This window comes from Pseudomonas sp. PKS (assembly GCF_051913525.1).
Classification (GTDB): domain Bacteria; phylum Pseudomonadota; class Gammaproteobacteria; order Pseudomonadales; family Pseudomonadaceae; genus Aquipseudomonas; species Aquipseudomonas guariconensis_D.
Window position 1 is genome coordinate 57672 of the sequence record NZ_JBEGDO010000017.1, and the last position, 53684, is coordinate 111355.

Genomic DNA, 53684 nt, shown 5'->3' on the forward strand with positions numbered 1-53684 from the left:
AAGCGATTGAGCGAGATTTTATGGCTGATATCCAAAAGTGGCTTCAGTATTTTTGCGCGCTCTTTTTCGATGGCGCAACTCAGTGGAATCGTTATTGGCGGTGGGGGCCTTTTCGCGTGTAAACCCGCCCCCACAGGGTTTTGTGAAGGCCTCCCACACCGCGCCAGCCTTGTGCGCGCAGGTTTCCTCGCGAAGCAGGTGCCGCTGGATCAGGGCTGGAACGCCCCGATGAAAATTGCCGGATCCACCCGTGCATCGTTGAGGCTGACGTTCCAGTGCATATGCGGCCCGGTTGCCCGGCCTGTGGCGCCCACGCGGCCGACCACCTCACCGCGACGCAGCGTCTGGCCTGGTTTCACATCGATCTTGGACATGTGGCAGAACATGCTGATGAAGCCCTGGCCGTGATCGACGAACACGGTACGGCCATTGAAGAAGTAATCCCCCACCAGGATCACCTTGCCATTGGCCGGGGTCTTGATGGGCGTGCCGGCGGGCACGGCGAAGTCAAGGCCCGCGTGGGGGTTGCGCTCCTCGCCGTTGAAGAAGCGACGCACGCCGAACTTGCTCGACAGCGGCCCGCTGACCGGTTTGTCGAGGATCAGGTTGCTCGGCAGGGCAGGGCTGAAGCTGCGGTAGGCCTTGATCTGTTCGGCCAGCTCGCGCTCGATGCGCTGGAGGTCGGCGGGGTCAGGGTTGACCTGGCGCTTGTTCTTCAACGTGATGTGTTGCTCGGGGTACTTCTTGCTGCCGACCGTGAAGGGCAGGGTGCGCGAACCTTGGGTGAGCACGGCGGTGCCAGGCTTCTGGGTCAGGGGAATGCCGACGATGGCCAGCCAGTTGCCCTGCTCCTGGACCACCAGCACCGGCTTGCCGTCGAAACGCGCGCTGGGGGCCGAGGGGGCAGGGCCCAGCTCGACCACCGCCACGCCGCCGGGCACAGGCTTGTTCAGCTGGCGCGTGATATAGCTGGCCTGGGCGTGGGTGCCGAGCAACAGCAAGAAGAAGGCGAGCAGAGGGGCGAGCAGGCGGGGCATGTGTCAGTCCAGTAGCGAGAGGGTGACCGGAGTCTGGTGGTTGTCCTCGACCCGCACCTTGAGCTCGCCTTCGTTCAGGCGGGCAGTCAGGCGCTGGCCGTTGTGGGTCTGGGCGGCGCTGCGGATGGCCTGGCCGCGCTCGTCGAGCAGGATGCTGTAGCCGCGGGCCAGGGTCGCCAGGGGGCTGACCACGTGCAAGGTCTGCAGTTGGGCCTGGAAGCGCTGGCGACGATCCTTGAGCACTTCGCGCATTGCCCGCGGGAGGCGTTCGGCGAGGCTGTCCAGGCGCTGGCCGAGCAGCTTGAGCGCGCGCCCCGGATGTTGCGCGGCCAGGCGGGTGTCCAGCCGGCCCAGGCGCTCGTGGCGCTGGTTCATGTTGAGCATGAAGGCGCGGCGCAGGCGCATGTCCAGGTCGTCCAGACGTTGTGCCTGCTGGCGCAGGCGCTCGCCGGGGTGGCGCAGGCGGCGGGCCAGGCCATCCAGGCGCAGGTGATCATGAGCCAGGCGGTTTTTCATGCGCAGCAACAGGCGCCGCTGCAGGCTGTCCAGGCGCTGTTGCAGGCCGCTGCTGTCCGGCGCCAGCAATTCGGCGGCGGCCGAGGGGGTCGGCGCGCGAACGTCGGCGACGAAGTCGCTGATCGACACATCGGTCTCATGGCCCACGGCGCTGACGATGGGCGTCACGCACGCGGCCACGGCGCGGGCGACGTCCTCTTCGTTGAAGCACCAGAGGTCTTCCAGCGAACCCCCGCCGCGAGCCAGGATCAACGCATCGAAGCCCATGCTGTCGGCCAGGCGCAGGGCACGGACAATCTGGGCGATGGCCTCCCGACCCTGTACTGCGGTGGGGATCAGGTTCAGTTCCACTTGGGGGGCGCGGCGGCGGAACACGCTGATGATGTCGCGGATCACCGCGCCGGTGGGGGAGGTGATGATGCCGATGCGGCGCGGGTGGGCCGGCAGAGGTTGCTTGCGTTCGGCACTGAACAGGCCTTCGGCACCGAGCTTTTCCTTCAAGGCTTCGAAGGCCAGGCGCAGGGCGCCATCGCCGGCGGGCTCGACCGTGTCGAGGATCAGTTGGTAGTCGCCGCGCCCCTCGAACAACGACACCTTGCCGCGCACCCTGACCGCCAGGCCATCGCGCAGGGCCTGGCGCACGCGCGCGGCATTCTGCCGGAACAGCGCGCAGCGCACCTGGGCGCCGCTGTCCTTGAGGGTGAAGTACATGTGCCCGGAGGCCGGGCGGGCGAGGTTGGATATCTCGCCTTCCACCCAGACACTGCGGAACACATCCTCGAGCAGCACGCGCGCGCGGCCGTTGAGCTGGCTGACGGTGAGGACCTCGCGGTCCAGGCCGAGTCGTTCGAAGGGGTCTTTGATCATGGCCGGCATCATAAAGGACATCACGCCTGGTTGTCTGTGCTGGCGCTTGGGCCAGGCATCGTCGAGACGAACTGGCGCACCAGTTCCCCCGCTTCGCGTCGACATGCCAGGGCTACTGTGCTCTGGCAAGCCTCTTGTAACGGTACGAAGCGCACCGAGGCCGGTGCAATGTCGCGCATGCAGGCCGGCAACAGCGCCACCCCGAATCCTGCCTGTATCAGCTGCAATTGCGTGGTCTTGCGAGACACGACCTGTGCGGCGCGGGGAAAGAATCCCGCCTCCATGCACAACGAAGCGGACAGGTAGCTCAAGCCCCCTCGCTGTCGATGAGGGATGGAAATGAAACGCTCATCATGCAATTGCGCCAGTGCCACCTGGGGGGCATCGGCCAGTGGGTGGTCTGCCGCCACGGCCAGGAGCAATGGCTCGCTGAACAGGGCATGGATTTCCACATCCTGGTGTTGGCGCAGCACCGGCAGACGCAACAGGCCGAGTTCGAGCCGGCCTTCGGCGATGTCTTCCAGCTGGGCTTCGGAGGACTGCTGGGCAATCTCCAAGGACACGCCAGGATTGTTGTTCAGGTAGCTGCCCAGGCTCGCCAGCAGCCGGCCGGTCAAGGGGACGGTGCTGGAGTGATTGAGGCGCAGACTGCCGCGCAGACCCTGACCGATCTCCTGGGCCAGGCGCTCGGCTTGGTCCAGATCGGCCAGCAGGCGCTGCGCGCGATCGAGAAAGGCCAGGCCAGCCGAGGTCAGCCGAGGCTGGCGGGCAGTTCGCTCGAACAAAGGCGTACCGAGCTGATGTTCCAGCTCCTTGATCTGACGGCTTAGCGCAGACTGGGCGATGTACAGCCGCTCGGCAGCCGCGCTGAAGCTGCCGCTCTGGGCTATTTCAACGAAGTAGCGCAACTGGCGGATGGAAGTCATGTCATGCCTTTTCGAGATATCTCAGGGTGAAAAGGCATATTAGTCGGCATGGCTCGTGCCTGGCTAACCTGTCTCGGTGTTTTCAGGAGTCATGCCCCATGCTTGCCCAATTGTCGTTTTCAGGCCTTGACTGGCTGCCCATCCTGCTGGGGGTCGGCGTGGCCTACATTGTGTTCGGTATCGCCGGTTTCGGTACGGCGTTGGTGGCGGGCCCGGTGCTGATCCACTTCATGCCATTGTCGCGGATCATTCCGCTGCTGGTGCTGCTGGACTTCGTCGCGGCCTTTGGCAACTGGTTGCCATCGCGCCAGTCGGTGGTGCGGAGCGAACTGCTGCGCTTGCTGCCGTGCATGGCGGTGGGCTGTACCCTGGGCGCGGTCTTTCTGCTGCGCCTGAAATCGGAGCTTCTGTTATTGCTGATGGGGTTGTTCGTGACGGGGTATGCCTTGTATGGCTTGATCGTAAAGGTGCGACCTGCGCGGCTTGCAGGCGCCTGGGCGGTGCCGATGGGCACGGCAGGTGGGCTGTTCGGCGCCTTGTTCGGCAGCGGTGGGTTTCTTTATGCGATCTACCTCAATGCCCGGCTGGATTCCACGGAGCAGGCACGGGCGACCCAGAGTGCGCTCATCAGTTGCAGTACCGTGGTGCGCCTGTCGCTGTTTGTTGCCGCCGGGGTATACGCCGATGCAAGCCTGTTGCTTCTCGCGGCCTGCCTGCTGCCGGTGATGGCAGTCGGGCTGTGGCTTGGGCGGCACCTGACCTTGAAACTGTCCCGTGAAGCCTTCGTGCGTGTGGTCACCTGGCTGGTGCTGGCCAGCGGAGTGGCGTTGATCGGTCGCTACCTGGGTGGCTGAGCGGTAGAATCGCGCTATTACCGCAGTCCGCAGGCCCGTTTCGTTCATGAACACCCAGAGCATCATCGTTCCCAAACTCTCCACCGTCCCGGTCCACGAAGCCCGCGCCCGGGCGATCCTGCGCTGGCTGGTGCGCGAGAAGATCGTCGAGGAGCAGCTCAGTACCTGTGGTCGCACCGGCAATCGCATGGGGTACGCCTTGGCTCAAGGCGCACGCAAGGTCGCGCTGCATCCGGAACGACTCCCGTTCGGCGAGCAGGTCAACGGCTTGGAGGTGATGCTCAAACGCTGCATCTATACCCCGACCGAAGGGTTTCTCGAAGAAGCGGGTTGCCCTGAGTGCCGGCGCGAAATCGGCGAGCCGCTGTTCGAGAGCCTGGAGGAATGGATGCCCGGGGTGAGCGATAACTTCACCTGCCCGCTGTGCGGCTTCGAGGACGACATCAACGGCTTTCTGTTCCTGCAGCCGTGCGCCTTCTCCAACCTGGGTTTCATCTTCAACAACTGGGGCGAGGCCGGGTTCACCCAGGCCTTTCTCGACAGCTTCGCCGACTGGTTGGACCAGCCGGTGGCGGTGGTGCAGTTCAACTGCCAGCCATAAGTCGCAAGCGACAGAAAAAGCGCAGACGTGGGGGGAGTGAATCTTGTCACTTGCCGCTTGTAACTTGGAGCTTGAATTGCATTGAGCGGCGCGCCGTGGATGAGTATAATGGCGCGCTTCCATTTTTCCCGCCCGGGAGCCCCCGCGATGCTGCGTATCAGCCAAGAAGCCCTGACCTTCGACGATATTCTCCTTGTACCTGGCTATTCCGAGGTACTGCCCAATGAAGTCAGTCTCAAGACCCGTTTGACCCGCGGCATCGAGCTGAACATTCCTCTGGTTTCCGCCGCCATGGATACCGTGACCGAAGCGCGTCTGGCCATCGCCATGGCCCAGGAAGGCGGCATCGGCATCATCCACAAGAACATGACCATCGAGCAGCAAGCTGCCGAAGTGCGCAAGGTCAAGAAGTTCGAGGCTGGCGTGGTCAAGGACCCGATCACCATCGACGCTGACGCCACCGTGCGCGACCTGTTCGACCTGACCCGCCTGAACAACATCTCCGGTGTTCCTGTGCTGGAGAACGGCGACCTGGTCGGTATCGTCACCTCCCGTGACGTGCGCTTCGAAAGCCGCCTGGATGCCAAGGTACGTGAAGTGATGACGCCCAAAGAGCGTCTGGTCACCGTGCGCGAAGGCGCCGACAAGAACGAAGTCCGCGAGCTGCTGCACAAGCACCGCCTGGAAAAAGTCCTGATCGTCGACGACAAGTTCAGCCTCAAGGGCATGATGACCGTCAAGGACATCGAAAAAGCCAAGGCCTACCCGCTGGCCAGCAAGGACGACCAGGGTCGCCTGCGCGTTGGCGCTGCGGTCGGCACCGGCAAGGACACCGGCGAGCGCGTTGCCGCCCTGGTTGCCGCCGGCGTTGACGTGGTGGTGGTCGACACCGCCCACGGCCACAGCAAGGGTGTGATCGATCGCGTTCGCTGGGTCAAGCAAACCTACCCGCAAGTGCAGGTGATCGGCGGCAACATCGCCACCGGCGCCGCTGCCAAGGCCCTGGCTGAAGCCGGCGCTGACGCGGTCAAGGTCGGTATCGGCCCAGGCTCGATCTGCACCACCCGTATCGTCGCCGGTGTCGGTGTGCCGCAGATCAGCGCCATCGCCAACGTCGCCGCCGCTCTGGAAGGCACTGGCGTCCCGCTGATCGCCGACGGCGGTATCCGTTTCTCCGGTGACCTGTCCAAGGCCATCGTCGCTGGCGCCTCCTGCGTCATGATGGGTTCGATGTTCGCCGGCACCGAAGAGGCGCCGGGTGAGGTCGAGCTGTTCCAGGGCCGCTCCTACAAGGCTTACCGCGGCATGGGCTCGCTGGGCGCCATGGCACAGGCTCAGGGCTCCTCGGACCGTTACTTCCAGGACTCCTCGGCCGGCGCCGAGAAGCTGGTTCCGGAAGGCATCGAAGGCCGTGTGCCGTACAAGGGCGCCCTGGCTGCGATCATCCACCAACTAATGGGTGGCCTGCGTTCTTCCATGGGCTACACCGGCAGCGCGACCATCGAAGAGATGCGCACCAAGCCTGAATTCGTGCGCATCACCGGTGCCGGCATGGCCGAGTCCCATGTGCATGACGTGCAGATCACCAAAGAAGCCCCTAACTACCGCGTAGGCTAAGGCTTCCAGCAATACCTGTTAGCGGGGCTGTCACGACAGCCCCGCGTCGTTTCCGATTTCCACTGACGAGATTGAGTCATGGCCCTCGACATTCACGCTCACCGCATCCTGATCCTCGATTTCGGTTCCCAGTACACCCAGTTGATCGCCCGCCGCGTGCGCGAGATCGGTGTCTACTGCGAACTGCACCCGTTCGACATGGACGATGAAGCGATCCGCGAATTCAACCCACGCGGCATCATCCTCGCTGGCGGCCCCGAGTCGGTCCACGAAGCCAACAGCCCGCGCGCACCGCAAGCGGTCTTCGACCTGAACGTGCCGGTACTGGGCATCTGCTACGGCATGCAGACCATGGCCGAGCAGATGGGCGGCAAGGTCGAAGGTTCCGACCTGCGCGAGTTCGGTTACGCCCGTGTTGATGTGGTCGGCAAGAGCCGCCTGCTCGACGGTATCGAAGACCACGTCGATGACGACGGTGTACTGGGTCTGGACGTTTGGATGAGCCACGGCGACAAGGTCACCCAGATGCCGGGCAACTTCCATGTGCTGGCCAGCACCCCGAGCTGCCCGATTGCCGGCATGTTCGACGATGCCCGCGGCTACTACGGCGTGCAGTTCCACCCGGAAGTGACCCACACCAAGCAGGGCGGTCGCATCCTGTCCCGCTTCGTCCAGGACATCTGCGGCTGCGAAGCCCTGTGGACCCCGTCCAACATCGTTGAAGACGCCATCGCCCAGGTCCGTGAGCAAGTCGGCTCGGCCAACGTGCTGCTGGGCCTGTCCGGCGGTGTGGACTCCTCGGTGGTCGCCGCGCTGCTGCACCGCGCCATCGGCGACCAGCTGACCTGCGTCTTCGTCGACAACGGCCTGCTGCGCCTGCACGAAGGCGATCAGGTGATGGCCATGTTCAAGGAGAACATGGGCGTCAAGGTGATCCGTGCCGACGCCGAGCAGCGGTTCCTCGACAACCTGGCGGGTGAGTCGGACCCGGAGAAGAAGCGCAAGATCATCGGGCGCACCTTCATCGACGTGTTCGATGCCGAAGCCAGCAAGCTGGAGAACATCCAGTTCCTCGCCCAAGGCACCATCTACCCGGACGTGATCGAGTCGGCTGGCGCCAAGAGCGGCAAGGCCCACGTGATCAAGTCGCACCACAACGTCGGCGGCCTGCCGGAAGAAATGAACCTCAAGCTGGTCGAGCCACTGCGCGAGCTGTTCAAGGACGAAGTGCGCAAGATCGGCCTGGAGCTGGGGCTGCCATACGACATGGTCTACCGCCATCCGTTCCCGGGTCCAGGCCTGGGTGTGCGCATCCTGGGTGAAGTGAAGAAGGAATACGCTGACCTGCTGCGTCGCGCCGACCATATCTTCATCGAAGAGCTGCGCAAGGCCGACTGGTATCACAAGACCAGCCAGGCATTCGTGGTGTTCCAGCCGGTCAAGTCGGTCGGCGTCGTTGGCGATGGCCGTCGCTACGCCTGGGTCGTCGCCCTGCGTGCCGTCGAGACCGTGGACTTCATGACTGCTCGCTGGGCACACCTGCCGTACGAGCTGCTGGAGACCGTCAGCGGCCGTATCATCAACGAAATCGACGGCATCTCCCGCGTCACCTACGACGTGTCGAGCAAGCCGCCAGCCACCATCGAGTGGGAATGACCGGCTTGCCGGAGTAATCCGGTAACTGAAGCGCCAACAAAAAGCCCGCACATCTGCGGGCTTTTTGTTGGGCGCGCCGCAGCGGATGGCGGGTTCTCAGCAGGTGGTAAATAGTTGGGTTTTTAAGAATCGGCAGACTTCGCATGCTATGGACTTCATTGCGAAGGACTGTCGAAATGACCGAGCGAAGCGTTTTCCAGGATTTAAACGACGAAGTAACTGCCTCCAGGCAGGAAGCGAGTGGGCCTTTTTTATTGAAGGACTTCGTGAACCAGCAGGCATTGGACTACCCGTCGCCGCGCAAATTTGCCCATGACGTGGCCAAGGCCTATGTATTGCAGGCGCTGGAGCTGGACATCGACCCTGATGATCTGTTCATCACGACCTTGTATATCGATGCCTGGGATGAGGGTGATCAACGCGCAAACATCGCATCGTCCATGACCTTGACCGATGCCCTGATGCGTAATTGGCAGCAACAGGGTGATGGCAGCCTCTTTAGTCATCTTGGGACATTGGAGGCGTTCAGGGTCGAGGGCTATCCCACGGTCATCAGCGAGGAGCCTCTGCCGTTGGATAACTGCTTCGCCTATGAGGCGATCTATCGCAAGACCACGCCTCAGCGCTTTTCCAGTGATACGCAAGTCCGCCTGGACCCGAAGCAATTCAAACATTTCGCCTGGGAGGCCGATCTTCAGGCGAACTATCTGAGGCACTTGAAGAACTTCTGGCGTCTTCACGAGCGGGATTACAACTTGCTGATCAAGGCATCGGTGCTCAGGGCTGCCTTTGTTCAGCATGAAGAAGGTTCGCTGACGCTCAATGACAAGTACATGGTGCTCAGGGCCTTGGGGCTTGAGGTGTCCACCACCTGGGAAACACTGACTTACGAGGCGTTCGAGCAAGCGGCGCTCAATCAGCATGTCGTCAGCATTCGCGAGCTCTTGGTTTATCGCTATACGGCGAGCGACATTATTGTCTTCCAGGATGAACAGTCTGGACGCCTGCTGGTTTACATCCCCGGCAATTCTTCGCCGCTGCATGGTTTTGAGGATATGGCAGCGTTTTGCGACTGGTTCGCCCTGCAATGCAGATTCACTCAGCGCCGCACAGTTCTGGAAGGGCATTTCAAGGCGGAGGATGACCCGGACGGGATATTCTTATCAGGGCTCAAGACCGTACTGTTGGGCCTGGGCGCGTTCCCCGCTTGGCATGTGGGCAATTACTCCCGCTGGAATCCGCACGATGAAATCACCCTCGGCCCCGCTATTCATCCTTGGCCGTTCACACACTTCAAAAACAATCTGAAAAGCCGTCTGCAGTCCGATGCGGCGCGGCTAATTCGAAGCCGTGCCGCTTACAATCAAGGGGGCGCAGGCGAGGTACTGTCCACCGCGTTGACTGTCACCAGTATCGTCGCAATGGCAGTCCCGGCACTTTGGCTGCCCGTGGCAGCGATGTCTGCTGCGCTGATCGGCTTGGGGGCCGATGAGGTCGTCAACGGCACGCTCAAGGATCAGGCGCAAGGCAAGCACCGTATCATCTTCGGCGTTCTCAATGCCGTGCCAGCCACCTTGGGGCTTGCCAAGGCTGCAGGCGCTGCGGCGCGGGTAGGCGATACGGTCGCCCCTGGGGCTGCGGACGAAATAGGGCAAAAGGCAAGTACGCTCAGCCCCCAGGAAACACTGGAAAATGCCGCCACGACTGAACAGCAGGAGCAAGAGATTGCCAGTCAGCGAGAAGAGCGTGCCAATGAGTCGACCGATGAGCGAATGGCCCGTCGCGGGCATGAGGAGATGCAAAGGCAGGCGCGCGCCAAGCTCCATGCTCAAACCTTTGACAGTGTGAAGGCGTTCGGTGTCGAGCCCGACGGCCTTCGTTCGTTGTCACCCGAACTGCGCGATGAACTTGCCAAATTCGAATACAACGCGCCGCTGGGTGATGGCGGCAAATGGGTTGTGGATGATTTCGGTGCGGTCTATCAGGAAACCGACGCAGCTTCCGGCGTCATCACTCGCTACGCCCGGGTGCATGCCAAGGTATACCGAGTCGAGCGTATCGAGCGCGCAGGGCAGTACAGAATCATTTCGCCAAACGAGGCCGATATCCAAGGCCCCTACATCAAACGGTTGAAGGGGTTTTACTCCGATATCGATGTCAAACCTGGCCTGCGCGGTGGCGAGAGTCTTATCGAAGTGACAGCGGAGGCTGAGCCGCTGCCGGAGCGTGTCAAACCGGGCATTGCCCTGGTTCGTGCACATCCTCCCGTACAGATCGAAGTACCCATGGATGGGATTGAAGTGCGCCCGGCTTTCGAAGAGGAACAGCAGATAGACACGTATTACGCCATGAACAGCGCCGAAGGCACGCGTGTCACGTTCGATGCCGATATCGGGGGGTGGAAATCCTATGATGGGAAGGTCCACTGGCTGAACAACAAAGGTGTCTGGAGGCAAGGCAGTGTGAAGTCGTTTCTCGCGGCTCGGGCATCGCTTCGGTTCGGCGTACGTTATGAGGTCTACAGGTTTCCCCGTATTCCGGGCATCTCGCAGGAAGCCCGTGCAATCAACCGAGAGGTTCATCAGATTTGGCTGGGTGAGCAGGGGCCCAGGGTCGAATTGATTGAAACGATGAAGGCGAATATCCGTGCCAATCCCAGCTGGAAGTTCACCCTGCATCTGGATCTCGACAATGCTGCCTTTACCGGTGAAGTGGATCGGTTGAAACAAGCGTTCGCTGAGTTTGCCAACATGGTGGTTTCGCAGCTGAGGGATGAGCCTTTTTTCGCCAGGTTTCTCATCGATGATGAAACAGTGGTGCCTTATCGTTACTTTCGCAGCGGCAAAGGACAGAATCTGGCGGCAGCCTCGGATGTTTTGAGGTATTGCCTGATGCATGAATACGGCGGCATTTATGTGGATTGCGATGACGTCATGGTTGGCTCGTTTGAAGAGGCTGAACTCAATGCGGGCCCGGATGATGTACTGGTGGGCGGAGCGGTCTCTTCACCGAGAATGGGTTTCTATGGCCCAGGCAACAGCCACTTTGCAAGTCACGCCGGTAACCCGGTCCTGAAAGAGATCCAGCAGGTGGTCTATCGTCGTTGGATCAATGAGATCGATGCGTTGCGTGAGCTTGAAAGTTCGCGCGCAGTAGGCGCTGACGGGACCAATCCCTATATGCGCAAGGTCTTTGCAGTCAGTGGCCCTCAGATGTTCCTTGACACGCTCAAGCGCGTGCGTCCGGATTACGCGGACCTGCTTGATGATGTGTTGAAGCCCAAGGCGGGAATGCGTTCTTTGGCGTATCTCGAATTTCGAGATGCTGCCTTTGATTTCTATGCCCCCTTCGGGCGGCGGTTGAAAATCCGGGCTGGAGTGGAGAACTCCTGGAGTGCGACGGCCGGTCAGGCTGGCCATTGATAGCCAGGCGCGCAGAGGATACTGGGCTGTCTGTTCTTCTGCGTGTTCATGCTGTGACAAGGTGATCCAGGCGTCAGCTCAAGACTTCACTTAATCTTTCGCAAATGCAGGTGTATCGTATTCGCCCTTCATTGCCAGCACTGCTGGCAGACTGATTGCGCAGAAACGAGGTACCCGCACCGATGTCCTTTACCCGTCGACAAATGCTCAAGGGCCTGACCGGCCTTGCCGTGGTTGGCCTGGGCGCCGGAGGTGCGGCGCGTTATTGGCTGGGTAAAGTCGAGGACGAGAACGCCGGGCACGATTATGAACTGATCGCTGCCCCGCTGGACGTGGAGCTGGTGCCGGGGTTCAAAACCGAGGCCTGGGCTTTTGGCCCCTCGGCGCCAGGTACTGAACTGCGTGTCCGTCAGGGCACCTGGTTGCGGGTGCGCTTCATCAATCACCTGCCGGTGGAAACAACCATTCATTGGCACGGCATCCGGCTGCCGCTGGAAATGGACGGGGTGCCTTACGTTTCGCAATTGCCAGTCAAGCCGGGCGAGTTCTTCGACTACAAGTTCCGCGTGCCCGATGCCGGCAGCTACTGGTATCACCCCCACGTCAGCAGTTCCGAAGAGCTGGGGCGCGGCCTGGTCGGTCCGCTGATCGTCGAGGAGCGCGAGCCTACCGGTTTCCTGCATGAGCGGACCTTGAGCCTGAAGAACTGGCACGTGGACGAGCAGGGCGCCTGGCTGCCGTTCAGCATCCCGCGCGAAGCCGCGCGCAACGGTACGGCTGGGCGCCTGATCACCATCAACGGCCAGGCGGACGCGGTCACCGAGCTGCCGGCAGGCCAGGTGGTGCGGGTACGTCTGTTGAACCTGGACAACACCTGGACCTACCGCATCAACCTCAAGGGCAACTGCGAGGCGCGGGTGTACGCGCTCGATGGCAATCCCGTCACCCCGCGCGTATTGGAGGAGGACTACTGGCTCGGCCCAGGCATGCGCATCTGCCTGGCGATCCGTATCCCCGAGGCAGGCGAGGAGATTTCTCTGCGTGACGGCTTTGTGCGCCTGGGGACCCTGCGTTCGGTGGCCAGCGACCAAGCGCCGGGGGACTGGCCCAAGGCGCTGCCGGCCAATCCGATCGCCGAGCCGGACCTGGAGAATGCGCAAAAGCTCAACTTCAATTTCGAATGGGCCGGCAAGGTGTCGGTGGATACCGACAACGGCCGCCCACCGAGCCTGTGGCAGATCAACGGTCAGGCGTGGGACATCACCGACAAGACCTGCGCCGATCGCCCGATCGCCACGCTGAAGAAGGGCAAGAGTTACATCTTCGAACTCAAGAACATGACCCAGTACCAGCACCCCATTCATTTGCATGGCATGAGTTTCAAGGTGATTTCGTCCAATCGCCGCAAGATCGTCGAACCTTGGTTCACCGATACCTATTTGCTGGGCAAGAACGAACGCGCCCAGATAGCGCTGGTGGCCGATAACCCAGGCACCTGGATGTTCCATTGCCATGTGATCGACCACATGGAAACCGGCCTGATGGCCGCGATCGCGGTGGTCTGATGCGTCCGCAGATCATCGATCGCAGCCGCGATCAGGAGTTCATGCAACTGGCCCTGGAACTCGCCGCACAGGGGGCGGCCATGGGTGAGGTGCCGGTTGGCGCAGTACTGGTGCAGCATGGCCAGGTCATCGGACAGGGCTTCAACCGTCCTATCACCGACAGCGATCCCAGTGCGCACGCCGAGATGGTGGCTATCCGTGCTGCCGCGAAGGCCGCCAGCAACTACCGATTGCCCGGCAGTACGCTGTACGTGACGCTGGAGCCGTGCAGCATGTGCGCCGGGCTGATCGTGCATTCGCGCATTGCCCGGGTGGTCTATGGCGCGTTGGAACCCAAGGCCGGGATCGTGCAGAGCCAGGGGCAGTTCTTCACCCAGGGCTTTTTGAATCATCGGGTGATGTTCGAGGGAGGGGTATTGGCCGAGGCGTGTGGGCAGATTCTGAGCGATTTCTTCAAGGCACGGCGGGCTAAGGGCTAGCAACGGCTGTACGTTACATCGGTGAGGGCTGTTCGGCCGGCTTGTCCTTGTTGACCCCCGGCACATGCAGGTTGCCTTCGGCCACCTGGCCCTCGAGCTGCGGCTGGGTCACCCAGGTGAGGATGTCGTAGTAACGACGGATGTTGGCCACGAAGTGCACCGGTTCGCCGCCGCGGGCATAGCCGTAGCGGGTCTTGCGGTACCACTGCTTCTGCGACAGGCGCGGCAGCATCTTCTTCACGTCCAGCCACTTGTTCGGGTTCAGGCCTTCTCGCTTGGCCAGCATGCGAGCATCGTCCAAGTGGCCGCTGCCGACGTTGTAGGCGGCGAGGGCAAACCAGGTGCGATCCGGTTCCTTGATGCTCTCGTCGAGCTGGTCCTTGACCACCATGAAGTACTTGGCTCCGCCCTGAATGCTCTGTTTCGGGTCCAGGCGATTGGACACGCCCATGGCCTGGGCGGTGCGTTGGGTCAGCATCATCAGGCCGCGCACGCCAGTCTTGGAGGTGACCTCCGGCTGCCACATCGACTCCTGATAACCGATCGCCGCCAGCAGGCGCCAGTCCACCTGCTCGACCTTGGCGGTGGCGCGAAAATGCTTCTCGTACTTGGGCAGGCGCTGTTGCAGGTGCTGGGCGAACGTGTAGGCGCCGACATAGCCGAGCACGTCGACATGGCCGTAGTAGCGATCTTTCAGGCGCTGAAGGGTGCCGTTCTTCTGCGACTTGTCGAGAAACTCGTTGACCTCGTTGAGCAGGCTGTTGTCTTCACCGGCGGCAACCGCCCAGCGTTGATCGCGGGAATCCCCCAGGTCGAAGGCCACCCGGACGTTGGGGAAGTAGACCTGGTTCATGGCCAGTTCGTTGGAATCCACCAGGGTCAGGTCGATCTGACCTTCATCGACCATGCGCAGGAGGTCAACGACCTCGACCGCGTCGGACTCTTCGTATTCCAGGGCAGGGTTCTGCTTTTTCAGTTCGGCCAGTTGATCGGCGTGGCTGCTGCCCTTGAGCACCATGATCTTCTTGCCGATGAGCCCCTTGACATTGGTGGGGCGTGAGCGGCCATTGCGGTAGATGACCTGTGGGGTCACCTCGAGATAGGGGTGGGAGAATCTTGCCTGGGTCGTGCGTTTTTCGCTGCTGACCAGTCCGGCGGCGGCCAGCACCGGGCCGGAGGGCTTGCCCAGCTGGTCGAACAGATCATCGAGGCTGTCGGCGGTCTCGATTTCGAGCTTCACGCCCAGGTCGTCGGCAAAACGCTTGACCAGTTCGTACTCGAAGCCGGTTTCACCGTTGCGGTCCTGGAAATAGGTGGCGGGGCTGTTACGGGTTATCACGCGCAGCACGCCGTCCTCCTTGACGCGCTCGAGGGTGCTGGGTTTTTCAACACAGGCACCGAGCAGCAGGAAGAGTCCGGTTGCGAAGAGCCATCTGGCGCAGCGCTGGCGCAAAGCAGTGAGGGCGAACATAGGTTGCAGTATACGCAAAGGACCGGTCCCGCCATATCTCGACAATGGTTGGCAGGTCTGCTAGTTGGTTCGAGTGGCAAGCGGCAGGCCGTAAGCCGTAAGCGAAAAGCGGGCAGTGGCAGCCTGCATTTTCTTTGCGTTTGGGGCTTGCAGTTTGAAGCTGCATTTCTGACCCCGAAGTCCGGTTCCGCCGCCCGGCAGCATTGGCTTAGAGCGGGTGCCGAAAGTCTGCGAATTAGGCTAGAATGCACGGCCTCTAAGCACACCCCTTCCTGAGGCTGTCCCGACGATGTTGATCCTGCGCGGCGCTCCTGCCCTTTCTGCCTTCCGCCACGGTAAGTTACTCGAGCAACTGAGCCAGAAAGTCCCCGCTGTTACTGGTTTGTATGCCGAATTCGCCCACTTCGCCGATGTCGATGGCGAGCTGACCGCCGACCAGCAGCAGGTGCTGGGGCGTCTGCTCAAGTACGGTCCGAGCGTTCCGGTCCAGGAGCCGGCCGGTCGCCTGTTCCTGGTGGTCCCGCGCCTGGGCACCATCTCGCCCTGGGCCAGTAAGGCCAGCGATATCGCCCACAACTGCGGCCTGCAGAGCATCCAGCGCCTTGAGCGCGGTATCGCCTACTACGTCGCCGGTGAGCTGTCCGATGCCGACGCCGCACTGATCGCCGCCGAGCTGCACGACCGCATGACCCAGCGTGTGCTGGCCCGCCTGGAAGACGCCGCCGATCTGTTCAGCCACGCCCAGCCCAAGCCGATGACCTCCGTGGATATTCTCGGCGGTGGCCGCGCGGCGCTGGCACAGGCCAACGTCGACCTGGGCCTGGCCCTGGCCGAAGACGAGATCGACTACCTGGTCAATGCCTTCCAGGGCCTCAAGCGCAACCCGAACGACATCGAGCTGATGATGTTCGCCCAGGCCAACTCCGAACACTGCCGCCACAAGATCTTCAACGCCAGTTGGGACATCGACGGCCAGGCTCAGGAAAAGAGCCTGTTCGGCATGATCAAGAATACCTACCAGATGCACAGCGAAGGCGTGCTGTCCGCGTACAAGGACAACGCCTCGGTCATCGTCGGCCACGTGGCGGGCCGCTTCTTCCCGAATCCTGAAACCCGCCAATACGGCGCGGTCCAGGAGCCGGTGCATATCCTGATGAAGGTCGAGACCCACAACCACCCGACCGCCATCGCCCCGTTCTCCGGCGCCTCCACCGGCTCCGGCGGCGAGATCCGCGACGAAGGCGCCACCGGTCGTGGCGCCAAGCCCAAGGCCGGCCTGACCGGCTTCACCGTTTCCAACCTGCGCATCCCTGGCTTCGAACAGCCGTGGGAGCAGGCCTATGGCAAGCCGGGTCGTATCGTCAACGCTCTCGACATCATGGTCGAAGGCCCCCTGGGCGGCGCCGCATTCAACAACGAGTTCGGCCGTCCGGCCCTGACCGGCTACTTCCGTACCTTCGAGCAGGCCATCGACACCCCGCGTGGTGAAGAAGTGCGCGGCTACCACAAGCCGATCATGCTCGCCGGTGGCATGGGCAACATCCGTGAAGACCACGTGCAGAAGGGCGAAATCACTGTCGGCGCCAAGCTGATCGTGCTCGGCGGCCCGGCCATGCTTATTGGCCTGGGTGGCGGCGCGGCTTCGTCGGTTGCCACCGGCGCCAGCTCCGCCGACCTGGACTTCGCCTCGGTACAACGCGAAAACCCGGAAATGGAACGCCGTTGCCAGGAGGTCATCGACCGCTGCTGGCAGCTGGGCGACAAGAACCCGATCGCCTTCATCCATGACGTCGGCGCCGGTGGTATTTCCAACGCCTTCCCTGAACTGGTCAACGACGGTGGTCGCGGTGGCCGTTTCGAACTGCGCAACGTGCCCAACGACGAGCCGGGCATGGCCCCGCACGAGATCTGGAGCAACGAGTCCCAGGAGCGTTACGTGCTGGCGGTCAGCGCCGAGGACTTCGAGCGCTTCAAGGCCATCTGCGAGCGCGAGCGCTGCCCGTTCGCCGTGGTCGGCGAAGCCACCGAGGAGAAACACCTCACCGTCACCGACAGCCATTTCGACAACACCCCGGTGGACATGCCGCTGGACGTGCTGCTGGGCAAGCCGCCGCGCATGCACCGCTCGGTCACCCGTGAAGCCGAGCTTGGCGATGACTTCGACCCGAGCACGCTGGACCTGGATAACGCCGTCGAGCGCGTCCTGCGCCACCCGGCTGTTGCCAGCAAGAGCTTCCTGATCACCATCGGCGACCGCACCATCACCGGCCTGGTCGCCCGCGACCAGATGGTCGGCCCGTGGCAGGTCCCGGTGGCCGACTGCGCCGTCACCGCCGCCAGCTTCGACGTCTACACCGGCGAGGCCATGGCCATGGGCGAGCGCACCCCATTGGCCCTGCTCGACGCCCCGGCCTCCGGCCGCATGGCCATCGGCGAGGTGCTGACCAACCTGGCCGGTGCCCGTATCGAGAAGCTCTCCGACATCAAACTGTCGGCCAACTGGATGTCCGCCGCTGGCCACCCGGGTGAAGACGCCCGCCTGTACGACACCGTCAAGGCCGTCGGCATGGAGCTGTGCCCTGAGCTGGGCCTGACCATTCCGGTCGGCAAGGACTCCATGTCGATGAAGACCAAGTGGAGCGAAGACGGCGTCGAGAAGAGCGTCACCGCACCGATGTCGCTGATCGTCAGCGGCTTCGCACCGGTGGTCGACATCCGTGACACCCTGACCCCGCAACTGCGCATGGACAAGGGCGAGACCGACCTGATCCTGATCGACCTGGGCCGCGGCAAGAACCGCATGGGCGCCTCGATCCTGGCCCAGACCTTCGGCAAGCTCGGTGCCCAGGCGCCGGACGTCGACGACCCTGAGGATCTCAAGGCCTTCTTCGCGGTCGTCCAGGGCCTGAACGCCGACGGCCACCTGCTGGCCTACCACGACCGTTCCGACGGCGGCCTGCTGACCACCGTGCTGGAAATGGCCTTCGCCGGCCACTGCGGTCTGGACCTGCAACTCGATCCGCTGACCGACAGCAAGGGCGACGTACCGGCCATCCTCTTCAACGAAGAGCTGGGCGCGGTCATCCAGGTTCGCCAGGACGCCACCCCGGACGTGCTGGCACAGTTCAGTGCCGCTGGCCTGGGCGACTGCGTCGCGGTGATCGGTAAGCCGGTCAACAACGGCGAAGTGTCCATCAGCCTCAATGGCGAAGTGCTGTTCGACGACCAGCGTCGTCTGCTGCAGCGCCAGTGGGCCGAGACCAGCTACCAGATCCAGCGCCTGCGTGACAACGCTGACTGCGCCGACCAGGAATTCGACGTCCTGCTGGAAGAAGAAAACCCAGGCCTGTCGGTCAAGCTGGGCTTCGACGTCAACGACGACATCGCAGCGCCCTACATCAAGAAGGGTGTGCGCCCGCAAGTGGCCATCCTGCGCGAGCAGGGCGTCAACGGCCAGGTCGAGATGGCTGCCGCCTTCGACCGTGCAGGCTTTGCCGCCATCGATGTGCACATGAGCGACATTCTCGCCGGTCGTGTCGACTTCGCCGAGTTCAAGGGCCTGGTGGCCTGCGGTGGCTTCTCCTACGGTGACGTGCTGGGCGCCGGTGAGGGCTGGGCCAAGTCGGCGTTGTTCAATAGCCGCGCCCGCGAAGCCTTCCAGGCGTTCTTCGAGCGTAACGACAGCTTCGCCCTGGGCGTGTGCAACGGTTGCCAGATGATGTCCAACCTGCACGAACTCATCCCGGGCACCGAGTACTGGCCGCACTTCGTGCGTAACCGCTCGGAGCAGTTCGAGGCGCGTGTGGCGATGGTCGAGGTGCAGAAGTCCAACTCGATCTTCCTGCAGGGCATGGCCGGTTCGCACATGCCGATCGCCATCGCCCACGGTGAAGGCCATGCCGAGTTCGCCAGCGAGCAAGCCCTGCTGGAAGCGGACCTGTCCGGTTGCGTGGCCCTGCGCTTCGTCGACAACCACGGCAAGGTCACCGAGGCCTACCCGGCCAACCCGAACGGCTCGCCGCGTGGTATCACCGGCCTCACCAGCCGCGACGGTCGCGTGACCATCATGATGCCGCACCCCGAGCGTGTGTTCCGTGCCGTGCAGAACTCCTGGCGTCCGGACGAGTGGCAGGAAGACGGCGCCTGGATGCGCATGTTCCGCAATGCGCGCGTCTGGGTGAACTAAGCGTGTACAAGCTCGCCTTCTTCGTGCCGCCGAGCCATGTGGAAGTGGTCAAGGCCGCTGTGTTCGCCGCAGGCGGCGGACGCATCGGCGACTATGACCACTGTGCTTGGCAGACGCAGGGCCTGGGCCAGTTCCGCCCGTTGGACGGCAGCCAGCCGTACCTCGGGCAGACTGGTCAGGTCGAGCAGGTGGAGGAGTGGAAGGTCGAGTTGGTGGTGGCGGATGAGTTGATCGCCCAAGTCGTCGCCGCGCTCAAGGCGAGCCACCCGTACGAGACGCCAGCCTACGAGGTCTGGCGGCTCGCCGAGTTCTGATCCCGTTCGTGTGATCCCAGGGGCCGCTATGCAGCCCATCGCAGCGCGTTCGTTCCACTCCGTGGGAGCTGGCGAAGCTTGCGATGGGACGCGTAGCGGCCCTTTCTACAAGCATCAGCCGATGCCGATCTCTCCTCCATCCTTGCGTTGAATCACCACGGTCGACGACCGAGGCCGCACACGGCTGCCCGTGGGGGTGGCGTCGGTAGCGATGTCGCTGTGCGGCCAGTTGGCCGGATGCTGGATGTTGACGAACAACGTCTTGTTGTCGGGAGTGAAGGTGATGCCAGTCACTTCGCAGCCGTTCGGCCCAACGAAGAAGCGGCGCAAGTCTGCCTGGTTGCGGGCATCGATAGGCACTTGCCTGCCGTTTGCGTCCACCAGATCGGTGGGGATCACCGCGAGCAACTGGTCGTTGGTATAGCGGGTCACGCTCGATTCGCTGTTGTCGGTCTCGAACCACAGCACACCACGGCTATCGAAACTCATCCCATCGGGGCTGGCGAACTGGTTCAGTTCGGTCAGGCCCGAACAATTGATGTCGGCACCGCCGTCGGCATTGGCGCCAAAGACGAAGATGTCCCAGGTGAAGCTGCGCTGATCGTCGTTGTCGTGCCAGCGGATGATGTGGCCGTGGCGGTTCGGGCCGCGTGGGTTGGCCGCATCGACCTTGGCCGGTGTGCGTTCGCTGTTGTTGGTCAGGGTGACGTAGGCGTCACCATTGAGGGGATTGACCGCCGTCCACTCCGGGCGGTCCATGGGCGTTGCCCCCACGGCATCGCCAGCACCCCGGGTATTGAGAATGATCCCCGCCAGGTCGCCGTACATCGCACCCAAGGTGCCACCGCCGGTGGTGGCCGTGCCGGGGGCGAGCAACAGCCAGTGGCCGGTGCCGTCGGCATCGAAGCGCGCCACGTAGAGCTTGCCGTGGTCCAGGTACTTGGCGCCGGTGGCCAGTCTATCGCTCGGGTTGGCGTCGGCAGGGTCCCAGACGGCATCGGAGACGAACTTGTACAGGTATTCATTGTTGGAGTCGTCGCCCATGTACCAGACCAGCGGTTTGCCGGCTACCGCCAGGCCAGGACAGCAGCCCTCATGGCGGAACCGGCCCAGCGCGGTGCGTTTGACGGCGCGCGTGCGGGCGTCGTACGGGTCGATCTCGACGATGTAGCCGTAAGTGCTGGCTTCGTTGCGGTAGTCCTCGGTGGCACTGGCGCCGCGAGGGGTGATATCGAAGCGGGCGAACTCGCCGTTGGCTTCGCTGCGGTCACCTGCGGCGCTCTCCCAGCCGTACTGGCCGCTCGAGGTGGCCACGCCGATGCGCACCTGGTCGGCAGGGCGGGTGCCCTTGTTGACGAAGATGCCGGGCCAGTTTTCCTCGCACGTGAGGTAGGTGCCCCAGGGTGTATAGCCGTTACCGCAGTTGTTGTTGGTGCCACGGCACTGGGTGCCGGCGGGCGAGAACCGGGTCTTGACGTGGTCGCTGCCGCGCAGAGGGCCGGCGATCTCCATCAGCGAGGCGGTGGTGAAACGGCGGTTGAGCGGGTCATTGTCGACCACCTGCCAGCGCCCATTGAGTTTGCGCAGGCGAACCACGCCGGCGCCGTGGGCGTTGATCTCCTTGCGCACTTCTTCGGCCGGGCGCTTGCCATTGGCAGAGGTGGTCGGGCCGTTCGGGTGCAGCGCGGCAGGGTCGATGTATTCGAAGTTGATTGCCAGCAGGCCATCGTCGGAACTGCCACCGATGGGGAAGAAGTGCATGCCGTCGTGGTGCATGCCCATGGCGTTGGCCTGATCTGTGGATGTGTTACTGCCGTCGGCTTTCCAGGGGCTGGCCTTGCCGTTCAACGGTGTGCCCCAGGGCGCCAGGACATAGGCGCTGTAGCCGGCGGCCACTGCGCAGCCATCGGTACGCGAGCCGGGGATCGACTGGAACCCCAGTCTGGGCCTGGGAGTGGCGGGACGGGCCGGAGCCGGCGTGCCTTGGTTGGCGCCACTGCCCAGGCAGCCGGTCAGGCCTGCCCCTGCGATCAGCGCGATGGCCGCCCCCAAGCTGCCGCGCATGACACTGCGCCGGCTCAGGTAGGCATCCATGACACTGGCCATTGGCAGATTGCCGCTGGAGTTGCGATCAAGGTTATCGCCGCTTTCTCGACTCATCAGGGTGTCCTTGCGTTGCTGAGTGGAAGGAAGACCGCGACTTTGAACGCAAAGTATGACGATTTTTTGGCAAAACCATGAAAGGGTCGCCGAAACCCGTTCGTCACGGCCAGGATTGGTTTTCAGGATGTGTGATGGATGGCCTTGCCCTCGAACACGAGCAGGCATGCCTGCTCGTGCCACGGTTGGCCTAGCGACGCTTCTGCTCGATGTGCGAGGTCCATTGCTCAGTGCGGTTGTGTCCGCTGGTGCGCACCAGCCCCAGATCCATCGGGTTGTCGCCCTCGGCCGCGCCCTTGTCCTTCGCCAGCTCGGCGATGGCGGTCCCCAGGTCGACCGGCGAGTTGGACGCGTCGATCGAGACATCCCGGCGGTAGTCGGTGCCCGACAGGGTTTGGCGGGTGACCGAGGCTGCATCCAACTCGACAGGGCCATTTGCCGACAGCAAGCGTGCGCCCACCAGCTTCGCATCGCCACCGACCTTGAGGGCGATGCCGTCGGTGCCCTTGAAGGTGGCCTGATGGGCCACGGTGTCGCGCTGTTGATGGGACAGGTCCAGCTTGAAGGTAGGGGAGAGGCCAGGTTCGGCCTGGCTCAGGGCGGAGCTGGTCTTCTTGCCGACTTTGCTTGCTGCCGGGCCCGCCAGGGCTTTGGCGGCGTTGGTATAGCTCTGCGGGTTCTTCTCTTGGCTCAAGCGTGCGTCTACCCCGACGGTCAGGGTATCGATGCGGTCCTTGCGACTGGCCAGCAACAGGTCGCCGCCGACGGAGCCCTGGATGCGGCCGGCCCCCAGGCTGGTACCTTCGAAGCGTGCATCGCCCTGGGTGTACAGATTGATGTGGTCTGCGCGTAGGGTGTTGGCATTCCAGATCTGGTTGTCGCGTTTATCGAGGTCGAGCTTGATCCGGCCATACAGGCCGCGGCTGTCGAGTTCGCCTCGGCTGAGGGTCAAGCCGGCGCCACCGGTGATGTCCAGGTTACTGCGCTTGTCCTGGTTGCCTGAAGCCTCTAGCAGCAGGCCGCCATTGGGCGTCTGCAGATCGAGCAGCGTGGCCGAGACCTGCAGACCTTGCGCATGCAGGGCGAAATCCTCGCGGGCGCGGCTGCTCATGTGCACTTCTGCGCGAGTGTCGATGCGGGCGTCGACCGCTTGGTTGGCGTCTTCATCCAGTTTTCCATGGGTGAAGTGGCCGCCCAGGGCGCCCCCTTTGCTGTTACCCGTCTTGGCGGCCAGTTCCAGGCCCCCACCGATCTTGCTGCCACTAGCCACTTGGGTATTGCGGGCGGCCTTGACCTGCAGCAGGCCGTCACTGTCCAGGCGGACCTCGCCTGTAGGCGCTTCCCGGCTGCCGATACGGGGGCCTTCGAGCAGCAGGTCGCCGCCGCTTTTGAGGGCGACGTCGCCTTTGGCGTCGATCTGCGTAACCTGGGCGGTGCTCGATTGGCGTTGCTCGCGCTCGCGGTCAAGATAGCCACGCCCCTCAAGGCCGGTACTGCCGGGGCGATTGCCGCCCTTGAGCCAGGCATTGCCGGCGAGCTGGAGCGATTGCTCGGATGTGCTGTCAGTGGCCGCGGCAATGGTCAGGCTGCCGGTGCTCTGCGCGCTGAGGGCGCCGTCGCCTGCATCGATGCGCGTGCCTTCATAAAGGCCCGGGCCTGCGAGCTGGATCTGGATGCCTTGTTGGCCGAACAGCCCGCCAGGGCGTGCGGTGAGCTGGGTTTGCGTTTTATCCACAGAACCTCCCTTGCCTGCACCGCGGCCATTGATGTCCTGCCCGGTGCTGGTGTCCACGCGTAGGTCGCCTCCGGCATCCAGGCGCTGGAGGGTGTCGGACTGGGTATCGCTGGCCGCTTTCAGTTGATGGCGCCCGGCGTCGATCTTCAGCGAGCCGGCAGTGGCTCGCCATTGGGTGCCTTGGTCCTCGATCCGGTCGGCCTTGACCTGGACCGACGCGCCGGTGAATTCGCTGACCTGTGCATAGCCTCGTCGCAGGTTTTCCAGACGCTTGATGTGCTCGACAGTCAAGTCGCCGCCGATGCTGGGCGCGGCCAGGGCATCCTCGACCGAGGCTTGTTGGAAGCGCGCAGCCTCCTCGCCTTGGACCAGGCGTTCGATGGGCCGGGTCAGGTCGCGGTACTCCAGGCTGGCGCCAAGGCCGGCGCGCCAGCCGGTGGCGTCATGCTTGCGCTCGTTGAGGTCATCAACGGCCCGGTTGTCGATCTGCCCTGCGTTCACCTGCAAGGTCCCGCCTGCCTGCACCCGGGCGGCGTCGCTGGCGAGGGTTGCGGTAGAGAGCGTCAGATCGCCCTTGGCCAGCAGTTCGCTACGCACGGCCGTGCTGTCGTTTTCGACAGTGGTGTCCTGGCGATGCTGGCCTGTCGTGGCGCTGCCCAGCCGGTCGATGCCGCCCGAGACTGTGAGGCCTCCTTCGATGCGGGTCTTTTCGGTGGTCGATCGCACGGTATCGTGCGTTGCGCCGAGGGAGATTTTCGGGGCCTGGGCGGTGAGCGTGCCGGCAGTGGCCTGCACCTTGGAGCCATTGACCTGTAGGTGAGTGCCGCTGTCGAGGGTTACCGTTGCCCCTTTGAGTTCGCTGGGTGCCTGCATCGTCTGATCGACCTGCTGTTGGGTGTTGGTTACCTGGTACCCCAGGCTCGCTTCGAACTGGCGCGAGTCCGCCTTACCGTCCTGGGCAGCCTGGGTCTGGCGGGCGCTGACTGTCAGGCCGCGCTGTACTTGCTGGGTTTCGCGGTGGGCCTGGGCTTGAGCGCTGGCGATCAGCAGGTCGCCCTTGGCCTGCACCTGCAGCGTTTTGCCTGCCGTGGCCTTGGCACCGATCAGGCGCATCTCCTCGGCGCTGGCAAGGCGCAGGTCGCTGGTGGCGCTCAGGTCGCTGACGATCACCTGCTCTTGGCGCGTGGTGCGTGTCTGGTCACTGCCGAACAGGCCAAACAGCTTGCTGTCGCGCTCGTGCTCGGTCGTGGTGATGCGGTCGCGATCGGCCTCGATGGCCAGCAGGCCCTTTTCGCTGAACAGGATCGAATCGCCCTGGCTGCTCAGGGTGCTGCCCTTGATCGTGACCTGATCGGCGATGATGTCGAGGTCGCCACCTACCTTGAGGTCGCTGCCGGCCACCGTCTGGCCCTGGCGATCGTTGCCATCGCGTGAGCCGAAGAAGGCGCCGGAGACCAGATCGCCCCGATAGTCGCGTTGTGTGCCTGTGTCCTGCAGGGTGGTCGTGGTCACGCTCACCTGGCGCGCCTTGAACACGGTGTCGCCCTGGCTTTGCAGGCGGCTGCCCTGCACGTTGAGCGTATCGCCGGCCGTCATCACGACGCGCCCGCCTTCCAGGTGGCTGGCGTTGGCGGTTTCCTTGTAGCGGTCGGTATCGCTGTCGCCGCGCCACAGGTGCTTGCGGTGGCGCACCTGTTCTTCGATCCGTTGACTGTCGATGCCGGCTTCGACATCGAGCCTGGCCGCACTGTCGAGCCTGAGCTCGCCTCGGGTTCGAAGATCTGCCGCCACCAGGCGCATGTCATTCCCTGATTGCAGTGCGATCCCCTCGTCGGCTTGCAGCAGTGTCCCTTGCTGCTGACGGTCTGTGGTGGTGCGCTCGCGGTTGTAGGTCTCGGTGGTGACGAAGAGGAACTTGTTGTTCCACTGTTCGTGATCGCGCTGGAGGCTTTCCCGAGTCTTGGCGTCCAGGGTCAGTTTGTTGCCGGCAGTGAATTCGATACGCCCGGCTTTGGCCTCGACGGCGTCGAGCGTCAGGTCGCCAGCGGCGGTCAACGCGAGTTCACCCCGCTCGGTGCGCAGACGTGCACGTTCGTCGGCGGTGCCGCTGACGTTCAGGGTGCCTGCCGAATGGACGCTGATGCCATCGTCCGCACTCAATGAGGAGGGGCCCACGCGTACACCTGCGCCTTCGGCAGTGCTTACCACCCGGATGCGTCCAGCACGCATGGCGCCGAACAGGCTGGCATCGATGCTGGCCGGGGCGCTGGGCAGGTGCTGAATGATTTGCCCGTCCTGGGTATCGATGCGATTTCGCCCGACAGTCAGGTTCAGGCCTGTGCGCGCTTCGAGCGGCCCCTGCTGATCGATGCGCGGGGCGATCAGCTCCAGCGCCGCCTCGCGGTTGGATTGCCCGCCTTCGAGCACCTGCAGGCTACCGCTGGCGTTCAAGGTGTCGAGAAAGCGGATCTGTTGATCCTGGATTTCCGGCGTGCCGACCAGCAGGCCTGCACGCGTGGTGTTGATGAAGCTGCCGCCATTGAGGGTGATGCCATTGGGATTGGCCAGGATGTAGTCGGCGGCACGGCCGAAAATCTCCTGCGGGCCTTCGATCAGCGAGGCGTTGCGGCTGACGACTTCGCTCAGGATGGTCGAAGCGGCCTGGCCCTGGAATTGTGGATTGGCGTTCAGGGCACCGGCCAGCTGTGATTGGCCAGGCTGCAAGGCGTTGTTGAGCACCACGCCGGGCTTGGCGACGTTGTAGTCGAGAAACTGGTTATGGGACAGGCCGTTGGCGTTGGGGGCGACGATGTCGATCACCGGTACGCCGTGGCTGTTGTTGACGACCGGCGTACCGCCGGGCCCGGAGGTCGGTTGCAGGCCGTCTGCGGCCACGGCGCAGGAGCACGTCACCAGGGCGATGAAAATGGCCCAGCGCAAGGCATCCGGGCTTATCGATTGGGGGTGGGTAGAAAGGGTCACTGTTTTTTCTCTTTTGTTGTGTGATCAGAGACTTAGGGTCCACTCCAGGACCCAGAGGCCAGGTTCCAGCGAGCGCCGGTTGCGTTCGCTGGCGTACAGGGCTCGTTGGTAGTCCAGGCGCAGGTGATTGGTGGGAGGCCCTAGCACCACACCCAGGGCGCCACCTGCGATTCGCTGGGAGTGCTGGCGGGGGTGAAGCGTGTCCAGCCCAAGTCCAGGCCCAGGTGTGGGCGTATCTCCAGTGCCCGGGAGAAGGGCAGGGGCTGGCTGAAGGTGTTGCGCCAGACCACGCCGCTGGCACCGGCGACCGTGTCCTGACGCCAGCCGCGAACGGCGGCGTCGTCGCTCAGCAGCAGTTGCTCGATCGCTGGAAGCGGTTGTTCGCTGTACTGCAGGTGCAACTCGCTGTGCCAGCGCCAGGGCCATTGCGCAGGCCCCTGGCGCAAATGCACGACGCTGGCCCGGTACTTGCGCCAATGCGTTTGCGCAGCCCTTTCGGCGGGCAGCAGTGGATGCTCGGCGCCAAACCAGTCCAGGTTCTGGGACACGCCCATGTAGGCGTTCCACAGGCCCCCTTCGAGCCACAGCAGGTTGAGGCCGGCCTCCAAGGTGGTCAGCCTCGGGCTTTGCTGCGCGATCGCGGTGCCTTGAATGCGGTTGACCAGTTGCTTGCGGTCCAGCCGGGCGAGCGCACTCAACATCCCTTGGCTGTTGCGCCAGAGCAGGCGTTCCACGCTCAGGCCCTGGAGATGGCTTTCGCCGGCGCTGACCTGACGCCGTTGCGGCAGGGGAGCGCGATAGCGCATCCAGCTGGCATTCACGGCCAGGCTCCACGGGCCATAGGGCACGCTGTAGTAGAGGTTCACACCTTGGCTTTGGCCAGGTGCGTCGAAGACGGTCGAGGCCAAGCCCAGGCGCAGGTCGTCATTCAAGCCCAGTGGGCTGTCCAGCCCCAGCCCAAGGTTGAGGCGATGACGACCGGTCAGGTCGCTGCCGCGGTTGTCCAGGCGGCTGTCCAGGTGCCAGCGCGAAGCGGTGCGGCGCGGCTGGATGACAACGCGTGTACCATTCTGAATCTCACCCGGTAGCAGCTCGGCGTTCAGGTCATAGGCACGCAGGCGGTTGAGCTGGTCCAGGCCTTGCTCGAGCGCGGGCAGGTACAAGGGGTGGCCGAGCAGGTCAGGAAAGGCGCCTCGCAAGGAAAGCGGCAGGTCGGCGCCGGCCAGTTCGATGGACTCGACGAAGCCTTCGACGATGACGATATCCAGTGGCTCGTCGGCCTGGGGCTGATGCGCCAGGTAAGGGCGGCTGGCCGGATAACCTGCCTGGACGTAGCTGTCGGTGATGCCCCTGAGCAGCCTGTTGACGTCGTCGACGCTCAGGCAAGGGCGCCAGAGGGGCCGCAGGATGGCTTCCAGCTGCTGATTCGATAGCACACGGTTCCCGCTCAGGCGTAGCCCGGGGGTGGGCCAGCAGCGTGAATCTGCGCGAGGGGGGGCAGGATCGTCCCGTGGCGGGCCTGGCTGGCGGCGGCGTTGCCATCGTTCGAGGCGTTGCCGGCGTTCCTGAAGCTGCAGGGTGCGTTGTTGCTCGCGTAGTTGCGAAGTGGCGGGATCGTTGGCCCACGCAGGTGGGTGGACCGTCAAGGCAAGGGCCAGGCTGGCCAGCATCGGCCTGGCGAAGCGACGCAAGGAAGTCGGCATGGAGAAGCCCCGCAATGTCTGCACGTCTGTGCTTTTTTGCGTGGATTCTAAGAATCCGACTTACCGTTTGGATGCGGTCCCGTACCCAACTGGGCGTCAGGTGGGTGTGGGTTTAATGTGTGTAATTTCCTACAAAGCCAATCGAATTGTAGGAATCAGGGACGGATCTCGATCAACGTCCCGTCCTTGACCATGTCCCAGACCTCGCGCATGTCATTGTTGCGCATGGCGATGCAGCCTTCGGTCCAGTCCAGGGTATGGAAGTACCACTCTGGGTAGTCGTCATTGATCGGCGTGCCATGGATCATGATCATGCCGCCTGGGCTGACGCCCTCGCGGCGGGCGCGGTCGGCATCACTGATGTTGGGGTAGGAAATGTGCATGGCCAGGTTGAAGCGGTCGCTGACCTTGCGCCAGTCCAGCCAGTAGAGGCCTTCGGGCGTCTTGCTGTCGCCCTCGCGCTCTTTGGTGCCTTTGGGTTGCTTGCCCAGGGAGATGCGGTAGGTCTTGAGTGGCTCGCCGCGACTGATCAGTTGCAGGCGGCGTTCGGACTTGATCACCAGGACTTTGTCGATCAGCGGTTGGTTGGCGACCGCTGAGGGTTCGACAGGCTTGCGAATGATGGTCTCGGTGAAGGCGGCCTGGGACACCGATGCAACGGAAAGGCAGAAAAGGGCAAGCAACCAACGCATGAAACCGTATCCCTGAGAGCTAAGTGGTGGACGACGTGACGTTCATCGGCGGCAGGTACTCATGGCCTACGGGGTAGTGCTGCCCGACGCGGTCGCGATAATAGCATTCTAGTGTCCGTACGACGGTGCGGAAAGCCAACTCGTTCCAGGGAATTTCATGTTCCTCGAACAAGCGCACCTCCAGGCTCTCCACGCCCACGGCAAAATCCAGATCGGCCAGTTCGGCGCGGAAGAATACATGCACCTGGTCGATGTGGGGCAGGTCGAACAACTGGTACAGGCTCATCTGCCCGACCCGGGCGCAGGCCTCCTCGACGGTTTCACGTCGGGCGGCGGCATCGAGGGTTTCACCGTTCTCCATGAACCCGGCGGGCAGCGTCCAGAACCCCCGGCGCGGCTCGATCGCCCGTCGACAAAGAAGCACTTGGCTGCCCCAGGTGGGAAGCACGCCGGCGACGATGTTGGGGTTCTGGTAATGGATGGTATGGCAATGATCGCAGACATACCGCAGGCGGCTGTCGCCCTCGGGGATCCGCTGAATGACCGCCTGGCCGCACGCGCTGCAGAATTTCATGCTGTTCTTCCCTTTATCTGCAGCTATCTTGGCGTGCCGGACCTGCGCTGCGCAAGCGGCCTGCTGGCGGGGCTTGGGTGCTTCACAGCTTTGGTGCATCATGCAGGGCAGGCCTTGGAATCGAGAGAGTGCAATGCTGGACGAGCTTCTTCGCCGAATGAGCAATCACACCCCCACGTCACTGGAAACCGACCGGCGTTTCCCCGAGGCGGCGGTGCTCTTGCCCATCACGCGTAGCGAAGAGCCCGAGCTGGTGCTGACCCTGCGGGCCAAGGGGCTGTCCACCCACGGAGGCGAGGTTGCCTTCCCCGGTGGTAGACGCGACCCGGAGGATCCGGACCTGGTGTTCACCGCCCTGCGCGAGGCCGAGGAGGAAATCGGTCTGCCGCCTGGGCTGGTGGAAGTCATCGGTCCGCTGAGCCCGGTGATCTCCCTGCATGGCCTTAAAGTGACGCCATTCGTCGGGATTATCCCCGATTACGTCGAGTACCGGGCCAACGACGCGGAGATCGCCGCCGTGTTCACGGTTCCGCTGGCGTTCTTCCGCCAGGACCCGCGCGACCATACCCACCGTATCGACTACCAAGGGCGCAGTTGGTACGTGCCGGCCTACCGCTACGGCGAGTACAAGATCTGGGGGTTGTCGGCGATCATGATCGTCGAACTGGTCAATGTGCTGTTCGACGCTGGCATCAGCCTGCACCAGCCCCCTGAGCGCTATACCCAGATCTGAGCGGGGCCCAACCCGCCATCTGCCTTCAACCGTGAGGAGCAAGACATGAAATACCGCCTGGGCGACCTGCGGGTCGAAACCCATCCCACCAGTTGGGCCGCCCCCAATGCCACCTTGATCGGCAAGGTGCGCCTGCAGGCCGGGGCCAGTGTCTGGTTCGGCGCGGTGCTGCGCGGCGACAACGAGCTGATCGACATCGGTGAAGGCAGCAACGTCCAGGATGGCACGGTGATGCACACCGACATGGGCTCGCCGCTGACCATCGGCAAGGGCGTGACCGTCGGTCATAACGCGATGCTCCACGGCTGCACGGTGGGCGATCACAGCCTGATCGGTATCAATGCGGTGATTCTCAACGGTGCGCGCATCGGCAAGCATTGCATCATCGGCGCCAACGCACTGATTCCGGAGGGCAAGGAAATTCCGGACGGCTCGCTGGTCATGGGTTCGCCAGGCAAGGTGGTGCGCGAGCTGACCGAGGTGCAGAAGCGCATGCTTGAAGCCAGCGCCGCACACTATGTCCACAATGCCGAGCGCTACGCGCGCGAGCTGGCGCCCCAGGATGACTGACATGCAGAACGCCGAACGCCCGGTCGCCTCGCCGTGCGTCAACGTCTGTGCGCTGGACGAGCAGGACATCTGCGTCGGCTGCCAGCGCACGGTGAGCGAGATCACTCGCTGGTCGCGCATGAGCAACGACGAGCGCCGTCAGGTACTGATGCTGTGCCATGAGCGGGCGGTGGCGTCAGGCTTGATCATCGGGTCGGGGCTGTAGTTGACTCCAAAATCAAGTATTCTGTGCCGCTTGCCCAACGTGTGATCCCATGTTCTATCTCATTGCCTATATCAGTAGCGTAGTGCTGATCAACTACGCCTTTTCCAGTGCCCCGCATCTGGATGTGATCTGGTCCGCCTGGGGTGGGCTGGTGTTCATCCTGCGCGACATGGTGCAGACCCGCTATGGTCATGGCGCGTTATTGGCCATGCTGGCGGCGTTGGTGCTGTCCTATGTCACCTCGGAACCTGCCATCGCCCTGGCCAGTGCGACCGCGTTCTTCGTCTCCGAGCTGATCGACTGGCTGGTGTTCAGCATCACCCGTCGGCCGCTACGTGACCGTCTGTGGCTCAGCTCGGCCCTGAGCATTCCGGTGGACACCTTCATCTTCTTCGGCATGATCGGCGCCCTGACCCCGGCAGTGATCGGCACGGCTCTGGCGTCCAAGTTCGCCGGCGTCACTGCCGTGTGGCTGGCCATGGCCTGGCGCGCCCGGCGCGAGGTCGTCGCAGGGTGATGAGATCGGGGTTGCGCAGCGGCCCCGGAACGACTCGCCGGGTGTAGAATATCGGTCCTTTTTCAGCGGGCGGCAGCCAACCCGGCGCGGCCCCGGACGCCTTCGAGGACCTGAAATGACCCGTATCGGAACCCCATTGTCGCCCACCGCGACCCGTGTACTGCTGTGTGGCTGCGGCGAGTTGGGCAAGGAAGTGGTGATCGAGCTGCAGCGCCTGGGTGTCGAAGTCATCGCCGTGGACCGCTACGCCAATGCCCCCGCCATGCAGGTGGCGCACCGCAGCCACGTCATCAACATGCTCGATGGCGTTGCCCTGCGTGCGGTGATCGAAGCTGAAAAGCCGCACTACATCGTCCCAGAGATCGAAGCCATCGCCACCGCGACCCTGGTCGAGCTGGAGAACGAAGGCTTCAATGTCGTCCCCTCCGCCCGTGCCACCCAGCTGACCATGAACCGTGAGGGCATCCGCCGGCTGGCCGCCGAAGAACTGGACCTGCCGACCTCGCCGTACCATTTCGCCGATACCTTCGAAGACTACGCCAAGGCCGTCGCTGACCTGGGCTACCCCTGCGTGGTCAAGCCGGTGATGAGTTCCTCGGGCAAGGGGCAAAGCCTGCTGCGCAGCGACGCCGACCTGCAGAAGGCCTGGGACTATGCCCAGGAAGGCGGCCGCGCCGGCAAAGGCCGGGTGATCATCGAAGGCTTCATCGATTTCGAATACGAAATCACCCTGTTGACCGTGCGTCATGTGGGCGGCACCACCTTCCTCGCGCCGGTCGGTCATCGTCAGGAGAAGGGCGACTATCAGGAATCCTGGCAACCACAGGCCATGAGCCCGAAGGCCTTGGCCGAGTCCCAGCGTGTGGCCCAGGCGGTCACCGACGCCTTGGGCGGTCGTGGTTTGTTCGGCGTGGAGCTGTTCGTCAAGGGCGATCAGGTGTGGTTCAGCGAAGTCTCTCCGCGCCCCCACGATACCGGGCTGGTGACCCTGATTTCCCAGGACCTGTCGCAATTCGCCTTGCATGCTCGTGCGATCCTGGGCCTGCCGATCCCGGTGGTGCGTCAGTTCGGTCCGTCGGCCTCGGCGGTAATCTTGCCTGAAGGCCAGTCACAGCAGACCACCTTCGCCAACCTGGGCGCGGCCCTGAGCGAGCCCGACACCGCCATCCGCCTGTTCGGCAAGCCGGAAATCAACGGCCAGCGTCGCATGGGCGTATGCCTGGCGCGGGACGAGTCGATCGAAGCGGCGCGGGCCAAGGCGACCCGCGCTTCCCAGGCGGTCACGGTCGAATTTTAAGCTCCAAGCTCCAAGCGGCATGAAAAAGCCAAAGCCTGCGCGGATTGCTTTTTCTTGCCGCTTGTAGCTCGCCACTTACAGCTCCGTATTGCGTGTCTCTTTCAGGCACAAGACGGCGATCAGGCTGATCACCGCGGCCACCGACACATAGCCACCCACCCAGCTCAATCCCCCCATGCTCACCAACTGCTGGGCAAAGAACGGTGCCGCTGAGGCGCCGACGATGCCGCCGAGGTTGTAGGCTGCCGAGGCGCCGGTGTAGCGCACGTGGGTCGGGAACAGCTCAGGCAGCAATGCCCCCATCGGTGCGAAGGTCACGCCCATCAGGAACAGCTCGATGGCCAGGAACAGCGCGACACCGGTGGTCGAGCCCGAGGTCAGCAGTGGCTCCATGGTGAATCCCGAAGCTACCGCCATCAGGCCGCCGACGATCAGTACCGGCTTGCGCCCATAGCGATCGCTCAGCCAGGCCGACAGCGGTGTGGCCAGCGCCATGAACAACACGGCAAAGCACAGCATGCCCAGGAAGCTCTCGCGACTGTAGCCCAGGGTCGAGACCCCGTAGCTCAGGGAGAACACCGTGGAGATATAGAACAGCGCGTAGCACACCACCATTGCCGCAGCGCCCAGCAAGGTGGGCAGCCAGTACTTGGCGAACAGGTCGACCACCGGCAGCTTCACCCGCTCGTGGCGTGCCACGGCCTTGGCGAACACCGGGCTCTCCTCAAGCTTCAGGCGCACGTACAGGCCGACGATCACCAGTGCAGCACTGAGCAGGAACGGAATGCGCCAGCCCCAGTCACGGAATTGCTCGTCGCTGAGTACCAGCGCCAGGGTCAGGAACAACCCATTGGCCGCCAGAAAACCGATGGAAGGGCCAAGCTGCGGGAACATGCCGAACCAGGCGCGCTTGCCTTCAGGGGCGTTTTCGGTGGCCAACAGTGCAGCCCCGCCCCATTCGCCGCCCAGGCCCAGGCCCTGGCCAAAGCGCAGCAGGCAAAGGATGATCGGCGCCCAGACGCCGATGCTGTCATAACCCGGAAGGACCCCGATCAGGGTGGTCGACACACCCATCAGCAGCAATGAGGCGACCAAGGTGGATTTGCGGCCGATACGGTCGCCGAAGTGGCCGAACAGTGCCGAACCCAGTGGGCGGGCGAGGAAGGCGATGCCGAAGGTCAGAAACGCCGCGAGCATCTGCGCAGTGCCCGAACCCGACGGGAAGAACACCGGGCCGATCACCAGCGCGGCGGCGGTGGCATAGACGTAGAAGTCGTAGAACTCGATGGCGGTGCCGATGAAGCTGGCGGTTGCCACGCGGGCGGGGGAATTGACGGGGGCTGCCGAGGCGTCGGCGCAGGTACTGCTGATAGTCATCGTGTAGGTCCCTGACAGTCATTGCTCCCTATGGGCGGGCCGCTCCCTGCCAGGCAGGCATGGGCGTGCGGGCGCCGGAGCGTCATAGTGTGAGTCGCTCGACCGACGAGAGCCCAAGGGTAGGGACGGGAGCGGGCTGTTCTGGGTGTCGAAGCAGGACCGCGGGGCGTGTCAGTGGAGCGCACCGGCCGTGTGATGCCGGAAGCGGGTAGCAGGCGGGACGGCAGGGCTGGGTAAGCGTGACCGGAGTATAGCTATCGGGTCACGGTCCACACCAGTACCTTGCTGGCGCAATTGTCCTCTGTTTCGAGGATTTCCAGGCGATAGCGGCCGATCTTCAGGCATACGGCGCTTTCCGGAATGCTTTCCAGCGCCTCGGTGACCAGCCCGTTGAGCGTCTTCGGGCCGCCGTCGCAGGGCAGGTGCCACCCCAGGCTGCGGTTTATTTCGCGCAGCGAGGCGGTGCCTTCGATTACGTAGCGGCCATCGGCCAGGGGGTGGACGTGCGGGTTTTCCAGCGATTGCTCATCCTCGAACTCGCCGACGATCTCCTCGAGGATGTCCTCCAGGGTGACGATGCCCTGGACCTCTCCGTACTCGTCCACCACCACGCCCAGGCGTCTCTGCTGCTTGTGGAAGTTCAGCAGTTGCCGTTGCAGCGGGGTACTCTCGGGGACGAAGTAGGGTTCGTAGCAGGCGGCGCGTAGCGCCTGGAGGGTCAGCTCGCCATGGGGTAGCAGATGGCTGATCAACTTGGTGTTGAGGATGGCTTCGACCTGGTTGATATCGCTGTGGTAGACCGGCAGGCGGGTATGGCGGCTGACGATCAGTTGTTCGGCGATCTGCTCGAGCGAGTCGTCCAGGTTGATGCCGTCCACCTCGTTGCGGGGCACCAGGATGTCGTTGACGGTGATCTTGTCCAACGATTGCAGCCCTTCGAGCAGCCCTTGGCGTGGCGTTTCGTAGGGCTCTGCCTCGTCGAAATCGTCATGTTCCTGTGGATGTAACGCCACAGCGGCGGGTTGCGCGCGCAATGGGTGAAGGATCAGCTTGGCGCAACCGTCGAGCACGCACGCCAAGGGTTGCAGTGCGATCAGGGGCCATCTGAGCAGGGTGCCGAGGTTGAGGAAGGCGTGCGGGTTGCGTCGGGCGGCGCGCCTTGGCAGGTACTCGGCCAAGACCAGCAACGCAATGCCGGCGGCCAGGCCCGCTACCCAGAAGCCGTGTTCGCCGTTGTAGCGTTGGCCGATCAGGCAGGCCAGGCCCAGCACCAGCAACTTGCCCAGGCTGGCGCAGAGCACCACGGCTTGGGCAGGCAGGGCGGGCTCGGCGCTGTCAGTGGGGCGCTGATGGCCGTTCAATTGCTGGCGGGCCGCGTCGACGGCGGTGAACAGCGCCGACCAGAGCAGCGCCAGTGCCAGGGTGCCGAATAGCGGAGCGTACGGCAGGGTGTCCATGGGCGGTCGTCAGATATGCAGGATGAATTCACGTACCAGCTTGCTGCCGAAATAGGCCAGCATCAGCAGGCAGAAACCGGCGAGGGTCCAGCGGATCGCCTTGTGGCCGCGCCAGCCCAGGCGGGTGCGTCCCCACAGCAGAAGGCCGAACACCACCCAGGCCACACAGGATAGCAGCGTCTTGTGCACCAGGTGCTGGGCGAACAGGTTGTCCAGGAACAGCCAGCCGGACACCAGCGACAGCGACAGCAGGCCCCAACCGGCCCAGAGGAAGCCGAACAACAGGCTTTCCATGGTTTGCAGGGGCGGGAAGTTACGGATCAGCCCGGAAGGATGCTTGTGCTTGAGCTGGTGGTCCTGCAACAGCAGGAGCAGGGCCTGGAACACGGCGATGGTGAACAAGCCATAGGCCAGGATCGAGAGCAGGATATGCGCCAGGATCCCAGGCTCCTCGTTGACCAGCGGTACGGTGCCAGGCGGGGCGAACTGGGCCAGCAGGGCGGTCACCGCGCCGAGCGGGAACAGCAGCATCAGCAGGTTTTCGACCGGGATGCGCAGGCAGGCCAGCAAGGTCAGCACGATCACCGCGACGGCGATCAGACTGGCGGCGCTGAAGAAGTCGAGGCTAAGGCCCAGCGGGGTGATCAGCTGGAAGAACAGGGCGCTACCCTGGGCAATGACCGCAAGGGCACCGAGCAGACCGAGCAGCCGTTTGTCGGCGCGGCTGCCCTGGGCCAGGCGACTGCCTTGGTAGAGAGCGGCGGCGATGTAGAACCCGGCGGCGAGCAGGTTGGGGATGAGGCTGGGGGAAGAGAGCATAAGTCCTGGTAGGCAAGCCCTAAAGGGACGGAGTTTGGCATAGATCCCGCCGCTCTAGGAAGACTGCAGAGCAGTGGGTCCTGCCCCGGGGGAGCGGTCGTGTCTTGCCTGCACAGGCCTGTTTGCGGGTCAATCTGTTCTCGCAGGGCTGGCGGTGGTCCTTGTGAGAGCAGGTTCGCCCGCGAAAAAGCCCACTCGCCCCCAGTGGTCAGCACCAAGGTGTGCGCCGCCCTCGCTCTTCGCTATAATCGCCGCCTTGCTGTGCCCAGCGCGTGTGCATATTCACCTGGGCGCCTGAAAAACCTCGGCTTCATTAGGGCCTGAAAGGATCACCATGTTCGAAAACCTGACCGACCGCCTGTCACAGACGCTGCGCCATGTCACCGGCAAGGCCAAGCTGACCGAAGACAACATCAAGGACACGCTGCGCGAAGTGCGCATGGCCCTGCTCGAGGCCGACGTCGCCCTGCCGGTGGTCAAGGATTTCGTCAACAGCGTCAAGGAGCGTGCGGTCGGCACCGAAGTGTCGCGCAGCCTGACCCCGGGCCAGGCGTTCGTGAAGATCGTCCAGGCCGAGCTCGAAGGCCTGATGGGCGCGGCCAACGAAGACCTGGCGCTCAATGCCGCACCACCAGCCGTGGTGCTCATGGCCGGTCTGCAAGGTGCGGGTAAGACCACCACTGCCGGCAAGCTGGCGCGCTTCCTTAAAGAACGCAAGAAAAAGAGCGTGATGGTGGTCTCTGCCGACGTCTATCGTCCGGCAGCGATCAAGCAGCTCGAAACCCTGGCCAATGACATCGGCGTGACCTTCTTCCCGTCGGACATCAGCCAGAAGCCTGTGGCCATCGCCGAGGCGGCGATCCGCGAAGCCAAGCTCAAGTACATCGATGTGGTCATCGTCGACACCGCCGGTCGTCTGCACATCGACGCCGACATGATGGACGAGATCAAGGCACTGCACGCTGCGGTCAAGCCGGTCGAGACGTTGTTCGTGGTCGACGCCATGACCGGCCAGGACGCCGCCAACACCGCCAAGGCTTTCGGCGACGCCTTGCCGCTGACCGGTGTGGTGCTGACCAAGGTCGATGGTGACGCCCGTGGGGGTGCTGCCCTCTCGGTTCGCGCCATCACCGGCAAGCCGATCAAGTTCATCGGTATGGGCGAGAAGACCGAAGCGCTCGAGCCCTTCCATCCTGACCGTATCGCCTCGCGCATCCTGGGCATGGGTGACGTGCTCAGCCTGATCGAACAGGCTGAGCAGAACATCGACAAGGCCAAGGCCGACAAGCTCGCCAAGAAGCTCAAGAAGGGCAAGGGCTTCGACCTCGAAGACTTCCGCGACCAACTGCAGCAGATGAAGAACATGGGCGGCCTGGGCGGCCTGATGGACAAGCTGCCGAGCATCGGTGGGGTCAACCTGTCGCAAATGGGCAATGCCCAGGGTGCGGCTGAGAAGCAGTTCAAGCAGATGGAAGCGATCATCGACTCCATGACCCCTGCCGAGCGTCGCGACCCGGAAATCATCAGCGGTTCGCGCAAGCGCCGCATCGCCCTCGGCTCCGGCACCCAGGTGCAGGACGTTGGTCGGCTGATCAAGCAGCACAAGCAGATGCAGAAGATGATGAAGAAATTTTCCGCCAAGGGCGGCATGGCCAAGATGATGCGTGGCCTTGGTGGGATGCTGCCAGGTGGCGGCATGCCGAAGCTCTAATTCGATTCTGGGAGGTTGCCTTCTATGAGGCAGCGCTCCCGAAATCCCGCTTCGGCGGGAACGATGTCGCGAAATTCGCGGCTTAACCGGCAGATCTGAACGGTGTGGTAGCCCCGCGCCGAAAAAGGCATTTGCAAATGTCCGTGTATTCCCCGAGAATATGCGGCCTTTTGGGCACCCTGTGCCCATTTGGGCATTCAGATTTGCAGCACCGACTATAGGAACGATGTTCACATGGTAACCATCCGTCTTGCCCGTGGCGGCTCCAAGAAGCGCCCTTTCTATCACCTGACCGTGACCAACAGCCGTAACGCCCGTGACGGCCGTTTCGTTGAGCGCGTCGGCTTCTTCAACCCGGTTGCTTCCGGCGCTGAAGTCAAGCTGTCGGTCAATCAGGAACGCGTCAACTACTGGCTGAGCCAGGGCGCACAGCCGTCTGAGCGCGTTGCTCAGCTGCTGAAGGACGCTGCCAAGGCCGCTGCCTGAGCAGTATGAACGCGACGCCAGAAAACGCTGACGCCCTTATTGTCGTCGGCAAGATTTTTTCGGTTCACGGCGTTCGCGGCGAGGTGAAGGTGTATTCCTTTACCGATCCGATTGAAAACCTGTTGGATTATCCGCGCTGGACGCTTCGGCACGAAGGCAAGGTAAAACAGGTCGAGCTGGTCAACGGTCGTGGCTCCCAAAAGGGCCTGGTCGTGAAACTGAAAGGCCTTGATGATCGTGATGAAGCCCGTCTTCTGAGCGGTTATGAAATCTGCATTCCGCGGAGCCTTTTGCCCAACCTGGCCGCTGACGAGTACTACTGGTACCAGTTGGTAGGTCTGAAGGTCATCAATCAGGACGAACAACTGTTCGGCAAGATCGATCACCTGTTGGAGACCGGTGCGAACGATGTAATGGTGGTCAAGCCTTGCGCAGGCAGCCTGGATGATCGCGAGCGACTGTTGCCCTATACGGAGCAATGCGTGCTGGCAGTCGACCTGGAAGCAGGTGTGATGCGGGTCGAGTGGGACGCGGATTTCTAAGCGATGGGTAACCTTCGAGTAGACGTCGTCACGTTGTTCCCCGAGATGTTCTCGGCCATCACGGAGTACGGCATTACCAGCCGCGCGGTGAAACAGGGGTTGCTGCAAGTGACCTGCTGGAACCCGCGGGACTACACCACTGATCGTCACCACACGGTGGATGATCGACCGTTTGGCGGTGGTCCGGGCATGGTGATGAAGATCAAGCCTCTGGAAGACGCCCTGGCCAGCGCCAGGCAAGCGACCGGAGCATCGGCGAAGGTGATCTACCTCTCGCCACAAGGCCGCAAGCTGACTCAGCAGGCGGTCAAAGACTTGGCGCAACAGGAATCGTTGATCCTGATCGCCGGTCGTTACGAAGGCATTGACGAGCGTTTTATCGAGGCTCATGTCGATGAAGAGTGGTCGATTGGTGACTATGTGCTTTCCGGTGGCGAGCTGCCGGCCATGGTACTGATCGATGCGGTTACGCGACTGCTGCCCGGAGCTTTAGGGCATGTGGACTCGGCGGAGGAAGATTCCTTCACCGACGGTCTGCTCGACTGCCCGCACTACACCCGACCGGAGGTGTATGCGGATCAGCGCGTTCCCGACGTGTTGCTTAGTGGCAACCATGCACACATCCGGCGTTGGCGATTGAAGCAGTCCCTTGGTAGGACCTTCGAACGACGCGCCGATCTTCTGGAAAGTCGCTCGCTTTCTGGAGAAGAGAAGAAGCTGCTCGAGGAATATCTCCGCGAGCGGGACGATAGTTAACGTATCGATGGTGGATCGAGTTATCCGCCTTAGGAGCACAGCATGACCAACAAGATCATCCAGCAGCTCGAAGCCGAGCAGATGAACAAGGAAATCCCAGCCTTCGCACCGGGCGACACCATTGTCGTCCAGGTTAAAGTGAAGGAAGGTGACCGTTCCCGTCTGCAGGCGTTCGAAGGTGTCGTTATCGCCAAGCGCAATCGCGGTCTGAACAGCGCCTTCACCGTGCGCAAGATCTCCAGCGGCGTTGGCGTAGAGCGTACCTTCCAGACCTACAGCCCGCAGATCGACAGCCTGTCCGTGAAACGTCGTGGTGACGTGCGTAAGGCCAAGCTGTACTACCTGCGCGACCTGTCCGGCAAAGCCGCTCGCATCAAGGAAAAACTGGCCTGAGTGCCGTTTGACCGGTGGCCCCAGCGGCCACCTTGCGAGAAAAAAAGCAGCCTTCGGGCTGCTTTTTTGCTTTTTGAATTTCTGTATTGGCGGTGTGCGCGTCTTCGCGGGTAAATCCGCTCCCACCACGATTGCGCCAACCCTGTGGAAGCGGGGTTCCCCGCGAATCAGGCGACATCGCTTTCAAGCCCTTGCGACAAGAGCCCTTCATGACCACCCCTCGAGACCAGGAAATCCAGCGCCGCACCGAACTGTCGGTGACCCGCGTGACCAAGGCTGTCTTCCCCAGCACCACCAACCACCACAACACCCTGTTCGGCGGCACTGCTTTGGCCTGGATGGACGAAGTGTCGTTCATCGCCGCCACGCGATTCTGTCGTTTGCCGCTGGTGACCGTGTCGACCGACCGCATCGACTTCAAGCACCCGATTCCCGCGGGCTCGATCGTCGAGCTGGTGGGGACGGTGATCAAGGTCGGCAATACCAGCCTGCAGGTACAGGTGGATGTCTTTGTCGAGAACATGTACCTGGATGGCCGCGAACGGGCCATCCATGGTGTGTTCAGTTTCGTCGCCATCGACGAGGACAAGCGGCCGGTGCCTGTGCTCCCCGCTCACTGATTCACGGTCTGCGCCTCGACCTTGGTAGCCGCCTCCAGGTCTGCCTCCACCAGTGCCACCAGGGTCCAGCCAGGCTGGGGCTTGAGGGGCGAGTCCGGGCTGGCGACATGGACCCAGCCATTGCCGTCACGGGCGAAAAGCAACGTTGCGCGCTCGCCATGCAGCGCTTGGTAGTCCTGCCAGTTGAAACTGTCGGTCAGATGGGTGCTGTACAACTCGGCGCCTTGATGCAGGCGATTGGCCAGTTGCCCATAGGTCATCATGCTCGAACCGAGCAGTTGGCCGCGGTGCTCCTCGCTGGCACGGTGCTTGTCGCTGCGCTGCTTTTCCAGGCCACTGGCCAATACGAACAATCGATTGTGGCCAAAGTCGTGGCGAAAGCGTGCGCAGGCCAGGGCGTTGAGTTCACCGGCAGGCGAAAGGCCCAGTAGATGGCCCAGGCCAACCAGGTCCAGGTGGGCGTCGGCGTGCTGAGACGCAGGGTTGCCGAAGTAGGTCGGCAGCCCATCCATGCGCGCGGCGCGGATGTTCTCCCAGCTCGAATCGGTCAGCAACACCCGGCTGCCCAATTGCTGCAAGGCCTTTGCAATGGTGCGGGCTGGCGGGTTGGCGCCGACGATGAGAAAGCCGCTGGGGGCAGGCTCGGCCACCTTGAGCAGGCGCGCCAGCGGCCTTGCGGTAGCGCTTTGCAATACCACAGTGCCGATGATGACCGCGAAGGTCAAAGGGACCAGCAACAGTGCCCCCTCGTGGCCGGCTTCATCCAGGCGAATGGCGAAGATCGCCGAAACGGCCGCGGCGACAATGCCCCGTGGCGCGATCCAGGCCAGCAGCAGGCGCTCGCGCCAGTTCAGGTTCGAGCCCCAGGTAGACAACAAGACATTGAGTGGCCGGGCCAGCAACTGGATGACCAGCAGCAGTGCCAGTACCGCCGGGCCCAGTGCCAGCAGCGCATGCAGGTCGAGGCGGGCGGCCAGCAGAATGAATAGCCCGGAGATCAACAGCACGCTGAGGTTTTCCTTGAAGTGCAGGATCTGCCGTACATCCACGCCGGGCATGTTGGCCAGCCACATGCCCATGACTGTCACAGCCAGCAGTCCCGACTCATGGACGATCTGGTTGGCCGCGATGAAGATGCCCAGCACCGCCGCCAGCGACGCCAGGTTGTGCAGGTACTCTGGCAGCCATTGCGCTCGCATGATCTGGCCCAGCAACCAGCCACCCGCGGCGCCCAGGGCACTGCCGCAGAAGATCACGCCAGCAAAGGTCACCAGGCTCTGACTCAGCCCGTCGCCGTCGGTTCGGGCGATGATGAAGCTGTAGACCACCACTGCCAGCAGGGCGCCGATCGGATCGATGACGATCCCTTCCCAGCGCAGGATGTTGGCGATTGCAGCCTTGGGTCGCACCACTCGCAGCATTGGCACGATCACGGTCGGGCCTGTGACCAAGGTAAGGGTGCCGAAGAGGATTGCCAGGGGCCACTCGAAGCCCAGCAACCAGTGGGTGGCGAGGGCGATCACCAGCCAGGTGCTCAAGGCGCCCACCGTCACCAGTCGATGCACCACGCTGCCGATCTCGCGCCATTGGGACAAATGCAGGGTCAGGCTGCCCTCGAACAGGATCAGGGCTACGGCCAGGGACACCAGTGGCATCAGCAGCGGGCCGAACAATTGCTGCGGCGATAGCCAGCCCAGCACGGGGCCGGCCAGAATTCCACATAGCAGCAGAAAGAGTATCGCTGGCAGTTTCAGGCGCCAGGCCAGCCATTGGCAGGCAAGGGCGGCCGCGCCGATGCCACCGAAACTCAGGAGAATCTGCTGTTCGCTCATATGGGCTCCCTATGCCATCGTTGTTATGAAAGACTAAGCGCCATTGCACCGTTTGCCACCGAGTTTTCATGCCCGCTCTCGACCATCCCCTGATCGACCAGTTTCTTGATGCCCTCTGGTTGGAAAAAGGCCTGTCCGACAATACCCGCGTCTCCTATCGCAGCGACTTGGCGCTGTTCAACGGCTGGCTGCAGGAGCGCGGCGTGGCTTTGCCTGACGCTGGCCGTGACCTGATTCTGGACCATCTGGCCTGGCGCCTGGAGGAAGGCTACAAGCCGCGCTCCACGGCGCGCTTTCTCTCTGGTCTGCGTGGTTTCTTTCGTTATCTGCTGCGAGAAAAGCTGGTAGGCGTCGACCCGACCCTGCAAGTGGAAATGCCGCTATTGGGGCGACCATTGCCCAAATCCCTGTCGGAGGACGATGTCGAGGCCCTGTTGCAGGCGCCGGACCTGGCCGAAGCCATCGGCCAGCGCGACCGGGCTATGCTTGAAGTGCTCTATGCCTGTGGTTTGCGGGTGACCGAACTGGTCAGTTTGACCCTCGATCAGGTCAACCTGCGCCAGGGGGTTCTGCGGGTGATGGGCAAGGGCAGCAAGGAACGCCTGGTGCCGATGGGCGAAGAGGCGGTGATCTGGCTCGAACGCTACCTGCGCGACGGCCGCAACGACCTGTTGAACGGGCGCCCGAGTGATGTGCTGTTCCCCAGCCAGCGCGGGGAGCAGATGACCCGCCAGACCTTCTGGCACCGCATCAAGCACCAGGCGCGGGTTGCCGGCATCGACAAACCGCTGTCGCCGCATACCTTGCGCCACGCCTTCGCCACGCATCTGCTCAATCATGGGGCCGACCTGCGTGTGGTGCAGATGTTGCTGGGCCACAGTGACCTGTCCACCACCCAGATCTACACCCATGTCGCTAAGGCACGGTTGCAGCAGCTGCATGCCCAGCACCATCCTCGTGGATGAATGATTTTCATGTTCCGACCTATGGAGGTTGAGGGGGCATTTAGCATCAGCCTGTTGTGGTAGGCTTGGACGGTTTGCATCAAGGGCCGTCCACTCGCCGCGTTTTTGCCGCGGATCGACATCCTCCGGCCCCGTCCGCCTTCAGGAGTACCCCATGCGCGTGACCCAGATTTTCGCCGCCGCCGCCTTGGCGTTGGCCAGCACTTTTGCCGTCGCCGCGGCCACCGATGCCAGCGCCGGTGCCGAGCAGGCCATTCGTAATACCCTCAAGACCCTTGCGCTGGAAGTGCCGGTCGAAAGCGTCGCCAGCAGCCCGGTCAACGGCCTGTATGAAGTCAAGCTGCAAGGTGGTCGTGTCCTGTATGCCAGTGGCGATGGCCAGTTCGTGATGCAGGGGTACCTGTACCAGATCCAGGATGGCAAGCCAGTCAACCTCACCGAGAAGACCGAGCGCCAGGGCATCGCCAAGCTCATCAACGGCATTCCAGCTGCCGAAATGGTGGTTTATCCTGCCAAGGGCGAGACCAAGTCGCATATCACCGTGTTCACCGACACCACCTGCCCGTATTGCCACAAACTGCATGCTGAAGTGCCGGAGCTCAATCGCCGCGGTATCGAGGTGCGCTATGTCGCCTTCCCGCGCCAGGGCCTCGGCTCGCCGGGTGACGAGCAGTTGCAGGCAGTCTGGTGCTCCAGTGACCGTCGCGCGGCGCTGGACAAGATGATCGATGGCAAGGAAATCAAGGCCGCCAAGTGCGCCAACCCGGTCAGCAAGCAGTTCGAGCTGGGGCAGTCGATCGGTGTCAATGGCACGCCGGCGATCGTCCTGCAGAGCGGTCAGGTGATTCCGGGCTATCAGCCGGCACCGCAGGTCGCCAAGCTGGCCCTGGCCAGCGACGGCAAGGCTGCCAAGTAATTCAATCAGTGCGCCGTCACCCTGGGGAGGCGGCATGTTTCACGGTCGGCGCAGGTGCCGGCCGTTCAATGGGGAGTTCACAGTGAAACCGGTCAAAGTAGGCATCTGTGGGTTGGGGACCGTCGGTGGCGGAACCTTCAATGTACTTCAGCGCAACGCCGAGGAGATTGCCCGCCGTGCCGGGCGCGGTATTGAAGTGGCACAGATCGCCATGCGCTCGCAGAACCCGAACTGCCAGATTACCGGTACCCCCATTACCGCTGATGTGTTCGAAGTCGCGAGCAACCCCGAGATCGATATCGTCATCGAGCTGATCGGTGGCTACACCATCGCCCGCGACCTGGTCCTTAAGGCCATCGAGAACGGCAAGCACGTGGTCACCGCCAACAAGGCGCTGATTGCCGTGCATGGCAATGAGATCTTTGCCAAGGCCCGCGAGAAGGGCGTCATTGTCGCCTTCGAAGCAGCCGTGGCTGGCGGCATTCCGGTGATCAAGGCGATCCGCGAAGGGCTGTCTGCCAACCGCATCAACTGGCTGGCGGGCATCATCAACGGCACCGGCAACTTCATCCTCACCGAGATGCGTGACAAGGGCCGTGCCTTCCCCGACGTACTGGCCGAAGCCCAGGCCCTGGGCTACGCCGAAGCCGACCCGACCTTCGATGTCGAAGGTATCGATGCTGCCCACAAGCTGACCATCCTGGCCTCCATTGCCTTCGGCATTCCGCTGCAGTTCGACAAGGCCTACACCGAAGGCATCACCCAGCTGACCACCGCCGATGTCAATTACGCCGAGGCGCTGGGTTACCGCATCAAGCACCTGGGCGTGGCCCGCAGCACTGACGCTGGCATCGAGCTGCGCGTCCATCCGACCCTGATTCCCAATGATCGTCTGATCGCCAACGTCAACGGTGTGATGAACGCTGTCATGGTCAATGGTGATGCTGCCGGCTCCACCCTGTACTACGGCGCCGGCGCCGGCATGGAGCCGACCGCCTCTTCGGTGGTCGCCGACCTGGTCGATGTGGTCCGTGCCATGACCTCCGACCCCGAGAACCGCGTGCCACATCTGGCCTTCCAGCCCGATTCGCTGTCGGCTCACCCGATCCTGCCGATCGAAGCCTGTGAAAGCGCCTACTACCTGCGTATCCAGGCCAAGGACCACCCGGGCGTACTGGCCCAGGTGGCGAGCATCCTCTCCGAGCGTGGTATCAACATCGAGTCGATCATGCAGAAGGAAGCCGAGGAGCAGGACGGCCTGGTGCCGATGATCCTTCTGACCCACCGCGTGGTGGAAAAGCGTATCAACGACGCCATCGTGGCCCTGGAAGCTCTGCAGGACGTGGTCGGCAAGGTCGTGCGTATCCGCGTCGAACAGCTCAATTAAGCGGCAAGCTTCAAGCTGCAAGCTGCAAGTGAAGGCAGTGCGGTGTTGAGGCTTCGAACAGAGTAAATTCGCGGCAAGGGTGAGACGCAAAGCACGAGAGCAGCGCCAGTCGGCTTCTTCTCGTAGCTTGCAACTCAAATCTTGCCGCTTAAACCAAAGGTTTGCACCCATGCGCTATATCAGTACCCGCGGCCAGGCACCGGCCCTGAATTTCGAAGACGTCCTGCTGGCGGGCCTCGCCAGCGATGGCGGTCTGTACGTGCCGGAGAACCTGCCACGCTTCACTCAGGAAGAGATCGCTTCCTGGGCTGGCCTGCCGTACCACGAGCTGGCTTTCCGGGTGATGCGCCCGTTCGTCGACGGCAGCATCGCTGACGCCGACTTCAAGAAGATCCTCGAAGAAACCTACGGTGAGTTCGCCCATGCCGCCGTGGCGCCGCTGCGCCAACTGGCTGGCAACGAGTGGGTGATGGAGCTGTTCCACGGCCCGACCCTGGCGTTCAAGGACTTCGCCCTGCAACTGCTCGGCCGCCTGCTCGACCACGTCCTGGCCAAGCGCGGCGAGCGCGTGGTGATCATCGGGGCCACCAGCGGTGACACCGGTTCCGCTGCCATCGAAGGTTGCCGCCGCTGCGACAACGTCGACATTTTCATCCTGCACCCGCACCAGCGTGTCTCGGAAGTGCAGCGCCGCCAGATGACGACCATCTTCGGCGAAAACATCCACAACATCGCCATCGAAGGCAACTTCGACGACTGCCAGGAGATGGTCAAGGCCAGCTTCGCCGACCAGTCGTTCCTCAAGGGCACCCGTCTGGTGGCGGTGAACTCGATCAACTGGGCGCGGATCATGGCCCAGATCGTCTACTACTTCCATGCAGCGCTGCAGTTGGGCGGTCCGGCCCGCTCGGTGGCCTTCTCGGTACCGACCGGTAACTTCGGCGATATCTTCGCTGGCTATCTGGCACGCAACATGGGCCTGCCAATCAGCCAGCTGATCGTGGCGACCAACCGCAACGACATCCTGCACCGCTTCATGAGCGGCAACCAGTACGTCAAGGACACCCTGCACCCGACGCTGTCGCCGTCGATGGACATCATGGTCTCCTCCAACTTCGAACGCCTGCTGTTCGATCTGCACGGTCGCAGCGGCGCTGCCATCGCCGAGCTGATGGAGCGCTTCAAGCAAGGCGGCGGCTTCAGTGTCGAACAGGACCGCTGGACCGAAGCGCGCAAGTTGTTCGATTCGCTGGCCGTGACCGACGAGCAAACCTGCGAGACCATCGCCGAGGTATTCGCCACCACCGGTGAAGTGCTCGACCCGCACACCGCGATCGGCGTCAAGGCCGCCCGTGAGTGCCGTCGTAGTCTGGATACGCCGATGGTCGTCCTGGGCACCGCGCATCCGGTCAAGTTCCCGGAAGCGGTGGAAAAGGCAGGCGTCGGCAAGGCCCTGGAACTGCCAGCGCACCTGAGCGACCTGTTCAGCCGTGATGAGCGTTGCACGGTCCTGGCCAACGATCTGAAGGCTGTCCAAGCTTTCGTCGCCCAGCACGGCAACCGTGGTAAACCGCTCTAAGGTTCAAGCCGTTCGGGGGCGCGCAGCGGCCCCGGACGGTTTCCTACTCATCTCCAAACGATGAGTCAGATCTTTCTTCAGAAGCTTAAGTAATTTCCTATTCCAGCCGCTGTATGGGGCTTTTAGAGTGGCTCGCCCGTCCACATGGGCGTAGTGCCACTCCAGGAGCGGTTCATGCATTGGCTCAACGTACTGATTCACGCACGACCTTCCCACGATATCTCGCTGCATCAGGCCTGCAATGCCCAAGGCGTCTTCAATGTGCGCGTGGCCCAGGACCTGGCCGAGGCAAAAGATTGCCTGGCTCAGCGGGGCATCATCGACCTGTTGATCCTCGATCACGGCTTGCCGATACATTGCGGGCGAACCCTGCTCCGGCAGGTGGCGCAGGCGCAGCAACCGTGTGCGTTATTGTTCGTCGGACAACCGATCGACCATGACGAAGGTCTGGCCCGGGAGGCTCGGCGCCAGGGTGTTCGAATTGTCGGTGAACTGTCCTGGCCGTTGGTGATGCCGAGGTTGCAGCGGGCGTTGGAGCGTATCCACCATGGGGGCGAGGGGCATATTCAAACGGTCATGTACCCCGCGCATGCTCACTGATACCGGCGCGGCATAAACGAACTTTGCAGGGCGTCTGGTAGTCAGTTCCGATAGGTTCCACGAACAGCGAGTACGCCGGATGGAAAGAATCTGCAAACTGCTCAATGACGCCTTGACCCCTTACCAGGCCCTGCTCGGCGAAACCGACGCCAGCGGCAACCGTCAACTGATCTTGATCGATCAGCAGGGTGACGTGACGCTCAGGCGTTCGGTCAGCCTGCGTCAGCTACAGGACCAGCGCCTGCTGGTTGACTTGGTCGACGGCCTGCACCGAGACCTGCAAATCGCCGAAGGGCGTTTGCAACCCTGTGTAATCGCTGCCATGCAGCATCAGCGCGCATTTTCCGGAACCTTTGCCTGAGGGTTTCATCAGAATCCTCAAGAGCAGTTCGACAGCGCTTGGCTCCGGTGCTGAAGACTGTTCCGGAAAGTCCCCTGACTTTCGTTCGACCCCGGGTGCTCCTTCCTGCGCCCGGGGTTTCTTTTTTTAAACTCAAGTCGAGGCAGTCTCAGTGCTCCTCGGCGCTGTCTGCCTGGATGTCGAAAAAGTGCTGGCTGTCGATCAGGTACTGTTCGTGCTCTGCAGGGGCCAGCCAGCGGGCATAGAATGCTGGCAGTGTCTCGCGACGCAGGGTAATCAGCAGTTGGTCGATATGACGGACGGCTTCTCGTCCCAAAGGCGTATCGGAGCAGCCCACATGCAGAAACTGATAGCGGTTCACGCCCTGGATCGGGTGGAAGGCGTATTCGTTCGGGTTGTTGCCCTGAGCCTGGATCAAATAGCGGATTTCCGGCCAGTAGCCCAATACCAGTTGCAGACGGCCCAAGCGCTGCATCTGTAGCAAATTGGCGGTAGCGTCGTTGCCGTAATGGCGACTCAAGGCTGTGTCGGGTAGCTGTCGGAGGATTTCGTCGATTTGAACGCTGTAGCTGCGTTCAGCCACGATGCCAAGCTTGAGTCGAGTCTGGCTCAGCAGGCGTTCGAGGTCGACCTGTTGGTTGTCGAGAAATGGGGCCAGGGCCGCCTGGTCTTGCTTGCGTATCACCAATCCGCTGCTCAGTACCCCCAGCGAAGGGATGGAAAAGCGCACGAACTTGGCGCGCTCAGGCGTCCATAGCAGCGTCGGGTCGCAAGTAAAGCTGGGCTCCTGAAGCATCTGCAGGCCCCGTGCACGGTTCACCCTGACGATACTGTGATCGTACTCAGGCATCTGCGCGATCAGTCGCGGCAGCAGGTTGTCAACGACACCCTGGCCTTTGGCCGTGCCTTCGAAGATGGTGAAAGGCGGCAGATCGCGCACTAGCCAGATCAGGCGCTCCTTGGACTGCCCCATGGCCGGCAGCATCGCGCACAGGATAATCAGCAGCCCAAGCAGGTGCCTGGCGATTCCGCGCATCGGTCGGCGATCAGACCGCACCGGTTTCGCGCAGTCGACCGATGGCTGCAGCGTCGTAGCCCAGGCGCGTCAATACTGACTCGGTGTGTTCGCCCAGGGTTGGACCGACCCACTCGCTGGAACCTGGCGTGTCCGAAAGCTTGGGAACGATGCCAGGCATCTTGAACGGCTTGCCATCGGGCAATTTGGCCTGGAGGAACATTTCGCGAGCCAGGTACTGCGGGTCGCTGAACATGTCCTCGGCCGAATAGATGCGGCTGGCTGGTACCTCGGCCTGGGTGAGGACCCGCATGACCTCTTCCAGCGGCAGGTTGTTGACCCAGCGGTCGATCACGCCGTAAAGCTCGTCGCGACGCAGGTCACGCCCGTCGTTGGTGGCCAGGCTTGGGTCATTGCCCAGATCGTCGCGGCCAATGGCCTGCATGAAACGCTTGAAGATGGCATCGCCATTGGCGCCGATCTGCACATGCTTGCCGTCGGCGCTGGTGTGGATGGAGGAGGGCGTGATCCCGGGCATGATGTTGCCGGTGCGCTCGCGGATGAAGCCGAACACATCGAACTCCGGCACCATGCTTTCCATCATCGCGAAGATGGCCTCGTACAGCGCGACGTCCACCACTTGCCCCTGACCCCCGTTGACCTCGCGGTGGCGCAGGGCCATCAACGCACCGATCACGCCCCACAGGGCGGCGATCGAATCGCCGATGGAGATGCCCGTGCGTACCGGTGGTCTGTCCTCGAAGCCTGTGATGTAACGCAGGCCGCCCATGGACTCGCCTACCGCGCCGAAGCCGGGTTGGTCCTTCATCGGCCCAGTCTGGCCGAAGCCAGACAGACGCACCATGACCAGGCGTGGGTTGAGTGCGTGCAACACGTCCCAGCCCAGCCCCAGTTTTTCCAGCACGCCGGGGCGGAAGTTCTCGATCAGGATGTCCGCCTCGGCCAGCAGGCGCTTGAGCACTTCACGGCCTTCGGGGTGCTTGAGGTTGAGCGTCAGCGATTGCTTGTTGCGCGCCTGGACGAACCACCACAGCGAAGTGCCCTCGTACAGCTTGCGCCACTTGCGCAGCGGGTCGCCGCCGTCGGGCGACTCGACCTTGATCACCTCGGCACCGAACTCGGCGCAGATACGCGAGGCGAAGGGGCCGGCGATCAGGGTGCCGAGCTCGATCACTTTCAGGCCGGCGAGGGGTTTGCTTGGCGTGGGCATGGGGCATCCGTGGCAGCTGGGCTTAGCCCGTGGTTTTATCATAGGTCGTCGACCTCAGGTACTGCCGCGGCACAACGAAGAGTGGGATCGGTTAGACTGTGTGACTTTTATTTCGCAAGAAGCCCCCGCTCATGGCCCAGCCGTCCACCACTTATAAGTTCGAACTGAATCTGACCGACCTCGACCGCGGTGTGTACGAGAACGTCCGTCAGACCATCGCCCGTCACCCGTCGGAAACCGAGGAACGCATGGCTGTACGCCTGTTGGCCTACGCGCTCTGGTACAACGAGAACCTGTCGTTTGGCCGTGGTCTGTCCGACGTGGATGAAGCAGCTCTGTGGGAAAAGAGCCTGGACGACCGTGTCCTGCACTGGATTGAAGTCGGCCAACCGGACGCCGAGCGCCTGACCTGGTGCTCGCGTCGCACCGAGCGTACCAGCCTGCTGGCCTACGGCAGCTTGCGGGTATGGCAGAACAAAGTGGTTGATGCGGTCAAGGGCCTGAAGAACCTCAGCATCGCCGCGGTTCCCCAGGACGTGTTGGAGATTCTGGCCACCGACATGCCCCGCTCGATCAAGTGGGACGTCATGATCAGTGAAGGCACCGTGTTCGTGACCGACGACCGTGGCCAGCACGAAGTGCAGCTGGAATGGCTGCTCGGTGAGCGTGGCTGACCTGTCCTCAACCTGACTGCCGAAGACCTCATGCGTATCGAACCCCGTCCCCTGCCACCGAGCCTGCCGTTCCTCGGTAACCTGCCCCCCTTGCTGACCCGCCTGTACGCCGCCCGTGGCGTGCAGTCCGAGGCCGAACTGGACAAGAGCCTGGCGCGCCTGCTGCCGTATCAACAGCTCAAGGGCATCGACGCGGCGGTGGACCTGTTGCTGGAGGCGCTGGATCAGCGCCAGCGTATTGTCATTGTCGGCGACTTCGATGCCGACGGGGCCACGGCCAGTACAGTCGGTGTGTTGGGGCTTCGCCTGCTGGGCGCGGCCCATGTCGATTACCTGGTGCCCAACCGTTTCAAGTACGGCTATGGCCTGACGCCTGAGATCGTCGAAGTGGCTTTGCAGGGAGAGCCACAGCTGCTGATCACGGTGGACAACGGTATCTCCAGTGTGGAGGGCGTGGCGGCAGCCAAGGCTGCCGGGCTCAAGGTATTGGTGACCGACCATCACCTGCCGGGTGCGCAATTGCCCGATGCCGATGCCATCGTCAACCCGAACCAGCCTGGGTGCGACTTCCCCAGCAAGGCGCTGGCCGGTGTGGGGGTGATCTTCTACGTGCTCATGGCGCTGCGTGCTCGCCTTCGCGCCCTGGGGCGCTACGATCATCAGCCGCAACCGAACATCGGTGAACTGCTTGATCTGGTGGCGCTGGGCAGTGTCGCTGACGTTGTCCCGCTGGACGCCAACAACCGCATCCTGGTGCACCAGGGCCTGGAGCGCATCCGTGCCGGCCGCGCCCGCCCTGGCCTGAAGGCCATCCTCGAAGTCGCTCGGCGCGATCATCGGCGCATCACCTCCACCGATCTGGGCTTCATCCTGGGCCCACGCCTGAACGCTGCTGGCCGCCTGGACGATATGAGCCTGGGGATCGAATGCCTGCTCTGCGACGATCCGGCCGCGGCGCTGGAGATGGCCCAAGCGCTGGATGGCCTGAACCAGGACCGCAAGTCCATCGAGCAAGGCATGCAGCGTGAAGCGCTGGCCCAGCTCAAGGACCTGCCGGTCGAATCCATGCCTTATGGCCTGTGCCTGTTCGAGGCCGACTGGCACCAGGGTGTGATCGGCATCCTCGCCTCGCGCATGAAAGAGCGCTATCACCGCCCGACCATCGCCTTCGCCGATGTCGGCGAGGGCATGCTCAAAGGCTCTGCACGGTCGGTACCGGGGTTTCATATCCGCGATGCGCTGGACGCAGTGGCGGCGCGTCAGCCGCACTTGATCAGCAAGTTCGGCGGGCATGCCATGGCGGCTGGCCTGTCATTGCCGGTGGAAAACTTCCAGGCGTTTGCCACGGCCTTCGATGAGGAGGTTCGTCGGCATCTGGTGGAGGAGGACCTGACCGGGCGATTGCTGTCTGACGGTACCCTTGCGGTCGAGGAGTTCCACCTGGACCTGGCGCGCGCTCTACGTCATGCGGGGCCTTGGGGGCAGCACTTTCCCGAGCCGCTGTTCCATGGTGTGTTCCAACTGGTCGAACAACGGGTGGTGGGCGAGCGGCATCTGAAGGTGGTGCTCAAGAGCGAGTGCGGCTCGGTCAAGCTCGATGGCATCGCCTTTGGCATCGATCGGGATGTCTGGCCGAATCCGACGGTGCGGTGGGTGGAGTTGGCGTACAAGTTGGATGTGAATGAGTTTCGGGGGAATGAGAGTGTGCAGTTGATGATTGCGCACATGGAGCCGCGGTGAGCTGGTTGGTTGTTGGTTTTGAGGTTTGTGGGCTTATCCGTTTGATTTGTCGACGCTGATTCACCTTTCCACCCTTACGGCGGGTCACTTTGGTCTTGGCCAAAGTAACCAAAGCCGCTGCGCCCCCGCATACGGCCCCTGCGCTGTGGTGTCTTACGGGGCTTCGCGGCCTCCGGCTGGCTGCGCCAGCCTCCATCTCGCGTCTTCGGCTACCGCCGAAGGGCGCTACGCGCCAGCCCCTCCAGACACCTCCGCTCGGCCTGCTGATGGGGCGCAAGTTACGGGCGGCGTCTGGGCTGGCGTTGTTTCATTCGGTGGTTTTTGTGGTGAGCTTTTGGGCCTATTGAGGGTAAATCGGAGCGCCGAATAGGCCGGCACAAACAACAAATGAATTAGCTTATTTGCCGTTGCCGTTGCCGTTGCCGTTGCCGTTGCCGTTGCCTTTGATGCGTGATGGTTCAGACACCACCCATCGCGACCTCAGAAGGCCGAGTGGAGGTGTCTGGAGGGGCAGGCGCGCAGCGCCCTTCGGCGGTAGCCGAAG

General features: G+C 62.9%; 42 protein-coding genes and 1 pseudogene. 28 read left to right on the plus strand and 15 right to left on the minus strand.

The genetic code is table 11. The annotated features are described in order from the left end of the window. Positions 1-209 precede the first annotated feature (209 nt). From ABOA88_RS17265 to ABOA88_RS17275, 3 genes are read right to left on the minus strand one after another with little or no spacing between them, the layout of a single operon-like run. The gene (locus tag ABOA88_RS17265; protein ID WP_367851461.1) at positions 210-1037 is read right to left on the minus strand and encodes a peptidoglycan DD-metalloendopeptidase family protein; all 828 of its coding nucleotides are present in this window, start codon (positions 1035-1037) and stop codon (positions 210-212) included. 3 nt (positions 1038-1040) lie between these two features. Then, complete coding sequence (gene xseA / locus ABOA88_RS17270) at positions 1041-2420, minus strand: exodeoxyribonuclease VII large subunit (RefSeq protein ID WP_196167666.1); 1380 nt, start codon at positions 2418-2420, stop codon at positions 1041-1043. A gap of 20 nt (positions 2421-2440) precedes the next feature. Continuing rightward, complete coding sequence (locus ABOA88_RS17275; protein WP_196167665.1) at positions 2441-3346, minus strand: LysR family transcriptional regulator; 906 nt, start codon at positions 3344-3346, stop codon at positions 2441-2443. A gap of 98 nt (positions 3347-3444) precedes the next feature. On the opposite strand from ABOA88_RS17275, the gene ABOA88_RS17280 reads away from it, so the two are divergent. From ABOA88_RS17280 to tadA, 7 genes are all read left to right on the plus strand, one after another. Beyond that, on the plus strand, positions 3445-4200 hold the full coding sequence (locus ABOA88_RS17280) for a TSUP family transporter (RefSeq protein WP_367851460.1): 756 nt from the start codon (positions 3445-3447) through the stop codon (positions 4198-4200). A 46-nt stretch (positions 4201-4246) separates the two neighbouring features. Continuing rightward, the gene (locus tag ABOA88_RS17285) at positions 4247-4801 is read left to right on the plus strand and encodes a sugar ABC transporter ATPase (protein WP_367851459.1); all 555 of its coding nucleotides are present in this window, start codon (positions 4247-4249) and stop codon (positions 4799-4801) included. Between the two features lie 147 nt (positions 4802-4948). Then, on the plus strand, positions 4949-6418 hold the full coding sequence (gene guaB / locus ABOA88_RS17290) for an IMP dehydrogenase (protein WP_196167662.1): 1470 nt from the start codon (positions 4949-4951) through the stop codon (positions 6416-6418). A gap of 78 nt (positions 6419-6496) precedes the next feature. Further along, on the plus strand, positions 6497-8074 hold the full coding sequence (gene guaA / locus ABOA88_RS17295; protein ID WP_367851458.1) for a glutamine-hydrolyzing GMP synthase: 1578 nt from the start codon (positions 6497-6499) through the stop codon (positions 8072-8074). Positions 8075-8250: 176 nt separating this feature from the next. Further along, positions 8251-11496 carry a glycosyltransferase family 32 protein gene (locus ABOA88_RS17300; RefSeq protein WP_367851457.1) on the plus strand — a complete coding sequence of 1082 codons (3246 nt, stop codon included), beginning with the start codon at positions 8251-8253 and terminating at the stop codon, positions 11494-11496. Positions 11497-11678: 182 nt separating this feature from the next. Continuing rightward, positions 11679-13061, plus strand: coding sequence for a multicopper oxidase family protein (locus tag ABOA88_RS17305; protein ID WP_196167659.1), 1383 nt, complete (start codon positions 11679-11681; stop codon positions 13059-13061). Then, on the plus strand, positions 13061-13540 hold the full coding sequence (tadA, locus tag ABOA88_RS17310) for a tRNA adenosine(34) deaminase TadA (RefSeq protein WP_196167658.1): 480 nt from the start codon (positions 13061-13063) through the stop codon (positions 13538-13540). The genes ABOA88_RS17305 and tadA overlap by 1 nt, the downstream gene beginning before the upstream one ends. Before the next feature lie 13 nt (positions 13541-13553). On the opposite strand, the gene mltF is transcribed toward tadA, so the two are convergent. Beyond that, on the minus strand, positions 13554-15011 hold the full coding sequence (gene mltF / locus ABOA88_RS17315; protein WP_196167798.1) for a membrane-bound lytic murein transglycosylase MltF: 1458 nt from the start codon (positions 15009-15011) through the stop codon (positions 13554-13556). A gap of 289 nt (positions 15012-15300) precedes the next feature. On the opposite strand from mltF, the gene purL reads away from it, so the two are divergent. Together purL and ABOA88_RS17325 are read left to right on the plus strand one after the other, a co-directional pair. Further along, positions 15301-19197 (plus strand): phosphoribosylformylglycinamidine synthase, encoded by a 3897-nt coding sequence (purL, locus tag ABOA88_RS17320; protein WP_367851456.1) that lies wholly within the window; start codon positions 15301-15303, stop codon positions 19195-19197. A gap of 2 nt (positions 19198-19199) precedes the next feature. After that, the gene (locus ABOA88_RS17325) at positions 19200-19511 is read left to right on the plus strand and encodes a Nif3-like dinuclear metal center hexameric protein (protein WP_043212432.1); all 312 of its coding nucleotides are present in this window, start codon (positions 19200-19202) and stop codon (positions 19509-19511) included. Between the two features lie 114 nt (positions 19512-19625). On the opposite strand, the gene ABOA88_RS17330 is transcribed toward ABOA88_RS17325, so the two are convergent. The 5 genes and pseudogenes from ABOA88_RS17330 to ABOA88_RS17350 form a co-directional block, all read right to left on the minus strand. After that, the gene (locus ABOA88_RS17330) at positions 19626-21671 is read right to left on the minus strand and encodes a PhoX family protein (protein ID WP_367851455.1); all 2046 of its coding nucleotides are present in this window, start codon (positions 21669-21671) and stop codon (positions 19626-19628) included. Positions 21672-21861: 190 nt separating this feature from the next. After that, a complete protein-coding gene (locus ABOA88_RS17335) occupies positions 21862-26388 on the minus strand; it encodes a hemagglutinin repeat-containing protein (RefSeq protein WP_367851454.1) in 4527 nt (1508 codons plus the stop codon). Between the two features lie 24 nt (positions 26389-26412). Continuing rightward, positions 26413-28091: pseudogene (locus ABOA88_RS17340) on the minus strand (ShlB/FhaC/HecB family hemolysin secretion/activation protein). A 155-nt stretch (positions 28092-28246) separates the two neighbouring features. Next, positions 28247-28783: a L,D-transpeptidase family protein gene (locus tag ABOA88_RS17345; RefSeq protein ID WP_196167653.1), complete on the minus strand. Its 537-nt coding sequence runs from the start codon at positions 28781-28783 to the stop codon at positions 28247-28249. 19 nt (positions 28784-28802) lie between these two features. Next, a complete protein-coding gene (locus ABOA88_RS17350; protein ID WP_196167652.1) occupies positions 28803-29357 on the minus strand; it encodes an NUDIX hydrolase in 555 nt (184 codons plus the stop codon). Positions 29358-29490: 133 nt separating this feature from the next. Between ABOA88_RS17350 and ABOA88_RS17355 the strand changes: the two genes are divergently transcribed. From ABOA88_RS17355 to purT, 5 genes are all read left to right on the plus strand, one after another. Next, positions 29491-30090, plus strand: a complete 600-nt coding sequence (locus tag ABOA88_RS17355) for a CoA pyrophosphatase (protein WP_070574714.1) — start codon at positions 29491-29493, stop codon at positions 30088-30090. A 45-nt stretch (positions 30091-30135) separates the two neighbouring features. Then, positions 30136-30660 (plus strand): gamma carbonic anhydrase family protein, encoded by a 525-nt coding sequence (locus ABOA88_RS17360; protein WP_367851453.1) that lies wholly within the window; start codon positions 30136-30138, stop codon positions 30658-30660. Position 30661: 1 nt separating this feature from the next. Next, on the plus strand, positions 30662-30865 hold the full coding sequence (locus ABOA88_RS17365) for a DUF1289 domain-containing protein (RefSeq protein ID WP_367851452.1): 204 nt from the start codon (positions 30662-30664) through the stop codon (positions 30863-30865). A gap of 49 nt (positions 30866-30914) precedes the next feature. Then, positions 30915-31382 (plus strand): VUT family protein, encoded by a 468-nt coding sequence (locus ABOA88_RS17370; RefSeq protein WP_043212443.1) that lies wholly within the window; start codon positions 30915-30917, stop codon positions 31380-31382. A gap of 115 nt (positions 31383-31497) precedes the next feature. After that, complete coding sequence (gene purT / locus ABOA88_RS17375) at positions 31498-32679, plus strand: formate-dependent phosphoribosylglycinamide formyltransferase (protein WP_367851451.1); 1182 nt, start codon at positions 31498-31500, stop codon at positions 32677-32679. A gap of 75 nt (positions 32680-32754) precedes the next feature. On the opposite strand, the gene ABOA88_RS17380 is transcribed toward purT, so the two are convergent. The 3 genes from ABOA88_RS17380 to ABOA88_RS17390 all read right to left on the minus strand — a co-directional run bounded on the left by ABOA88_RS17380 (position 32755) and on the right by ABOA88_RS17390 (position 36332). Further along, positions 32755-34056, minus strand: coding sequence for an MFS transporter (locus ABOA88_RS17380; protein WP_196167649.1), 1302 nt, complete (start codon positions 34054-34056; stop codon positions 32755-32757). Between the two features lie 254 nt (positions 34057-34310). Then, positions 34311-35513, minus strand: a complete 1203-nt coding sequence (locus ABOA88_RS17385; protein WP_367851450.1) for a transporter associated domain-containing protein — start codon at positions 35511-35513, stop codon at positions 34311-34313. A gap of 9 nt (positions 35514-35522) precedes the next feature. Beyond that, a complete protein-coding gene (locus ABOA88_RS17390; RefSeq protein ID WP_196167647.1) occupies positions 35523-36332 on the minus strand; it encodes a cytochrome C assembly family protein in 810 nt (269 codons plus the stop codon). Positions 36333-36666: 334 nt separating this feature from the next. On the opposite strand from ABOA88_RS17390, the gene ffh reads away from it, so the two are divergent. From ffh to ABOA88_RS17420, 6 genes are all read left to right on the plus strand, one after another. After that, a complete protein-coding gene (gene ffh, locus ABOA88_RS17395) occupies positions 36667-38043 on the plus strand; it encodes a signal recognition particle protein (RefSeq protein WP_043212452.1) in 1377 nt (458 codons plus the stop codon). A 234-nt stretch (positions 38044-38277) separates the two neighbouring features. Beyond that, on the plus strand, positions 38278-38529 hold the full coding sequence (rpsP, locus tag ABOA88_RS17400; RefSeq protein WP_043212455.1) for a 30S ribosomal protein S16: 252 nt from the start codon (positions 38278-38280) through the stop codon (positions 38527-38529). Positions 38530-38534: 5 nt separating this feature from the next. After that, positions 38535-39071: a ribosome maturation factor RimM gene (gene rimM / locus ABOA88_RS17405; protein WP_070574704.1), complete on the plus strand. Its 537-nt coding sequence runs from the start codon at positions 38535-38537 to the stop codon at positions 39069-39071. 3 nt (positions 39072-39074) lie between these two features. Continuing rightward, the gene (gene trmD / locus ABOA88_RS17410; RefSeq protein ID WP_196167646.1) at positions 39075-39827 is read left to right on the plus strand and encodes a tRNA (guanosine(37)-N1)-methyltransferase TrmD; all 753 of its coding nucleotides are present in this window, start codon (positions 39075-39077) and stop codon (positions 39825-39827) included. 42 nt (positions 39828-39869) lie between these two features. After that, positions 39870-40220: a 50S ribosomal protein L19 gene (gene rplS / locus ABOA88_RS17415; protein WP_196162828.1), complete on the plus strand. Its 351-nt coding sequence runs from the start codon at positions 39870-39872 to the stop codon at positions 40218-40220. Positions 40221-40429: 209 nt separating this feature from the next. After that, the gene (locus ABOA88_RS17420; RefSeq protein WP_070094672.1) at positions 40430-40840 is read left to right on the plus strand and encodes an acyl-CoA thioesterase; all 411 of its coding nucleotides are present in this window, start codon (positions 40430-40432) and stop codon (positions 40838-40840) included. Here the strand turns inward: ABOA88_RS17420 and ABOA88_RS17425 are convergent. After that, positions 40834-42672: a cation:proton antiporter gene (locus ABOA88_RS17425; protein WP_196167645.1), complete on the minus strand. Its 1839-nt coding sequence runs from the start codon at positions 42670-42672 to the stop codon at positions 40834-40836. The two genes, ABOA88_RS17420 and ABOA88_RS17425, sit on opposite strands and share 7 nt — an antisense overlap. Positions 42673-42740: 68 nt before the next feature. On the opposite strand from ABOA88_RS17425, the gene xerD reads away from it, so the two are divergent. The 6 genes from xerD to ABOA88_RS17455 all read left to right on the plus strand — a co-directional run bounded on the left by xerD (position 42741) and on the right by ABOA88_RS17455 (position 48480). Further along, positions 42741-43637 carry a site-specific tyrosine recombinase XerD gene (gene xerD, locus ABOA88_RS17430; protein ID WP_043212466.1) on the plus strand — a complete coding sequence of 299 codons (897 nt, stop codon included), beginning with the start codon at positions 42741-42743 and terminating at the stop codon, positions 43635-43637. 154 nt (positions 43638-43791) lie between these two features. Next, on the plus strand, positions 43792-44553 hold the full coding sequence (locus ABOA88_RS17435; RefSeq protein ID WP_043212468.1) for a DsbC family protein: 762 nt from the start codon (positions 43792-43794) through the stop codon (positions 44551-44553). An 82-nt stretch (positions 44554-44635) separates the two neighbouring features. Beyond that, positions 44636-45940 (plus strand): homoserine dehydrogenase, encoded by a 1305-nt coding sequence (locus ABOA88_RS17440; protein ID WP_043212471.1) that lies wholly within the window; start codon positions 44636-44638, stop codon positions 45938-45940. Between the two features lie 169 nt (positions 45941-46109). Continuing rightward, entirely contained in the window at positions 46110-47519 is a 1410-nt protein-coding gene (gene thrC, locus ABOA88_RS17445; RefSeq protein ID WP_196167644.1) for a threonine synthase, read from the plus strand. 174 nt (positions 47520-47693) lie between these two features. Beyond that, the gene (locus ABOA88_RS17450) at positions 47694-48119 is read left to right on the plus strand and encodes a histidine kinase (RefSeq protein ID WP_196167643.1); all 426 of its coding nucleotides are present in this window, start codon (positions 47694-47696) and stop codon (positions 48117-48119) included. A gap of 79 nt (positions 48120-48198) precedes the next feature. Then, positions 48199-48480 (plus strand): DUF3509 domain-containing protein, encoded by a 282-nt coding sequence (locus ABOA88_RS17455; protein ID WP_196167642.1) that lies wholly within the window; start codon positions 48199-48201, stop codon positions 48478-48480. Positions 48481-48628: 148 nt separating this feature from the next. Here the strand turns inward: ABOA88_RS17455 and ABOA88_RS17460 are convergent, their stop codons facing one another. Together ABOA88_RS17460 and ABOA88_RS17465 are read right to left on the minus strand one after the other, a co-directional pair. Continuing rightward, positions 48629-49516: a TIGR02285 family protein gene (locus ABOA88_RS17460; RefSeq protein ID WP_367851449.1), complete on the minus strand. Its 888-nt coding sequence runs from the start codon at positions 49514-49516 to the stop codon at positions 48629-48631. A gap of 10 nt (positions 49517-49526) precedes the next feature. After that, the gene (locus ABOA88_RS17465; RefSeq protein WP_196167640.1) at positions 49527-50726 is read right to left on the minus strand and encodes a CaiB/BaiF CoA transferase family protein; all 1200 of its coding nucleotides are present in this window, start codon (positions 50724-50726) and stop codon (positions 49527-49529) included. Positions 50727-50857: 131 nt separating this feature from the next. Between ABOA88_RS17465 and ABOA88_RS17470 the strand changes: the two genes are divergently transcribed. Together ABOA88_RS17470 and recJ are read left to right on the plus strand one after the other, a co-directional pair. After that, complete coding sequence (locus ABOA88_RS17470; RefSeq protein ID WP_043212483.1) at positions 50858-51400, plus strand: YaeQ family protein; 543 nt, start codon at positions 50858-50860, stop codon at positions 51398-51400. A gap of 30 nt (positions 51401-51430) precedes the next feature. Then, positions 51431-53140 (plus strand): single-stranded-DNA-specific exonuclease RecJ, encoded by a 1710-nt coding sequence (gene recJ, locus ABOA88_RS17475; protein ID WP_196167639.1) that lies wholly within the window; start codon positions 51431-51433, stop codon positions 53138-53140. The last annotated feature ends 544 nt before the right edge of the window (positions 53141-53684 follow it).

Excerpts from the sequence above, each read along its gene's own strand:
- ABOA88_RS17265 (WP_367851461.1), bottom strand. The coding sequence starts at position 1,037 with ATGCCCCGCCTGCTCGCCCCTCTGCTCGCCTTCTTCTTGCTGTTGCTC.
- xseA (WP_196167666.1), bottom strand. The coding sequence starts at position 2,420 with ATGATCAAAGACCCCTTCGAACGACTCGGCCTGGACCGCGAGGTCCTC.
- ABOA88_RS17275 (WP_196167665.1), bottom strand. The coding sequence starts at position 3,346 with ATGACTTCCATCCGCCAGTTGCGCTACTTCGTTGAAATAGCCCAGAGC.
- ABOA88_RS17280 (WP_367851460.1), top strand. The coding sequence starts at position 3,445 with ATGCTTGCCCAATTGTCGTTTTCAGGCCTTGACTGGCTGCCCATCCTG.
- ABOA88_RS17285 (WP_367851459.1), top strand. The coding sequence starts at position 4,247 with ATGAACACCCAGAGCATCATCGTTCCCAAACTCTCCACCGTCCCGGTC.
- guaB (WP_196167662.1), top strand. The coding sequence starts at position 4,949 with ATGCTGCGTATCAGCCAAGAAGCCCTGACCTTCGACGATATTCTCCTT.
- guaA (WP_367851458.1), top strand. The coding sequence starts at position 6,497 with ATGGCCCTCGACATTCACGCTCACCGCATCCTGATCCTCGATTTCGGT.
- ABOA88_RS17300 (WP_367851457.1), top strand. The coding sequence starts at position 8,251 with ATGACCGAGCGAAGCGTTTTCCAGGATTTAAACGACGAAGTAACTGCC.
- ABOA88_RS17305 (WP_196167659.1), top strand. The coding sequence starts at position 11,679 with ATGTCCTTTACCCGTCGACAAATGCTCAAGGGCCTGACCGGCCTTGCC.
- tadA (WP_196167658.1), top strand. The coding sequence starts at position 13,061 with ATGCGTCCGCAGATCATCGATCGCAGCCGCGATCAGGAGTTCATGCAA.
- mltF (WP_196167798.1), bottom strand. The coding sequence starts at position 15,011 with ATGTTCGCCCTCACTGCTTTGCGCCAGCGCTGCGCCAGATGGCTCTTC.
- purL (WP_367851456.1), top strand. The coding sequence starts at position 15,301 with ATGTTGATCCTGCGCGGCGCTCCTGCCCTTTCTGCCTTCCGCCACGGT.
- ABOA88_RS17330 (WP_367851455.1), bottom strand. The coding sequence starts at position 21,671 with ATGAGTCGAGAAAGCGGCGATAACCTTGATCGCAACTCCAGCGGCAAT.
- ABOA88_RS17345 (WP_196167653.1), bottom strand. The coding sequence starts at position 28,783 with ATGCGTTGGTTGCTTGCCCTTTTCTGCCTTTCCGTTGCATCGGTGTCC.
- ABOA88_RS17350 (WP_196167652.1), bottom strand. The coding sequence starts at position 29,357 with ATGAAATTCTGCAGCGCGTGCGGCCAGGCGGTCATTCAGCGGATCCCC.
- ABOA88_RS17355 (WP_070574714.1), top strand. The coding sequence starts at position 29,491 with ATGCTGGACGAGCTTCTTCGCCGAATGAGCAATCACACCCCCACGTCA.
- ABOA88_RS17360 (WP_367851453.1), top strand. The coding sequence starts at position 30,136 with ATGAAATACCGCCTGGGCGACCTGCGGGTCGAAACCCATCCCACCAGT.
- ABOA88_RS17365 (WP_367851452.1), top strand. The coding sequence starts at position 30,662 with ATGCAGAACGCCGAACGCCCGGTCGCCTCGCCGTGCGTCAACGTCTGT.
- ABOA88_RS17370 (WP_043212443.1), top strand. The coding sequence starts at position 30,915 with ATGTTCTATCTCATTGCCTATATCAGTAGCGTAGTGCTGATCAACTAC.
- purT (WP_367851451.1), top strand. The coding sequence starts at position 31,498 with ATGACCCGTATCGGAACCCCATTGTCGCCCACCGCGACCCGTGTACTG.
- ABOA88_RS17380 (WP_196167649.1), bottom strand. The coding sequence starts at position 34,056 with ATGACTATCAGCAGTACCTGCGCCGACGCCTCGGCAGCCCCCGTCAAT.
- ABOA88_RS17385 (WP_367851450.1), bottom strand. The coding sequence starts at position 35,513 with ATGGACACCCTGCCGTACGCTCCGCTATTCGGCACCCTGGCACTGGCG.
- ABOA88_RS17390 (WP_196167647.1), bottom strand. The coding sequence starts at position 36,332 with ATGCTCTCTTCCCCCAGCCTCATCCCCAACCTGCTCGCCGCCGGGTTC.
- ffh (WP_043212452.1), top strand. The coding sequence starts at position 36,667 with ATGTTCGAAAACCTGACCGACCGCCTGTCACAGACGCTGCGCCATGTC.
- rpsP (WP_043212455.1), top strand. The coding sequence starts at position 38,278 with ATGGTAACCATCCGTCTTGCCCGTGGCGGCTCCAAGAAGCGCCCTTTC.
- rimM (WP_070574704.1), top strand. The coding sequence starts at position 38,535 with ATGAACGCGACGCCAGAAAACGCTGACGCCCTTATTGTCGTCGGCAAG.
- trmD (WP_196167646.1), top strand. The coding sequence starts at position 39,075 with ATGGGTAACCTTCGAGTAGACGTCGTCACGTTGTTCCCCGAGATGTTC.
- rplS (WP_196162828.1), top strand. The coding sequence starts at position 39,870 with ATGACCAACAAGATCATCCAGCAGCTCGAAGCCGAGCAGATGAACAAG.
- ABOA88_RS17420 (WP_070094672.1), top strand. The coding sequence starts at position 40,430 with ATGACCACCCCTCGAGACCAGGAAATCCAGCGCCGCACCGAACTGTCG.
- ABOA88_RS17425 (WP_196167645.1), bottom strand. The coding sequence starts at position 42,672 with ATGAGCGAACAGCAGATTCTCCTGAGTTTCGGTGGCATCGGCGCGGCC.
- xerD (WP_043212466.1), top strand. The coding sequence starts at position 42,741 with ATGCCCGCTCTCGACCATCCCCTGATCGACCAGTTTCTTGATGCCCTC.
- ABOA88_RS17435 (WP_043212468.1), top strand. The coding sequence starts at position 43,792 with ATGCGCGTGACCCAGATTTTCGCCGCCGCCGCCTTGGCGTTGGCCAGC.
- thrC (WP_196167644.1), top strand. The coding sequence starts at position 46,110 with ATGCGCTATATCAGTACCCGCGGCCAGGCACCGGCCCTGAATTTCGAA.
- ABOA88_RS17450 (WP_196167643.1), top strand. The coding sequence starts at position 47,694 with ATGCATTGGCTCAACGTACTGATTCACGCACGACCTTCCCACGATATC.
- ABOA88_RS17455 (WP_196167642.1), top strand. The coding sequence starts at position 48,199 with ATGGAAAGAATCTGCAAACTGCTCAATGACGCCTTGACCCCTTACCAG.
- ABOA88_RS17460 (WP_367851449.1), bottom strand. The coding sequence starts at position 49,516 with ATGCGCGGAATCGCCAGGCACCTGCTTGGGCTGCTGATTATCCTGTGC.
- ABOA88_RS17465 (WP_196167640.1), bottom strand. The coding sequence starts at position 50,726 with ATGCCCACGCCAAGCAAACCCCTCGCCGGCCTGAAAGTGATCGAGCTC.
- ABOA88_RS17470 (WP_043212483.1), top strand. The coding sequence starts at position 50,858 with ATGGCCCAGCCGTCCACCACTTATAAGTTCGAACTGAATCTGACCGAC.
- recJ (WP_196167639.1), top strand. The coding sequence starts at position 51,431 with ATGCGTATCGAACCCCGTCCCCTGCCACCGAGCCTGCCGTTCCTCGGT.